Origin of the sequence: Streptomyces sp. IBSBF 2435 (genome assembly GCF_036815005.1) — a bacterium.
Classification (GTDB): Bacteria; Actinomycetota; Actinomycetes; order Streptomycetales; family Streptomycetaceae; genus Actinacidiphila.
The window spans coordinates 1-57,671 of record NZ_JAJSYW010000033.1; the positions used below are offsets into that span (position 1 = coordinate 1).

The following is a 57,671-nucleotide window of genomic DNA, read 5'->3' on the forward strand; positions in this document are numbered from 1 at the left end:
CATAATTTTTTTCTATGTGGTTTCACATGTTTTATACACCCGCCGCCCCCCCCCCCCCCCGGGCGGGGCCCCCCCCGGCGTCGTACCGCACGGGAGGTGCCTGGAAGCTCAGCTCGCGGTGCAGGTCAGCGCGGGTGCGCCGACCGTTCCTGTGGAGGTGCCCTGGAAGCCGAAGCTGGTCGAGGCCGCGGGGGCGATCGCCCCGTTGTAGGCGAGGTTCACGGCGCTGACCGCGGCGCCGGTCTGGGTGATGGTGGCGCTCCAGCCGCTGGTCTCCTGCTGGTTGCCCGGCCAGGTCCAGGCCACCTTCCACCCGGTGGTCGCCGCGGTGCCGGTGTTGGTCACCGTGACGGTGGCGGTGAAGCCGGCGTCCCACTGGTTGTCCACGTGCAGGGCGGCGGTGCAGCCGTGGTTCCCGCCGGTACCGCCGGTGGTTCCGGTGGACGTGCCCGTCGATGTGCCGGCGGAGGTGCCGGTGCTCGTACCTGTGGAGGTGCCGGCCGACGTGCCGCTGCTGGTGCCCGCGGAGGTGCCCGTCGACGTGCCGGTGCTCGTACCCGCCGACGTACCGCTCGACGTACCCGCCGACGTACCGCTGGACGTACCGCCGTTGGTGCCGCCCGACGAGCCGCCGAAGCCTGGGGCCTTGATGCTGCTCAGGTAGCCGTCCTTGACGGTGTCCACGGTCTGCCAGTCGTCCTTGAGGATGCCGCCGGTGTCACCCGAGTCGGGATTCCACGACCAGAAGGTCCAGCTGAAGCTGTCGCCGCCGTTGCCGCTCGTCGGGCGCAGGTAGTCGACCAGGGTCTTGAGCCAGGTCTGGTCGACGGTCGACTGCAAGGTGGTGCCGAACTCGCCGACCCACACGGGGGCGATGTTCTGCTTGAACAGGTAGCCCCAGTATTTGTCCCAGATCGCCGACATGTTCGCCGGGAAGGACGGGTCGGTGAACCAGGTCTGCTGGGCGACGCTGGTGGCGTAGTCGTGGGCCGAGTAGACCACCCGGTTGGCCACGTTGAGCTGCACCGGGTACTGCCCGGCGCCCATCAGGTTGCCGCCCCACCAGCCGGAGACGCCGTTGAAGGTCTGGATGCCCTCGACGAAGATCAGCAGGCTGGGATTGACGCCGAGGACCGCGTTGCCCGCCCGCTGGGCCGCGAGCCGCCAGTCGACCGTGGTGTCGCCGCAGCCCCAGCAGGCCGGGTCGTGCGGCTCGTTGTGCAGGTCGATGCCGACGACGGCGGTGTTGCCCTGGTAACGGGTCGCCAGCGCCTTGAGGTTGGTGATCCAGGTGGTCTCAGGGACGGTGCTGGTGTACCACAGCGCGGACTGGCCGCCGGCGTCCGGGCGGTGCCGGTCGAGGATCACCCGCAGGCCGATCGAGCCCGCGTAGTTCACGATCTTGTCCATCACCTGGAGGGAGTTGAGGCCCTGGAGGTCGGTGTTCATGTTGTAGAAGTTGATGCTGTTGGGCATGGTGCCCGGCTTGAAGATGTCGTCGCTGTACGGCAGCCGGATGGTGTTGTAGCCCAGCGTCTTCATCTGGTCGATCATGCTCTTGTAGTCGCGCGACCAGAGGCCGTGCACCACGTCGTTGCTGGTCTCGAAGCCGAACCAGTTGATGCCCGCGATACGCACCGGCTGGTTGTTGGAGTCCAGGATCTGCCGGCCGCTGGTGTGCCAGTAGCCGGCACCCGCGTCGGCCGCGGGCGCGGCGGTGGTGGCGGCGGTGGCGTGGGTCTGCCCGGCGATCGACAGCAGCGCGAGCAGCGCAGCCGCGACGGCGGCGGCGAGCACCACCCGCAGCCGGCGCAGACTTTTCAGCGGACTTCGGGCGTCCGGATAGGGAACCACGGTGCGCTTCCTCTCAGTGGGGGGACGGAAAGCTTCAGTTCGTGGCGTGAGGAGTTGCCGGGAGGAATGTGGGAGCGCTCCCATTCGCAACTGTATGGAAGCGACGACACGGGAGAGCCGTCAAGGGGTCGCGCAGCGTTCAAGTTGTGAAGCGGGATAAACCAGTGGCGCCCGGTCGTCGGTTAGGCTTGCCTAAGTACGATCCGAAGCGGGCGCGGCGGGACGGACAGCCGTGCGAACGGTTCGCGGCGCACGCCGCGGCAGAGAGCGGGGCTCATTCATGGCGGACACAGTGGACAGACCGGCGCGCAAGCCGAGGAAGCCGCGGCACGCCACCGTGGCGCGCACCGAGCGGCTGACGCCGCACATGATCAGGGTGGTGCTGGCGGTCGACCCGGCCGACCGCCCGGAGATCGGCGAATACACCGACCACTACGTCAAGCTGGTCTTCGCACCCGAGGGCGTGGTCTATCCCGAACCCCTGGACCTCGAAGCGGTCCGCCGCGACCTGCCGCGCGAGCAGTGGCCGCGGACCCGTACGTACACGGTACGGACCTGGGACGCGGCGGCCGGGGAGCTGACCGTGGACTTCGTCCACCACGGCGACGAGGGCCTCGCCGGGCCGTGGGCGGCGGCGGCGCGGCCGGGCGACGGCATCTCCTTCATGGGACCCGGCGGCGGCTACGCCCCCGACCCGGCGGCCGACTGGCATCTGCTGGCCGGCGACGAGAGCGCGCTGCCCGCCATCGCGGCGGCCGTGGAACAGCTGCCGCCCGGCGCGGTGGCGAAGGTCTTCGTGGAGGTCGCGGGCCCCGCGGAGGAGCAGAAACTGCTCGGCCCCGGCGACGCGGAGGTCGTCTGGCTCTACCGGGGCGACCGGCCGGTCGGCGAGGCGCTGGTGGCGGCCGTCACCGCGCTGGACTTCCCCCCGGGCGACGTGCAGGTCTTCGTGCACGGCGAGGCGGGCTTCGTGAAGGAGCTGCGCCGCTTCGTCCGGGTGGACCGCGGCATCGCGCGCGAGCGGCTCTCGGTGTCGGGCTACTGGCGGCGCGGCGCCGACGAGGACGGCTGGCAGTCCTCGAAGCGGGAGTGGAATGCCGAGGTGGAGCGGGAGCAGGAGGCCGGCGGGCAGCCGTAGCCCGTACGCCCTTGCGCCCGCGGGCCGGTGGCGGTAGGTCGGCGGTCGGTCGGTCCGTGGTGGCCGGCCGCCGTATCAGGTGCCGCTGCCGGGGCGCTCCCCTTCCGCCGTACGGTCGGCGGCGCGACCGGTCGGCGGCGCGGGCCGCCTGCCGATCCCACCGGCCGGCGCCTCCGCCGTGTCGAGGTCGCGGAAGTGCTCCTCCAGCTCCGACCATCCCTCCGGTACGTCACCGGTCTCGTGCCAGCCGCGCCATTCGGCGGCGCCGCCGAGGGTGCCGGCCGCGATCTCGGCGAGCAGACCGCGGATCCAGGCCGCCTGCGCTTCGAGCATGCGGGCCTTGTAGTCGGTCTCGATCAGGAACACCCGGGGCAGTTCCGCGCCGAGCTCGGCCAGCACCCCGCGCAGGGCGGCGGCCTCGGTCTCCTGGGCGGCGGCCCGTTCGGTGAGCAGGTCCGCGGCCTCGTCCGGGTGCAGCGCCGTGATCAGCGAGAGTCCGGCCTCGAACGCCGGATACTCCCGCACGGGCACGGCGACCACGTCGGCGAGCCAGTCGTGCATCTCGACGCGGCCCTCGTCGGTGAGGCCGTAGAGGGTGCGCTCGGGGCGGCTGCCCTGCCGCTGGACCCCGGCGACGGTCACGAAGCCGTGTTTTTCGAGGTTCTGCACCACGGTGTAGAGCGAACCGTAGTTGATCTTGATGCTGTGTTCCTTGCCGCGCTGCCGCAGCACCCGGGCGATCTCGTAGGGGTGCATCGGGCGGTCGCCGAGAAACACCATGACCGCCAGGGCCAGCGGGTTCGAGACCTTGCGCCGCTTCGCCGTCCTCCCCACCCCGCCAATCCTCGGTACCGTATATCCGCCCCCGAATATATCGCGTGTCCGCGATCGGGGCAACCGCGATGTATCGCGAATCTGCGGCAGCATATCCCGCCTCGGGGCCGCGTGAGCACTTCGGCCCGCACCGGACACGGCGGCGTCATTCACCCGAAACACCGGGTCCTTAATTTCTGTCGATCGACAGGAATACCTGACCAAGGGGGCCGGCCCATGACCGCCACCGCACCATCGGACGCCCGATCGCAGCCGCCGAACGGCCAGGACCGCGAGGACACCGCGGGGCTCGCGGACTTCGGCTACCGCCAGGAACTGCACCGCAGCCTCGGCCGCTACGCCTCCTTCGCGGCCGGCTTCTCCTTCATCTCCGTGCTGACCACGGTCTTCCAGTTCTTCGCCTTCGGCTACTCCTTCGGCGGCCCGCGCTTCTTCTGGACCTGGCCCGCCGTCCTGACCGGCCAGCTGCTGGTCGCCGCGTGCTTCGCCGAACTCGCCGCCCGCTACCCGATATCCGGCGCCGTCTACCAGTGGTCCAGCCGGCTGAGCAACGCCGTCCTCGGCTGGTACGCCGGCTGGATCATGGTGCTCGGGCAGATCGTGGTGGTCGCCGCGGCGGCGCTCGCGCTGCAGGTCGTACTCCCCGCGGCCTGGTCGGGCTTCCAGGTCATCGGCACCGACGCCTCACCGGTCTCCTCGGACGGCGCGGCCAACGCGGCGCTGCTCGGCATCGTGCTGCTGGTGCTCACCACGGCGGTGAACCTGCTGGACAACACGGTCATGTCGCTGGTCAACCGGATCGGGGTGACGGCGGAGATCGCCGGCGCCGTCCTCATCATCGTGCTGCTGTTCACCCACGCCGACCGCTCCCCCGCGGTCACCGTGCACGCCGGCGGCGGCGGTGCCGCGCTGCTGGTCGGGTCCTTCGCCGCGGCCTACGTGATGATCGGCTTCGACAGCGCGGGCGAGATGAGCGAGGAGACCCGGCACCCGCGCCGGGTCGCGCCGCGCACGATCCTCACCGCGCTGGCCGCCGCCGGGCTGCTGGCGTCCCTGCTGGTGCTCGCCGCGGTGCTGGCCGCGCCCAGCCTCACCGACGGGCGGCTCGGCACGGACGGCCTGTCCTACGTGCTGACCAGCCGGCTCGGCGGCGGCCTCGGGCGGGTCCTGCTCTGCGACGTCGCGCTGGCGGTCGCGGTCGCCACGCTGGCCATACAGACGTCGGCGACCCGGATGCTGTTCTCGATGGCCCGCGACCGCGCGCTGCCCTTCTCCCCCACCCTGTCCCGGGTCTCCCGCCGCACCGGCCAGCCCGCAGCCCCCGCGCTGGTCGTCGGCGTGCTGTCGGCCGCGCTCCTGCTGCTCGCCTTCGCGTCCCCCGAGGCGTGGCTGGCCATCGGGACGACGTGCATCGTGATGGTCTACCTCGCCTACTCGATGGTCACGGGCCCGCTCCTGCTCCGCCGCCTGCGCGCCCCGCTCCCGCCCGCCACCGACGAGTCCGGCAACCCCGTCTTCTCGCTGGGCCGCTGGGGCGTCCCCGTGAACGCCGCCGCCCTCCTCTACGGCCTGGCGATGACGGTCAACCTGGCGTGGCCCCGGGCCGCGGTCTACGACCCCTCGGGCACGCACTGGTACTTCCAGTGGTCCTCCCCGCTGTTCCTGCTGGTCACGCTGGCGATCGGCTTCTCGTGGCGGGCACTGCGGTACCGGCGCCGGGAGCAGGCGACGCCGGAGCCCGCCGCCGGCTGAGCACGCTGAGCCTTGGCCGCCGCGCCGGGCGGACGGAGCGCCGCAGTCGCCGCCGCGGTGGCTGTTCCTGACGGCTGCCGACGGCCGGAGGGACGGCCGGAGGTCCCTGGCCGGGACACGGAGGCCGGGCGAGGGGTCACAGGCCCGCCAGGCGGAGTGCCGCGTCGGCGGTGGCCGCGGCGAAGAGCGGGGCCGGGCGGTCGGGGCCGGAGCGGTGGACGAGGATGACGCCCTCGATCAGGGCGAACAGCAGGTCGGCGCGGAGCGAGAGCTCGGCCGGGGAGAGAGCCGCACCGGCCTCCGTGGCGGCGAGCAGCGCGGCATACGCGGCCTTGAGGTCGGCCCGCGCGTCCCGGAAGGGCGCGAAGCGTTCCGCCGCCACCTCCGGCAGGAGGTAGAGGGCGCCGAGGTTGTACGGCCCGGCGCACAGCAGCTCCACGTCGGAGCGGCACAGCTCCCACAGCCGCCGCTCGGCTGGCCGGGACCCGTCGGCGAGCAGCGCGCGGGCGAGGGCGAGGGACGGTGTGACCGTGCCTTCCAGCAGCTCGGCGAGCAGATCCTCCTTGCCGCCGACGTAGTGGTACATCGACGCCTGCCGCATACCGGCCCGCTCGGCGACCGCCCGGGTGGTGGTCGCGGTGTAGCCGAGGGTGGTGAAGAGTTCGGCCGCCGCGGCGAGGAGTTCCTGCTTGGGGCTCATCCCGCTGTCGGGCCGCTGCTGCGCCCTGGGGCGCCCGACCCGCCGTCCGCTCGTACTCACCTCGTGATCGTCGCACAGCGCCCGCCCGCACCCCGCACCGACCGGGACCGGTGAGCGGCCGGTAACCCGCGCGCAACGCCCGGGCAATCGGCCCGAAGCCACCTCCGCCTAATTTCTGTCGGACGACAGAAATACCTGACGGAGGTGCAGCACCGTGGCGACAGGGACGACGTACGGCGCCCGGGACCACGCCCGGGCGCAGGACGGCATGCGCGTGGCGGCGATGCCGCTGGTGCCGGCGCCGGACGGGCTCGTATGGGCCGAGACGGTGGCGGGCGGCAACTACACGCACAAGGCGCTGGCCCGCGGGACCGAGCTGCGGCTCGCCGACCCGACCGGCACCGCGTGCGCGCATCTGCTGCTGTTCGCCGAGGGCCGCCCCTGGGAGCGGCTGAACACCGCGGACACGGTGAAGGTCCAGTGGAACGCCTACCTCGGTGCGGGCCGGCTGCTGCTGTCCGACCAGGGCCGGGTGCTCGCCTCGCTGATCGCCGACACCGGCGGACGGCACGACACGCTGTGCGGTACGTCGTCGGCGGTGCGCAACACCGCGCGCTACGGGGACGGTTCGCCGCAGGGCGGCACCCCGGCGGGCCGTGAGCTGTTCAAACTGGCCGCGGCCAAACAGGGGTTGGAGCCGCGCGACCTGCCGCCGTCGCTGTCCTTCTTCCAGGGGGTGCGGGTCGACCCGGACGGCTCGCTGGAGTTCGTCGGGTCGGCGGGACCCGGCGCGGCGGTGACGCTGCGCGCCGAGCAGCCGCTGACCGTCCTGCTGGCGAATGTGCCGCACCCGCTGGACCCGCGCCCGCAGTACGTGTGCGGCCCGCTGGAGGTACGGGCCAGGGCCGCCGCTCCGACCGGCCCCGACGACCCGCTGTGGGACGCCTCCCCCGAGGGCCGCAGGGCGTTCCTGAACACCGCCGAGCACCTCACCGCCAGGGGGCTGTGATGACCGCCGTGACCGTACCCGCACGCGCGCCCTGGTCCGCGGTGATCCCCGCGGGCGGCCTGCTCACCCTCACCGACCTGCACGGCAACCAGGCGGTGGACTTCCTGGTCTACGACGCCCGCGACACCGCCGTGCGCTACAGCGCCCCCGACACGATCCAGCACCAGGGCAACATCTTCCTGACCACCGGCAGCGTGCTGCTGTCCAACGAGCACACCGCGCTGATGACGGTCGTCGCGGACGGCTGCGGCGGGCACGACACCATCGCCGGCGCCTGCTCCAAGGAGTCCAACACCCTGCGCTACGGCCACCACACCTGGTCGCAGCACGCCTGCGTCGACAACTTCCTCGCCGAGGGCGCCCGTCGGGGCCTCGGCAAGCGCGACCTGGTGAGCAACATCAACTGGTACATGAATGTGCCGGTCGAGGACGACGGCACCCTCGGCATCGTGGACGGCCGTTCCGCGCCCGGCCTCGAAGTGACGCTGCGGGCCGAGACCGAGGTGCTGGTGCTCGTCTCCAACTGCCCGCAGATCAACAACCCCTGCAACGGCTTCGACCCGACCCCGGTACGGATGACGGTTGCCCTGCCGGAGGCACCAGAGGCACCGGAGACGGCGCAGACACCGGCAGCACCGGAGGCGGCAGCTGTACCGGCGACGGCGGAAGCGGCGGTCCGCGGATGACCTTCGACACGCTGCTGGTCGCCAACCGGGGCGAGATCGCCGCCCGCGTCATCCGTACCGCCCGGCGCATGGGCCTGCGTACCGTCGCGGTCTTCTCCGACCCCGACCGCGCCGCCCCGCATGTACGACTCGCCGACACCGCGGTGCGGTTGGGTCCGGCGCCGGCCAAGTCCAGCTACCTGGACGCCGACGCGGTGCTGGCGGCGGCCGAGCGGACCGGGGCGGGCGCGATCCACCCGGGGTACGGATTCCTGTCCGAGGACGCGGACTTCGCACGCCGCTGCGAGGCCGCGGGCCTGGCCTTCGTCGGCCCCGAGCCCCGGCACCTCGACGTCTTCGGCGCCAAGCACACCGCACGGGCCGCGGCCGAGGCTGCCGGCGTGCCGCTGCTGCCCGGCACCGGGCTGCTGGAGGACCTGGGCGCCGCGCTCGCCGCCGCGGGCGGACTCGGCTATCCGGTGATGCTGAAGGCCACCGGCGGCGGTGGCGGCATCGGCATGCGCGCCTGCCGCTCGGCCGAGGAACTGGCCGCGGCCTGGCAGCCGGTGCAGCGCGCCGCCGCTGCCGGCTTCTCCTCCGCCGGGGTCTTCCTTGAGCGGCTGGTGGAACGCGCCCGCCATGTCGAGGTGCAGGTCTTCGGCGACGGCCGCGGCCGGGTCGTGACCCTCGGCGACCGCGACTGCTCGCTCCAGCGCCGCCACCAGAAAGTGCTGGAGGAGGCGCCCGCGCCTGCGCTGCCCGCTGCCGTGCGGGACCAACTCAGCCGCAGCGCACAGGCCTTGTGCGCCTCGGTCGGCTACCGCTCGGCCGGGACGGTGGAGTTCGTCTACGACGCCGAGCGCGCCGAGGCGTACTTCCTGGAGGTCAACACCCGGCTCCAGGTCGAGCATCCGGTCACCGAGGAGACACACGGCGTCGACCTGGTCGAGTGGATGCTGCGGCTCGCCAGGGACGGCGCCGGCCCCGGCGAACCGCGCCGGCCCGCCGGGCACGCCGTCGAGGCGCGGATCTACGCGGAGGATCCGGCCCGCGGCCACCGGCCGAGCGCCGGGGTGCTCACCCGGGTCGCCTTCCCGCCCGGTGTGCGCGTCGACACCTGGGTCGAGACCGGCACCGAGGTCACCACCTCCTACGACCCGATGCTCGCCAAGCTGATCGCGCACGGCGCCGACCGGGACGAGGCGCTGGCCCGGCTCGCCGACGCGCTGGCCGCCACCCGTATCGACGGCATCGAGACCAACCTCGGGCTGCTGCGGGCCGCCCTCACCGACCCCGACCTGCGCGCCGCGACGCACAGCACCGCCACCCTGGAGGGCGTCACCGACGGCTCTCGGCGGATCGACGTCGTCCGCGCCGGCACGATGACCACCGTCCAGGACTGGCCGGGCCGCACCGGGCTGTGGCACGTCGGGGTGCCGCCGTGCGGACCGATGGACGACCTGTCCTTCCGGCTCGGCAATGAGGCGCTCGGCAACGACGAGGGCTCCCCCGGGCTCGAATGCACCCTCCTGGGACCGGCGTTGCGGTTCAGCCACGCCACCACGGTCTGCGTCACCGGCGCGCCCGCCCCCGTCACCGTGGACGGGCTGCCGGTGCCCCAGTGGGAGCCGGTGACCGTACCGGCCGGTGCGCTGCTGGACGTCGGGGCGCCGCGGGACGCCGGCCTGCGGACGTACGTACTGCTGGCCGGAGGTCTCGACGTACCCGGATACCTGGGCAGCACCGCCACGTTCACGCTCGGCAGATTCGGCGGGCACGGCGGGCGGGCGCTGCGGGCCGCCGACGTCCTGCACGGCGGCACCACCGCCGCCGGCGGCGGGCCCGTGCCGCCCGCGCGGCGCCCCGCGATCGGTACCGAATGGGCGATCGGCGCGGTCGAAGGGCCGCACGCGGCACCGGAGTTCTTCACCCCCGACGACATCAGGGACTTCTACGCCGCCGCCTGGAGCGTGCACTTCAACTCGGCCCGCACCGGTGTACGGCTGGTCGGCCCCAAACCGCGCTGGGCACGCGACGACGGGGGTGAGGCGGGCCTGCACCCGTCCAACATCCACGACACGCCCTACTCCGTGGGCGCCGTCGACTACACGGGCGACATGCCGGTGCTGCTCGGCCCCGACGGTCCCTCGCTCGGCGGCTTCGTCTGCCCGGCCACCGTCGTCACAGGACAGCGCTGGAAACTGGGCCAGTTGCGGCCCGGCGACACCGTGCGCTTCGTGCCGGTCACCGAGGACGCGGCGGCGGCGCTGCGGTCTGCCCCCGCGACCGCGCCGGTGCCGTCCCGGCCGGTGCTCGGCGACGGCGGCGTACTCGGCCGCGCCGAACCCGCCGCCTCCCGGCCCGCGGTGACCTACCGGCGCAGCGGCGACGACAACCTGCTGGTCGAGTACGGGCCGATGCAGCTCGACCTGGCCCTGCGGATGCGGGTGCACGCGCTCGCCGAGCACCTCGCCGCGCGCCGGCTGCCCGGCGTCCTCGACCTGACCCCCGGCATCCGCTCGCTGCAGATCCATGTCGACCCCGCGGTGCTGCCCACCGGCAAGCTGCTCGACCTGGTCCGCGAGGCCGAGGACCAACTTCCGCCGACTGACCGGCTGGTGGTGCCAAGCCGGACGGTCCACCTGCCGCTGTCCTGGGACGACCCGGCCACCCGCGAGGCCATCGCCCGCTACATGGCGGGCGTCCGCGACGACGCGCCCTGGTGCCCGTGGAACATCGAGTTCATCCGCCGCGTCAACGGGCTCGACTCCGTCGATGACGTCTACCGCACGGTCTTCGACGCGGAATACCTCGTACTCGGCCTGGGCGACGTCTACTTGGGCGCACCCGTCGCCACACCGCTCGACCCGCGGCACCGGCTCGTCACCACGAAGTACAACCCGGCCCGCACCTGGACCGCGGAGAATTCCGTCGGCATCGGCGGTGCTTATCTGTGCGTCTACGGCATGGAGGGGCCGGGGGGCTACCAGTTCGTCGGCCGTACGGTGCAGGTCTGGTCGGGCCGGGCCCGCCGGCAGCCGTGGCTGCTGCGCTTCTTCGACCGGATCAAGTGGTATCCGGTCGGCGCCGAGGAACTGCTCGACCTGCGGGCCGACATGGCGGCCGGGCGGCTCCGGCTGCGGGTGGAGGAGGGCGAGTTCGGGCTCGCCGGGCACCAGCGCTTTCTCGATCGCAATGCCGGGCCGATCGAGGCGTTTCGCCGGCGGCAGGCGGCGGCGTTCGCCGCGGAGCGCTCCGCGTGGGAGGAGGCCGGGGAATTCGCCCGGGCGGAGGCGGTCGCGCCGCCGTCCGCCGCGCCCGAGGCGGTGCCGGTCCCGCCGGGCGGGTGCGCCGTCGAGGCGGAGTTCGCCGCCGGCGTCTGGCAGCTCGCGGTCCGCCCGGGCGACACCGTGGCCGCGGGGCAGCACCTGCTCACGCTGGAGGCGATGAAGATGGAGTCCCCGGTGGTCGCGCCGGTCGCCGGCCGCGTCTCGACGGTCCACGTCACCCCGGGTGACCAGGTCTCCCCGGGGACGGTCCTGCTCACCCTCGCGCCAATCACCTGCGGTGGGCTTGAGGGTGCTGGGTGACTTCCCCTTGCGGCGCGCTTTCCGTGCGGCGGCACGGTGGCTTGTCGCGCGCTTCCGGCGCGCCTCAGGGGGTGCCGCTTGCGGTGGCGGCTCACACTTGCGGCACGTCCTGGCTGGGCGCCCAGTTCCCCGCGCCCCCGAAGGGGTGCCACTTGCGGTGCGTGGATGGCCGCGGCAGCGTCGTGGCGGGGCGCGCAGTTCGTCTGCCGGCGGGGAGGGGAAGCATTCGAGGGCGCGACAAGCCGCCGTGCGGGGGCGCTGTGGACGGCGCAGGACGGGGCGGCCCTGAGGGGCGCGGGGAAAAGCGCGACATGCCGTGACGCACCGCAGCCGTGCGATCCGTGGAGGAAGGGAACCGTATGGGGAGCGCAGAGCGCCGCGTCGCCGCGGCGTACGAGGGGATCGCCCGGGCAGGCAGGCCCGACGTGTGGATCGGGCTGCGGCCCGAGGAAGAGGTCGCCGCCGAGGCGCGGGACGTGGACGACCGGGCCGCGGCGGGCCAGGCCCTCCCGCTGGCCGGAACACTGCTCGCCGTGAAGGGCAACATCGACGTCGCAGGACTGGAGACGACGGCCGGCTGCCCGTCGTACGCGTACAGGCCCGAGGCCGACGCCCCGGCCGTCGCGGCGCTGCGCGCGGCAGGCGCGATCGTACTGGGCTCGACGAACATGGACCAGTTCGCCACCGGCCTGGTCGGCACCAGAAGCCCGTACGGCCCGGTCCACAGCGCGCTCGCGCCCGAGCGGATCAGCGGGGGCTCAAGCTCGGGCTCCGCCGTCGCCGTGGCGCTCGGCTTCGCCGACGTGGCGCTGGGCACGGACACCGCGGGCTCCGGCCGGGTCCCCGCCGCCTTCAACGGCATCGTCGGGCTCAAGCCGACCCGGGGCCTGGTGTCCACCGAGGGCGTCGTGCCGGCCTGCGCGAGCCTGGACTGCGTGAGCGTCTTCGCCCGCACACTGCCCGAGGCCCGCAGGGCGCTGGCGCTGCTGGCCGCCCCGGTGCCGCCGCCGCGGCGCCCGGGTCCGTGGCGGGTCGCGCTCGCCCGGGTCGCTCAGCTCGGCGAGCTGGACGACGGATGGGCGGCGGCGTATGAGGCCGCCGGGCAGCGGCTCGCGCGGGCCGGCGCGGAGGTCAGGGCGATCGACCTGACGCCCTTCAGCGAGGCGGCGGCGCTGCTCTACGACGGCGCCTTCGTCGCCGAGCGCTACACCGCCGTGGGCGAGTTCGTGGACCGCGACGGCGCGGACCTCGATCCGACCGTGGCCCGTATCATCCGCGCGGCCCGCGACCTGCCCGCGCACCGGCTGTTCGCGGACCGGGAGCGGCTGGCCGTGCTGCGGGCGCGGGCGGTGGCGGAGCTGGGGGACGCCGACGCGCTGCTGCTGCCGACCGCGCCGGGCCACCCCACCCTGGCGGAGGTCGCCGCCGACCCGATCGGCGCCAACACCCGGCTCGGCCGGTTCACCAACTCGGCGAATCTGCTGGACCTGTGCGCGGTGGCGGTGCCGGCCGGCGAGGTGGCCGGGCTGCCGTTCGGCGTGATGCTGCTGGGCGCGGCGGGCAGCGACGAGCGGGTCGCGGAGATCGCCGCGCTGCTGGAGCCGCCGCTGCGGCTGGCGGTGGTGGGAGCGCACCTGTCGGGCCAGCCGCTGAATCCGCAGCTGCTCGCGCTCGGCGCCCGGCTCGCGCGGACGACCACGACGGCGCCGGCGTACCGGCTGCACGCCCTGGACACCGTGCCGCCGAAGCCGGGCCTGGTGCGGGTCGCGGAGGGCGGCGCCGCGATCGAGGCCGAAGTATGGGAGCTGGCGCCCGCCGCGCTCGGCGCCCTGGTGGCCGCACTCCCCCGCCCGATGGCGCTGGGCAGGGTGACGCTGCGGGACGGCGCCGACGTGACCGGCTTCCTGTGCGAGCCGGCCGCGCTGGCCGGCGCCGAGGACATCACCGCGTACGGCGGATGGCGCGGCTACCTGGGCCGCGAGCGCACCTGAGCCGGGGGTCCGCCCGGCGGGTACGTACACTGTGCCGCACCACAGACCCACGGGGAGAGGACCACGGCCACATGCGCCACCGCACGATACTCACCGCAGGCGCACTCGCCGCCGCCCTGGCCGCCACCGCGCTGTCGGGCTGCTCGTCGTCGGACAAGAAGTCCGACGACGCGAAGTCCGGCACGTCCGCCCCGGCCGCGTCGGACGGTACGGGCGCGGGCGGCGCCACCGCCGCGCCCAGCGGCACCGCCGCGCCCAGCAAGGTCCCGGGCAAGTCGGTGGGCCACCTGGACTTCACCGGTGACGACAGCGGCAGCGCCGATTTCACCGGCGGCGTCAAGTGCCAGGTCAAGGGCGGCAAACTGATCGGGCTGACCACGCCGGACGTCCTGGCCAAGACGCAGATCTTCCCGTCGTTCATCGCGACCACGGCCGCCAGCCCGACGCAGGTGGCACTGTTCGCCGCCCCGGACAAGAAGACCTACTCGGGGCGGATCTCCAAGTCCGAGGGTGTGACCGCGAAGAAGAGCGGCGACACCTGGACTGTGACGGTGCAGGGCCTGCAGATCGCGCAGAGCTACGGCGGCACGGGCGGTGTGGTCACCCTCAACGGCTCCTTCACCTGCACCCACGTCGCCTGACGGGCGCGGGCAGCGGCGCCGCCCGCCCCCGCCCGCCGGTCACCGCGTCAACCCGCGTCACCCCACCGACGAATACGCCACGACGCCCCGCAGCAGACCGTCCACGGCCTTGCGCGCAGTGCGCCGGACGGGGCTGGCCTCCGGTGCCGCGTTGCCGATCTGGCCGAGGACGTCGATGAGCTGCTTGCACCAGCGCACGAAGTCGCCGGCCGGCATGTCGGCGTCGGTGAGGACCGCGTCCAGCGCGTGGCCCGAAGCCCAGCGGTAGGCGGGCCAGGCGAAGCCCAGATCGGGTTCGCGCTGGCCGACGCCCTCGGTCTGGTTGATCTTGTGGTCCTCCTCCAGGGCGTCGAGCCGGCCCCAGATCCGTACCATCTCGCCCAGCGCCGCCCGTGCGTTGCCGCTGGGCAGCTTCGGGGTGGCCGCGTCGTCGGCCTGCCGGGACTCGTAGACCAGAGCGGAGGCGCAGGCGGCCAGTTCAGCGGGGCCGAGGCCGTCCCACACCCCGTCGCGCAGGCACTCGCTGGCCAGCAGGTCCAGCTCGCCGTAGAGCCGGGCCAGCCTGCGGCCCTCGGGGGTGACCTGGTCGCCCTCCAGGTAGTCCAGCTCGGTGAGGACGGCGCAGACCCGGTCGAAGGTCCTGGCGATGGTGTTGGTGCGGCCCTCGATACGGCGTTCCAGCTGCTGGGTGTCGCGGCGCAGCCGGTGGTAGCGCTCGGCCCAGCGGGCGTGGTCCTCGCGGTCGTCGCAGCCGTGGCAGGGGTGGGTGCGGATGGCGGCCCGCAGCCGGGCGACCTCGGTGTCGTCGGCCGCCGCGGCCCGCTCCTTGCGGTGCCTGGCGGGCGCGGCCCAGCCGGCGGTGCCGGCCTTGGTGCGCATCGCCGAGGCGAGGTCGCGCCGGGACTGCGGGCTGCGCGGGTTGAACGACTTGGGGATGCGCATCCGGTCAAGCGCCTCGACCGGCACCGGGAAGTCGATCTGGGCGAGCCGCTTGACCTGGCGTTCCGCGGTGAGCACCAGGGGCCGGGGGCCGTCGTGGTATTCGCCGTCGCGAGGGTGGTGGCCCGCGGTGCGGCCGGCCGGCACCCCGGGTTCGAGCACCAGTGCGAGGCCGGCGTACTTGCCCGCGGGGACGTGGATGATGTCGCCGGGCCTGAGCTTCTCCAGCGCGTCGGAGGCCGCGGCCCTGCGCTGCACCGCACCCTGCCGTGACAGGTCGGCCTCGCGGTCCTTCAGCTCCCTGCGCAGCCGCATGTACGCGTCGAAGTCGCCGAGGTGGCAGGTCATCGACTGCTGGTAGCCGTCGAGGCCCTCCTCATTGCGCTGCACCTGCTTGGAGATGCCGACGACCGAGCGGTCGGCCTGGAACTGTGCGAACGACGTCTCCAGCAGCTCGCGCGAGCGGTGCCGCCCGAACTGGCCGACGAGGTTGACCGCCATGTTGTACGACGGCTTGAAGGACGAGCGCAGCGGATACGTACGGGTGCCGGCCAGGCCCGCGACGGCGCCCGGGTCGAAGGCGCGCTGCCACAGCACCACCGCGTGGCCCTCGACGTCGATGCCGCGCCGTCCGGCGCGGCCGGTGAGCTGGGTGTATTCGCCGGGGGTGATGTCGGCGTGGGTCTCGCCGTTCCACTTGACGAGCTTTTCCAGCACGACGGAGCGGGCCGGCATGTTGATGCCGAGCGCCAGGGTCTCGGTGGCGAAGACCGCCTTGACCAGGCCCTTGACGAACAGCTCCTCGACGACCTCCTTGAAGGCCGGCAGCATCCCGGCGTGGTGGGCGGCGATACCGCGCTCCAGGCCTTCCAGCCATTCGAAGTAGCCGAGGACGTGCAGGTCCTCGTCGGGGATGGCGCGGGTGCGCTCCTCGACGATGGCGCGGACCCGGAGGCGTGCCTCGTCGGTGTTGAGCCGCAGCCCGGCGTGGAGGCACTGCTGGACAGCGGCCTCGCAGCCGGCCCGGCTGAAGATGAAGGTGATGGCGGGCAGCAGGCCCTCGGAGTCCAGCCGTTCGATGACCTCGGCGCGGCTGGGCGTCCAGACCCGGCTGCGGGCCCTGCGCTCCCGCTCGCGGTCGGCTTCCTTGCCGCGTTTGGCCCGCGGGTGGTAGCTGCGCTGGTTCTCCATCCGGGCGAGCCGTTCGAGGTCGGCGTTGACCTCGCGGCGGCCGCGGTTGCCGGTCGCCGCGGCCTTCTCCTCGAACAGGTCGTACATCCGGCGGCCGGCCAGCACGTGCTGCCACAGCGGGACCGGGCGGTGCTCGGAGACGATCACCTGGGTGTCGCCGCGTACGGTGTCCAGCCAGTCGCCGAATTCCTCGGCGTTGGAGACGGTCGCGGACAGCGAGACCAGGGTGACCGACGGCGGGAGGTGGATGATCACCTCTTCCCAGACCGCGCCCCGGAAGCGGTCGGACAGGTAGTGCACCTCGTCCATGACGACATAGCCGAGGCCGTCGAGCGCGGGCGAGCCGGCGTAGAGCATGTTGCGCAGCACTTCGGTGGTCATGACGATCACCGGTGCGTCGCCGTTGACGCTGTTGTCGCCGGTCAGCAGGCCGACCTTCTCGGCGCCGTACCGCTTGGCCAGGTCGTTGTACTTCTGGTTCGACAGGGCCTTGATGGGGGTGGTGTAGAAGCATTTGCGGCCCTCGGCGAGGGCGAGGTGGACGGCGAACTCGCCGACGATGGTCTTGCCCGAGCCGGTCGGGGCGGCGACCAGGACACCGCTGCCCGCCTCCAGCGCCTGGCAGGCCTCTATCTGGAACGGATCAAGGCCGAACTCGTACAGCTCGCGGAACTGGGCGAGTGCGGTCGCGTTCTCCGCGGCGCGGCGACGGCTGGCGGCGTAGCGCTCGGCTGGCGACATGTCTTCTGTCATCTCGCTCATGAGCCTACCCGGCAGCACCGACACACCGCGTGATCTTTCTTTCTTCGGGGCACTCTTGCCCGCGGTCCCCCGTGGCCCCCGGCCCCACGGCCCCACCACCCGGCGGCGCGCGCGGCCCGGCTCAGACCGCCCGGCTCAGACCAGCAGCCGCAGCGCCCCGGGCACGGTCTCGGCCAGCAGCGGCAGCGGGCCGACCCGCTCACCGTCGGCGTATCCGGTGACGCCCTCGGCGGCCAGCCGCACCCGGGCGGCGCGGTGCACGGTGACCACCGGGTGGCGCGGGTGGGAGCCGCTGTAGACCAGCGGGAAGACCCGCAGCAGGGTGCGGCGGGAGCACGGGCCGACCACGCAGATGTCGAAGAGGCCGTCGTCCATCTCGGCGTCGGCGCACATCCGCATGCCGCCGCCGTAGGAGGAGCCGTTGCCGACCGCTATCAAGGTGGCGTCCAGCTCGCGCTCGGGGGCGTCGTCGAACTGCACGCGGTAGCGGATGGGTCGCAGCGCGGCCAGTTCGGCGAGCATCGCCACGTCGTAGCGGAAGCGCCCGGTGGGCCAGCGCATCCGGTTGCCGCGGTCGTTGACCCGGGAGTCGAAGCCGGAGGCCAGGATGGTGCCGAACCAGCGGTGGCCGGTCCTGCCGAGGTCGAGCCGCCGGCTGCGGCCGTCCCGCAGCGCCGCGGCGATCGTGCTGCCCGCGGCGGCGGGGTCGCCGACCGGCAGTCCCGCGACCCGGGCGAAGTCGTTGCCGGTGCCGGCCGCGACGACGCCGAGGGGGGTTCCGGTGCCGGCGACCGCCTGGAGGGCGAGCGAGACCATTCCGTCGCCGCCGACCGCGACCAGGGCGGCGGTGCCGCCGTCCACGGCCTTGTGCGCCTGCGCCAGCGCGTCGGCGGCGTCGCTGCCGACGACCGTACGGACCGCGAGGCCTGCCGCGCGCAGGGCGTCAGCGGCGGGCGCGGCGGCGCGCGCGCCTCGGCCGCGGCCGGAGGTGGGGTTGACGAGAAGGGTGACGTCGCTGGTCACGGGCGTACGGCGTCAGGTCGCGTCGTCGTAGTCGTCGCCGCGCCCGTCGTCAAGGGAGGACTCGGCGTCGACCTGCTCGGGAATGTGGTCCAGGCTCGACGCCTGGTCCGGGTCGAGCCCGAAGTCCGGGTCGGCCGCGCGGCGGCGGGACCTGCGGGAGTCGTTGAAGAAGCAGACGCCCATCGCCATGAAGTACAGCAGCACGATCGGCGCGGCCAGCAGCGACATGGTCAGCGGGTCGCCGGTGGGTGTGGCGACGGCGGCGAAGACCGTGATGCCGACGACCATGCCGCGCCACCAGCCGAGCATGCGTTTGCCGCTGACGACGCCGGTGAAATTCAGCAGGACCAGCACCAGGGGCAGCTCGAAGGCGAGCCCGAAGACGATGATCATCCGGACGACGAGGTCGAGGAAGTCGTCCAGCGGCAGCAGGTTGGTGGTGTCGTCCGGCACGAAGCCGATCATGATCTTGGCGGTCTGCGGCAGGATCTCGTAAGCCAGCACCGCGCCGCCGAGGAAGAGCGGCACGCCCGCGCCGACGAAGCCCAGCGTGTAGCGCTTCTCGTTCTTGTGCAGGCCGGGAGCGAGGAAGCCCCACAGCTGGTAGAGCCAGACCGGGGACGCGCCGACCACACCGGCCATCAGCGAGACCTTGAGCGCGATCGAGAAGCCGCCCATCAGCCCGCTGACCGTCATCTGGGCGCAGGCCTGGCTGTCCTTGTCGGCCGCCGACTTGCCGTCGAGGCACTGCACGTCATCGGGGATCCGCTGCTGGAGCAGGTGGATGATGTGCTTGTAGAAGAACGCTGCCACGATGGTGATGACGATGATCGCCAGCACCGACTTGAACAGCCGGTTGCGCAGCTCACGCAGGTGGTCCGCGAGCGGCATCCGCCCCTCGGGGTCCTTCTCCTGCTTGCGGGCAGTCTTGAGCACCCACGTCCTCGTCTCGTGCGGGCAGCCGTCGGCGGCGTGTCTCGGCCTGGTCGTTCACCTGGGGCCCGGGTACCGGCGGGCCGCCGGTACCTGGCGGCCGGTCAGCCGGTGGTCGTGGTGCGGTCCTGCTCGGTGACCGGGCGGGCGCTCGCGGTGTCGCCGGGGGCGGCCTGGATCGTACGGGCCGGCGCCTGCTCCTGCGCGGCGGTGCCGGGCTGGGCCGGGGGCGTCGGGTCGTCGCTCTTCATCGCCTTGGCCTCGCTCTTGAGGATGCGGGCCGACTTGCCGAGCGACCTGGCCATGTCGGGCAGCTTCTTGGCGCCGAAGAGCAGGATGACGACGAGAAGGATCAGGACGAGCTCAAGGGGCTTGAGGTTGCCGAGCATGATGGGTCTACCTTCTCACCGGGGGGCGGCGTGGTCCGTGCGGTACGTCTGCGGCGACCGGTGGTCGGACGTCTCCGGCCGTCGCCTACGCATGTGATCGTAGCGTGCGCCGGTGAACGCCGGTGTATACGCCGGATTCCACCGGGTTGCGGCCCCGCCGCGGTCCGCTCGGGATAGTGCCGGGTCGCCGGGTCAGCCTACCTTCACCTGCCGTCGGGCGGCAGGTTCAGCGGCGGGTGATCTCGCCGGCCCGCTTCGCGACGGGTTCCGCGGCCCGCTGGAGCCGGTCGCTCGCGACGGTCAGCGCCTCGGTGCTGACCGCCACCTGGGCGGCCAGTCCGCTCACCGCGGCGAAGACCCGGGCGGTGAAGACCGCGAGCACCATCAGACCCGCTGCCGCCAGGCCGACGCTGAGAAAGAGCCACCACATGGTCCGGCAGCCTACCGCTGCAGCCGCATCGTACGGACACCGCCGACGGTGAGCAGTTCCACTATCCGCTCACCGGCCGGTTTGCGGACCGCCGTGCCGCACTCGGGGCAGGTGAAGGAGTAGAAGGTGGTCTTCGCGCTGCCGCCGATGGCCAGCAGCAGATGGTCCGCGCCCAGCTCGAAGCTGGTCCTGCAGTGCGGGCAGCCGGCCCGGAAGACGGCCGGGCCCGCGGCGGGCGGTGGACAGGTCGCCGTCATCGTCGGTCCTTCACTCCCCATAGCCGGCCATCGCGAGTACGGCCGCGTCGCGCGCGTCGCCGGCCAGCGCGGCGGGCGACACGATCCGGCCGTCCCGGCCCAGCCGCAGCGCCAGCCGGCGCAGCGAGCCGGGGTCGGGGGTGCGCAGGGTGATCCGCAGGCCCCCGTCCGGCAGCTCCTCCGCACTGTCGTGCGGATAGTACTCGGCGACCCAGCGCCCGCCGGGACCCACCTCGATGACCACCTCGGGGTCGTCGCCAGCGGGCTGCACCAGCCCCTGCGACAGGTCGCGCGGCTCGATGCGCGGCGGGTCGGACGGCTCGTCGAGCAGCCGGATCTCGGCGACCCGGTCCAGCCGGAAGGTCCGCCTGTCCTCCGAGAGCCGGCACCAGCCCTCGACGTAGGTGTGGCCGACCGCGAACAGCCGGATCGGGTCCACCTCGCGCTCGGTCAGCGCGTCGCGGGCCGGCGAGTAGTAGCGCATCCACAGCCGGCGCCGCTCGGTCAGCGCCCGGTCCACAGTCGCGAAGACACTGCCCTCGGACTCGAAGGTCACCGACAGCTGCGCGCTGCCGCCGGCCGCCTCGCCCGCCGCGGCCTCCAGCTTGGCGCCGGCCCGCAGCAGCGCCTGCCGGTCGCTGTCCCGCAGCCCCGGCAGATTCGCCACCGCGCGGGCGGCGACCAGCAGCGCGGTGGCCTCGTCGGCGGCCAGCCGCAGCGGCTGGGCCACGTCGTCGGCGGTGCCCGGGTTGTGCCACCAGATGCGCTCGCCGTCGGTGTCGATGTCCAGCAGGTCGCCGCCGCGGAAGCTGGTGCCGCACAACGGCAGCACATTGAGGTCGCCGATCAGCTCGGCCTCGGTGACCCCGAAGGCCCGCGCGACCTCGCTGACCCGGGCGCCGGGCCGCTCGCGCAGATAGGTGACCAGCGACAGCATCCTGCGGGTCTGGTCGATCGCGTTGCTCATCCGGTGTCCCGCCTGCCGTCCTGCCCGCCCATACGGTCCGCTCCCCCGCTCATCGCCGCCACCCGCTCAGCCCTTGGCCACCGCGCGCAGCCGCTCCAGCACCTCGGTACGCAGCTCGTCGGGTGCCAGCACGACGACGTCGGGGCCGAATTCGGCGAGCCAGGCGTCGAGCCCGTGCCCGTAGGGCACCTCCAGCTCGTCCCAGTCGGCGTCGACCGGGGTGGTGTCCACCGCCCTGGCCCGCAGCGGGTAGCCGCTGTCGCGGCGCAGCCGGATCGTGGCGGTGGTGGTAGCGCCCTCGCCGGCCCAGCGCGCGACGGTCTCCCGTACGTCCACATGCGCCGGCACCTCGACGGTGAAGGCGCCGCGCGCCTTGACCTTCCCGCTGATCCGGGACAGCCGGAAGACCCGGACGGCGCCGCGGTCCCGGTCGTGGCCGGCCAGATACCAGTGGCCGCGCCAGCACTCCAGCGCCCACGGCTCGACCTGCCGCGGCTCGGGGCGCACCGCGTTGGCCTTGCGGTAGTCGAAGGTCACGACCCGCCGCTCGCGGGTGGCGAGCATCAGCGCCTCGAAGGCCGGCTCGGGGGTGGGGATCCGCGGCTCCAGCGCGCTGTGGGTGTCCTCGTACGGCACCCCGGCCGCCCGCAGCTTCTGCAGCGCGCCGCTGGCCGCCTCGGCGAGCCTGGCCTGCTGCCAGACCTTCGCGGCCAGCGCGAGGGCGGCGGCCTCCTCGGGGTCCAGCGCGATGTCGGGCAGCCGGTTGCGGTCGCGGCGGGCGAGATAGCCGAACTCGCCGTCCAGATTCTCCACGGTGTCGATGACCAGGCCCAGCTCGCGCAGGTCGTCCTTGTCCCGCTCGAACATCCGGTTGAAGGAGTCGTCCGAGGTGACCTCGTGGTAGGCCTCGATGGACGCGCGCAGCTCGCGCTTGCTCACCGGACGCCGGGTGTTCATCAGGCACAGCGCCAAGTTCATCAGCCGCTCAGCCTTGGCAATCGCCATCCCGCACCCTTCGTTTCGGCCCTGATCGCTGACCGTACCGCTCCCGGCTGCCAGCACAAAAGCCGAGGAGCCCCGGCCGCGAGGCCGGGGCTCCCCTGCGGCTCACCGGGTGCGCGGGCCGACGGGCGCGCCGCCGTTCCCGGACGCCCGGCGGCGGCCGGGAACGGTCAGACGGCGACCAGGTCGCAGACGAAGATCAGCGTCTCGCCCGGCTTGATGGAGGCGCCGGCGCCGCGGTCGCCGTAGGCGAGGCGGGCCGGGATGGTCAGCTGGCGGCGCCCGCCGACCTTCATGCCCTGCACACCCTGGTCCCAGCCGGCGATGACCTGGCCGATGCCCAGCTGGAACTGCAGCGGCGCGCCGCGGTTCCAGCTCGCGTCGAACTCCTCGCCTGAGGAGAAGGCCACGCCGACGTAGTGGACGGAGACGGTGTCCCCGGCCTTGGCGACCGGCCCGTCGCCCTCCCAGATGTCCTTGATCTCCAGGTCGGCCGGCGGCTCGCCGCCCGGGAAGTCGATCTCGGGCTTCTCGATGCTCACTTCGATGCTCCTTGTGCGGTTGCGTGCAACCGGGACAGTCTTACAGAGTCGCGATGATGTCCACCGAGAAGACCAGCGTGGCGTTGGCCGGGACGGGTCCGTTGGCCTGGTCCTTGTAGGCCAGGGCGGGCGGGGTCACCAGCATCACGCGGCTGCCGACCTTCTTGCCGGTCAGGCCCTGCGTCCAGCCGGGGATGACGCTGGACAGCGGGAAGTCGGTGAGCTGGTTGCGCGAGTAGCTGGAGTCGAACTCCTTGCCCCCGTCCCACAGCACGCCCTTGTACTGCACCAGCAGGGTGTCGGTGGCCTTGACGACGGCGCCGTCGCCCTCCAGGACGTAGTTGGACACCAGCTTGGTGGGCGCCTTGCCCTTGGGCAGGGTGATGGACGGGGCCTTGCCGTCGGTGTTGGTGCCGACCTTCGGCAGGCTCGCGTCGGTCTGCGGCACGACCGTGCCCTTGGCGGACTCCTTGCCGGTGTAGACCTTGAGCACGTCGACCACGAAGACCAGTGTGTCGGTGCCCTTGATGCCGGCGTCCGGGTTGCCCGAGGTGCCGTAGCCGAGGGCCGGCGGGACGGCCAGCTCGATCCGGCTGTCGGCCTTGGCGCCGATCAGTCCCCGGTCCCAGCCGGGGATGACCTTCTGCACACCGATCTGGGTGGTGTAGGGGTGCTTGCCGAAGGAGGTGTCGAACTGCTTGGCGGTGTCCCACACCTGGCCGAGGTAATTCACCTGAACGTAGTCACCCGAGGCGACCGCTGTGCCCTTGCCGGGGATCACGGTCTTGACCGCGAGGTCGGCGGACGGCTTGCCGGTGCCCTTGGCCACGGTCGGCTTGGTGTTGAAGGCGGTGCCCTTGGTGATCGCGGGGACCGGGCCGTCCACGATCTTGGGGGTGGGCGTGGCGCTCGGGGACGCGCTCGGGGACGCGCTCGGCGAGTCCGAGGCCGTGGGCGATTTGGAGGCCGCTGAATCGCTCTTCTTGGTGTCCTTGCCGCATCCGGCGGCGGTGAGCATGAGCGCGGGCACGGCGAGCAATGCGGAGCGTCGGCGCACGGATTCCCTCGGTTCGGGTCGGAGGTGGGGGCGGAGTGTCTTGATACCGCCCCACACCCTACGGCGTGCCGCAGGCCCCGTACGAGTTCCGTACGGGGCCTGTGGGTGCGCTGTGACGCCCGGGCTACATCCCGGCGATCAGCTTCTCCACCCGGTCGTCGACCGATCGGAAGGGGTCCTTGCACAGCACGGTGCGCTGCGCCTGGTCATTGAGCTTGAGGTGCACCCAGTCGACGGTGAAGTCCCGGCGCTGCTCCTGGGCACGGCGGATGAAGTCGCCGCGCAGCCGGGCCCTGGTGGTCTGCGGGGGCACGGACTTGGCCTCGAAGATCTTGAGGTCGTTGCAGATCCTGGCCGCCTGGCCCTTGCGTTCCAGCAGGTAGTACAGGCCGCGGCGGCGGTGGATGTCGTGGTAGGCGAGGTCTATCTGGGCGACCCGGGGGTGCGACATGGTGATGTTGTCGCGGTTCCGGTAGCGCTCGATGAGCTGGTACTTCATCACCCAGTCGATCTCGGTGCCGATCCTGGACAGGTCGCCGCTGCCGATCGACTCCAGGGTGCGGCCCCACAGTTCGAGCACCTGCTCGATGACGCCGCTGCGGATGCCGCGGCGCTCGCAGAATTCGACGGCCTTGGAGTAGTACTCCTGCTGGATGTCCAGCGCGGACGCCTCCCTGCCCGAGGCGAGCCGGACCTTGCGGCGGCCTGTGATGTCGTGGCTGACCTCGCGGATCGCCCTGATCGGGTTCTCCAGGGTCAGGTCGCGCATCACGGTGCCGGCCTCGATCATCCGCAGCACCAGGTCGGTGGCGCCGACCTTGAGCAGCATCGTGGTCTCGGACATGTTGGAGTCGCCGACGATGACGTGCAGCCTGCGGTAGCGCTCGGCGTCGGCGTGCGGCTCGTCCCTGGTGTTGATGATCGGCCGGGAGCGGGTGGTGGCCGAGCTGACGCCCTCCCAGATGTGCTCGGCGCGCTGGCTCACGCAGAAGACGGCTCCGCGCGGGGTCTGCAGCACCTTGCCCGCGCCGCACAGCAGCTGCCGGGTGACGAGGAAGGGAATCAGGATGTCGGCGAGCCGGGAGAATTCCCCGTGCCTGGCGACCAGGTAATTCTCGTGGCATCCGTAGGAGTTGCCGGCCGAGTCGGTGTTGTTCTTGAACAGGTACACATCCCCGGCGATGCCCTCTTCGTGCAGCCGGCGTTCCGCGTCGACCAGAAGGCCTTCGAGGATGCGTTCACCGGCCTTGTCGTGCGTGACCAGTTCGGTGACGTTGTCGCACTCCGGAGTGGCGTACTCCGGGTGCGAGCCGACGTCGAGATAGAGACGGGCGCCATTGCGGAGGAAAACATTGCTGCTCCGACCCCATGACACGACACGGCGGAAGAGGTACCGCGCCACCTCGTCAGGGGACAGACGCCGCTGTCCCCTGAACGTGCATGTGACGCCGTACTCGTTCTCCAGCCCGAAAATGCGGCGGTCCATGTCTGAACATTACGCCTGATGCGTGGAGCTGAAACGGGGTTCGACGGCACGGTTTGGATCTTTTTCCTGCCGGGTTTCGAGGTTTGACGGCGTCAGGAATCGGCCGGTCGCGAGCAGTACGGCCGTGGCGACGACCGCGCCGCCGCCCGCCACGCCGAATCCGGCGGCAGCTCCGCCGTGCTGCGCGGCCACTCCCGCGGCCGCGGTGCCCAGGGCCGCGCCGACGCCGACGGAGGTCACCACCCAGGAGAAGGCCTCGGTCACCGTGCCGGCCGGGGCGTTCCGGTCGACCACCAGGAAGCCGCAGGCCAGGGCAGGTGCCAGGAAGAGCCCCGACAGGGCGGCGAGCGGCAGCATCCAGGGCACGCCGGGGACCAGCATCAGCGGCGGGTAGCAGACCGCGAGCGCCACGCTCAGCGCCCGCAACCGCCGCTCCGGCGCGCCCGGCCAGGACCTGGCGCCGTAGGCCAGGCCGCCGGCCAGCGCGCCCACCCCGTTGGCGGCCAGGACGTACGCGGCCACCGGTCCGCCGCCGTGCGCGTCGCCGTACGCCACGGCGGCCAGCGAGATCGCGCCCAGGGCGATGCCGAGGAAGAAGAACGCGCCGAGCAGCACGGCCAGGCCCACCGAGCGCAGCGCGCCGAGCCAGTGCGCCGCGCGCTCCTCGGCCCGCCAGCGGCGGGAGGGCGCCGCGGTGACCACCACGAGCGTGCCGGCCACCCCGAGCAGCCCGGTGACCACCACGGCCGCCGCCTGGGAGGCGGTCGCGACAATCAGCGTCACCAGCAGCGGGCCGAGCGTGAACAGCACCTCCTGGGCGGCGGCGTCCAGCGCGTACGCCCGCTGCACCCGGTCCTCGGCCCCCAGCACGTCGGGCCACAGCGCCCGCAGCCCGCCCTCCAGGGGCGGGGTGGCCATCCCGGCCAGGACGACCGCCGCGGTCGCCAGCGGCAGCGGCCCGGGGCCCGTGGCGGCGAGCAGCGCGAAGCCGGCCGCGGACAGCAGGGCGGCGCCCGCCATCACCCGCGGCTGGCCGCGCCGGTCCACCGCCCGGCCGAGCAGCGGCTGCCCGACGGCGACGGAGCAGCCGTAGACCGCGGACAGCGCGCCGGCCAGCCCGTAGCCCGCGCCCTGCGAGCGCAGGAAGAGCACGATGGCGAGCGCGGCCATGGCGTTGGGCAGCCGCCCCAGCAGGGTGCCGCCCAGCAGCCGGGCGGCGTGGGGCGTTCGCAGCAGGTCCGCATAACCGGTGGCCATGCCGCCCCTTCCCTCGGTTGGTGTTACGTATAACGTCTGGTCGAATACGTACCATGGCGGTGCCTGCGGGGTCCACCCGCGGGCATGGGAAGACGGCGCTGGAAGGCGGCACAGGGTGCACGACGCCGACACGGGCCCGCCGTCCGCACGCCGGGGGGCGCCCGGCGTGCGGCCCACCTCGCGGGACGTCGCACGCGCCGCCGGGGTGTCGCAGGCGACGGTGTCGCTGGTGCTCGGCGGGAAGTGGCACGGGCGGGTCTCCGAGCGGACCGCGCAGACGGTGCGCGCGGCGGCCGGCGACCTCGGCTACCGGCCGAACCTGGCCGCGCGCAGCCTGCGGCTCGGCGCGACCAGGACGGCGCTGCTCGTCGTCCCCGCGCTCACCCACGAATACTTCGCCCGGGTCTACACCGGCGCCGCCCGGGTCGCCGACGAGCACGGCTTCGGGGTCGTGCTCTACCCCTCGCCGGCCGGCGTCGGACCGGCCCGCGACCCCTTCGGCTCGGCGCGGGCCGCGATCGACGGCGTCATCGCCTCGTCCATGGCGGCCGACGCGCTCTCCGGCATCGGCGACGGCGGGCTGCCGCTGGTGATGCTCGACAGCGACCCCGACGTGCCCGGCGGGCCGCCCACGGTCAACCTCGCCGTCGCGGACGGCATGCGCCAGATCGCCCGGCACCTGCTGGGCCTCGGGCACCGGCGCATCGCGCACATCGCGGCGGATGTGGACACGTGGACCTTCCGGGTCCGCACCGAGGTGGTCGACACCGAGCTGGCCGCGGCCGGGCTGCCGCCCGCGGCTCGGCAGCGGTCCGGGCTCGACGTGGCCACGGCCAGGGACGCGGCGGTGCGCGCCCTGAGCGCGCCTGGGCCGCGGCCGACCGCACTGCTGTGCGACGGCGACATCATCGCCGCCGGGGCGTGCAAGGGCGCTCGGGCGCTGGGCCTGCGGGTGCCGGATGACGTGTCCGTCTCCGGGTTCGACGATCTGTCGCTGGCGTCGGCGCTCGATCCTGAGCTGACGACGGTTCGGCTGCCCGCCGAAGCCATCGGGGAGCGGGGGATGGGGGCGCTGCTCGACCTTCTTGCGGGGCGGCCCGCGCCGGCGGTCGAGCTGCCGCTCACGCTTCTGGCCCGTGCGTCCACGGCTCCGCCGCCGTGAACTGTCCGTGGCCTTGCGCGTGCGCTACGTGCGTGTCCGCCGCGCCGTCGTGGCCGGGCGCGCGGTTCCCCCCGCCCTTCAAAGGCTGCCCCCTTGCGGTGGCCTTCGCGCGTGCGGTGCGATCCGGCTGGGCGCGCGGTTCCCCGCGTCCCTGGGGGCTTGCCCTCTGTGGTGGAGGCCCAGAGGGGTGGGGGAACCGCGCGCGCAACCAGAACGGCGGGAAATGAAGCGACGCCACCGGACGTGGCAATCGCTCAGGGGTGCCGGGACAGGGCGCGGGCCGCAGGGGCGGGGGCACCCGGGGGGAAGTTACTCCTCCTCGTCCGAGGGCTCGTCGGTCTTGGTCGTCGCCGCGCTCTCCGCGTCGAGCAGCCGCGCGAGCTGCCTGCCCAGGATCCGCTTGAACTTCCGCTGCTGCGGCCTCGTGCGGTCCAGGACCGCGACCTCCAGCTGCTCGGCCGTCAGCTGACGGTCACTGCCGTTGTTGTCCCGGCCGAGCGACTCCACCGCCAGCGCCAGCGCCTCCGCCAGCGTCATGCCGTCCCGGTGCCGCTGGTCGAGGTAGCTGCCGATCTGGTCGGAATTGCCGCCGACGGCGACCGCTCCGTGCTCGTCCACGATGGAGCCGTCGTGCGGCAGCCGGTAGATCTGGTCGTCCTCGGGGGCCGAGCCCACCTCGGCGACGATCAGCTCCACCTCGTACGGCTTCTCGCCGACGCTGGAGAAGATCGTGCCCAGCGTCTGCGCGTAGACGTTGGCGAGCCCGCGGGCCGTCACATCGTCGCGGTCGTAGGTGTATCCGCGCAGGTCGGCGTAGCGCACCCCGCCGATCCGCAGGTTCTCGAACTCGTTGTACTTGCCGACCGCCGCGAAGGCGATCCGGTCGTAGATCTCGCTGACCTTGTGCAGCGCGCGGGACGGGTTCTCGGCGACGAAGACGATGCCGTCGGTGTACTGGAGCACGACGACGCTGCGGCCACGCGCGATGCCCTTGCGGGCGTATTCGGCGCGGTCCGCCATGGCCTGCTGGGGTGAGACATAAAAGGGCGTGGACACCGGCTAACCGTGCCTTTCTGCAGTCGGCGCTGGGACAGTGCGGAGGTGGGTCGGCTGACCGTCGGTCACAGCACCTGGGCCTGCGGCCCGTCGGGACGCTCGAGACGGGCGTCGATCACCTCGCGGGCGATCTCGGAGACCTCGGCGTCCGGCAGCCGGCGGAAGCCGTCCTCCGTCATCACGGTGATGAGCGGGAAGACCCGCCGGGCCAGGTCGGGGCCGCCGGTGGCCGAGTCCTCGTCCGCCGCGTCGTAGAGGGCCTGGATGACGGCGGTGGCCAGCTGCCTTTCCGTCAGGTCCTTGCGGTAGAGCTTCTTCAGGGCGCTGCGGGCGTAGACGGAGCCGGAGCCGGTGGCGGCGAAGCCGGTTTCCTCGCTGCGACCGCCGGTCACGTCGTAGGAGAAGATCCGGCCCTTCTCGCGGTCGGTGTCGTAGCCGGCGAAGATCGGGACGACGGCGAGGCCCTGCAGGGCCATGCCGAGGTTGCCCCGGATCATCGTGGACAGCCGGTTCGCCTTGCCCTCCAGGGACAGGGTGGCGCCCTCGATCTTCTCGTAGTGCTCCAGCTCCAGCTGGAACAGCTTGACCATCTCGACGGCCAGGCCCGCGGTGCCGGCGATGCCGACCGCGGAGTATTCGTCGGCGGGGAAGACCTTCTCCATGTCGCGCTGTGCGATGACGTTGCCCATCGTGGCGCGCCGGTCGCCGGCCAGGATGACGCCGCCGTCGAAGGTCGCGGACACGATCGTGGTCCCGTGCGGCAGTTCGACGGCGCCCTTGAGCGGCGGCAGCGTCCGGTTGCCCGGCAGCAGGCCTGGCGAGTGCTCGCCGAGGAAGTCGAGGAACGACGACGAGCCGGGCGTCAGGAAGGCGGCCGGCAGACGCCCGGTGCTGCGAGAGTTGGCTTCCACGCGATTCCTTCCACACGATCTTGAGGTCGTAACGGACCCTACCCGCCGGTCCGGAAATCCATCCGCCCCGCGGACCGGAGAACGGCCGCGGGGCGGGGTGAGAGCGGCTACTGGCCGCCCTTCTGGACGAAGGACCTGACGAAGTCCTCGGCGTTCTCTTCCAGGACGTCGTCGATCTCGTCGAGGACGGAGTCCACGTCGTCCGAGAGCTTCTCGTGGCGTTCCTTGAGGTCGTCTGAGGTCTGGGCGTCCTGCTGGACCTCCTCGGCCTCGTCCGTGGAACGCGTCGCCTTCTGCTGTCCGCCGTCGGTGTCCTTGGTTGCCATGTCCCTCACCCCGCTCGGTTGCGTGTCCTGCAAGATCAGACCCTACAAGCAGGGCCCGTCCCCGGCTCTCGAATACGTGAACGTCCGAGTGCTACCCCGTTGATTCCCGGTTCTGACCCGTTTCAGCCGCCGGACAGGATGCGAACCAGGTCCTCGGCCGTACGGCAGCGGTCCAGCAGCTCCTTGACGTGGTTGCGGGTGCCGCGCAGCGGTTCGAGGGTGGGCACCCGTTGCAGTGAGTCGCGGCCCGGCAGGTCGAAGATCACCGAGTCCCAGGAGGCGGCGGCGACGTCGTCCGCGTACTGCTCCAGACAGCGGCCGCGGAAGTACGCCCTGGTGTCCTCAGGGGGCTTGGTGGCGGCCCTGACGGTCTCCGGCTCGTCCAGCAGCCGCTGGATGCGGCCCCGGGCCACCAGGCGGTTGTAGAGCCCCTTGTCGGGCCGCACATCGGCGTACTGCAGGTCGACCAGCTGGAGCCTGGCCGCGTCCCAGCCCAGATTGTCGCGGCGCCGGTAGCCCTCCAGGACCTCCAGCTTGGCGACCCAGTCCAATTCGCCCGACAGGCTCATCGGGTCGCTCTCCAGCCGGTTGAGCACGTCCTCCCAGCGGACCAGCACGTCCTTGGTCTGCGGGTCCGCGTCGGAGCCGTAGCGCTCCTCGGTGTATTTGCGGGCCAGCTCGAAATACTCCATCTGGAGCTGTACCGCCGTCAGAGTGCGTCCGTTACGCAGGGTGACCAGCCGTCGCAGGCCGGGGTCGTGTGAGACGTCGTGCAGGGTGCGGACCGGCTGGTCCACGGCCAGGTCCACCTTGATGAAGCCGTCCTCGATCATCGACAGCACCAGGGCGGTGGTGCCGAGCTTGAGGTAGGTGGAGATCTCCGAGAGGTTGGCGTCGCCGATGATCACATGCAGCCGGCGGTACTTCTCGGCGTCGGAGTGCGGCTCGTCGCGGGTGTTGATGATGGGGCGCTTGAGGGTGGTCTCCAGGCCGACCTCGACCTCGAAGTAGTCCGCGCGCTGGCTGAGCTGGAAGCCGTGCTCGCGGCCGTCCTGGCCGATGCCGACCCGGCCGGCGCCGGTGACCACCTGCCGGGAGACGAAGAACGGCGTGAGGTGCCTGACGATGTCGGAGAACGGCGTCTCGCGCTTCATCAGGTAGTTCTCGTGGGTGCCGTAGGAGGCGCCCTTGTTGTCGGTGTTGTTCTTGTACAGGTGGATCGGCTGGGCGCCGGGCAGCTGTGCGGCGCGCAGCGCCGCTTCGGCCATGATCCGCTCGCCGGCCTTGTCCCACAGCACCGCGTCCCGCGGATTGGTGATCTCCGGCGAGGAGTATTCGGGGTGGGCGTGGTCCACGTAGAGCCGGGCGCCGTTGGTGAGGATCACATTGGCCAGGCCGATGTCCTCGTCGGTGAGCTGGGTGGAGTCCGCCGTGTCCCGTGCGAGATCGAAGCCGCGGGCGTCCCGCAGCGGGTTCTCCTCCTCGAAGTCCCAGCGGGCTCGGCGCGCCCGGTGCATCGCCGCCGCGTAGGCGTTGACGATCTGGGACGAGGTGAGCATGGCATTGGCGTTCGGGTGGCCGGGGACGGAGATCCCGTACTCCGTCTCGATGCCCATTACTCGCCGTACGGTCATGCGGCCCTCCTTGCCCGGCTCCGGCCCGTGCGGGCCGGAAAACACACCGGCTGCGGGTACCCGCTGTCGGGACCCGCAGCCGGAGGGTAGTGCTTACAGATACTGTCCGGTGTTTGCCACCGTGTCGATGGAGCGTCCCGTGTCGGCACCCTGCTTTCCGGTCACCAGGGTGCGGATGAAGACGATCCGCTCGCCCTTCTTTCCGGAGATACGGGCCCAGTCGTCGGGGTTGGTGGTGTTGGGCAGGTCCTCGTTCTCCTTGAACTCGTCGACACATGCCGCGAGCAGGTGGGAGACGCGCATGCCGCGCTGGTCGTGGTCCAGGAAGGCCTTGATCGCCATTTTCTTGGCCCGGTCCACGATGTTCTGGATCATCGCTCCTGAGTTGAAGTCCTTGAAGTACAGGACCTCCTTGTCACCGTTGGCGTAGGTGACCTCGAGGAAGCGGTTCTCCTCGGTCTCGGAGTACATCCGCTCGACCACGGACTGGATCATGGCGTCCACGGTGGCCGCCTTCGACCCGCCGTGCTCGGCGAGGTCCTCGCCGTGCAGCGGGAGGGTGGCGACCAGGTACTTCGAGAAGATGTCCTTGGCCGCCTCGGCGTCGGGACGCTCGATCTTGATCTTGACGTCCAGCCGGCCGGGCCGCAGGATCGCCGGGTCGATCATGTCCTCGCGGTTGGAGGCGCCGATCACGATGACGTTCTCCAGGCCTTCCACACCGTCGATCTCGGCGAGCAGCTGCGGGACGATGGTGTTCTCCACGTCCGAGCTGACGCCGCTGCCGCGGGTGCGGAAGAGCGATTCCATCTCGTCGAAGAAGACGATGACGGGGGTGCCCTCGCTCGCCTTCTCCCGCGCACGCTGGAAGACCAGGCGGATCTGCCGCTCGGTCTCGCCGACGTACTTGTTCAGCAGCTCGGGGCCCTTGATGTTCAGGAAGTAGCTCTTGCCCTGCGGCTGCCCGGTGACCTCGGCGACCTTCTTGGCCAGCGAGTTGGCGACCGCCTTGGCGATGAGCGTCTTGCCGCATCCGGGCGGGCCGTAGAGCAGCACACCCTTCGGCGGACGCAGTTCGTACTCCTTGAACAGGTCGGCGTGCAGATAGGGCAGCTCCACGGCGTCGCGGATCTGCTCGATCTGATTGCCCAGGCCGCCGATCTGGCGGTAGTCGATGTCGGGGACCTCCTCGAGGACCAGCTCCTCGACCTCGCTCTTCGGCACCCGTTCGTAGACGTAGCCGGAGCGGGGTTCGAGCAGCAGGGCGTCGCCGGTGCGCAGGCTGCCGTCGAGCAGCGGTTCCGCCAGGCGTACCACCCGCTCCTCGTCGGTGTGCCCGATCACCAGGGCGCGCTCGCCGTCCTCCAGGATCTCCTTGAGGGTGACGATGTCGCCGACCCTCTCGAAGGCCATCGCCTCGACCACGTTGAGCGCTTCGTTGAGCATCAGCTCCTGTCCGCGCCTGAGCTCGCCGAGGTCGACCGAAGGGCTGACGTTCACCCTGAGCTTGCGCCCGCCGGTGAAGATGTCGGCCGTGCCGTCCTCGTTGGCCTGCAGGAAGACGCCGAAGCCCGCCGGTGGCTGCGCGAGCCGGTCGACCTCCTCCTTGAGGGCCACTATCTGGTCGCGGGCCTCGCGGAGTGTGCTGGCCAGCCGTTCGTTCTGCGCGGACACGCCGGACAGATTGGTCTGCAGTTCGACGATCCGCTCTTCGAGAATCCTCGTGTGACGCGGAGAGTCGGCGAGCTTGCGTCGCAGGACGGCGATCTCCTGCTCAAGAAAGGCGACCTGGCTCATGGGGTCTTCCGAACCACGAGCGGGTCGGCCGCCACGGTTGATGTCGTCGTCGTGGGCCGCCACGGTCCTCACCTCCTCCAAGGGGAGCTGGACGTTTCCAGACCCTACCTGGGCCGGTGGGGGTTGAAACCCCTAGATCACAAAGACGATCGCGGTGTGTCCGATCTTCACCCTTGCGTACGTCCCTCCGCCACTGGGATACCCACCGAGCGCGCCCGGAAAGCCGCCGGTTGTATCGTCGATTCGGTCAACAGCCGGACAGGGCGGTTGCTTCCCGAACGACCAACGGCAGGGATGAGTTTCCGTGAGCAACGAGACGGCCGAAGGACTTGAGGTCTGGATCGATCAGGACCTGTGCACGGGCGACGGTATCTGCGTGCAGTACGCGCCGGAGGTGTTCGAGCTGGACATCGACGGTCTCGCCTATGTGAAGGGCGAGGGCGACGAGCTGCTGCAGGCCCCCGGCGCGACCGTACCGGTACCGGTGGCTCTGCTGCGGGATGTGGTGGACTCGGCCAAGGAGTGCCCGGGCGACTGCATCCATGTGCGCCGGAGCGCGGACCGCGTCGAGGTCTACGGCCCCGACGCGGAGTGAGCGGAGTGAGCAGGCGCGGCGGCGCCCGCCCGGCCGGTCAGACGGTGTTGGCGGCGGGGCCCGGAAGGGCCACGTAGCGGCCGTCGCGCCATTCCCAGGAGTAGCCGCGGCTCATATCGGGGCAGCACTGCGGGACGCTGTCCGAGGAGAAGCCCAGCACGGTGGCCCTGACCGTGCGGCCCTCCAGCCGGAAGTCGCTGATCTGCCGGTTGTCCTGGGGATTGACCAGCGTCACGGCGATCCGCGGGGCGCCGCCCGCGGCCTCGGGCGCGGACAGGACGTAGACGCCGCTGGGCGGGGTGCCGGTCTCGGAGTGGCAGCGCACCACCACGGCGGTCTCGGGGCGGCCGTCGCCGTCGAGGTCGCCCGAGACCTTGCTGATCACATCGGTTTTCGCCCCGTTCGCGCAGGTCAGCGGGTAGCTGGCGGCGGCAGGGTCGGGGGCGGCGACCGGCGTGGCGGGCGGTCTGCGGTCGGCGGCGGACTTGCCGGGCGAGGCGTCGGCGGGCTGGACCAGGGCTATCGCGGCCACTACGGCGCCGAGAGCGGCGGCCGTACTGATCCAGTGGACGCCGCGGCTGCGGGTGTGCGGAAGGTCCTGGCCTGCGGACGGCTGCACTCGCCTGTCTCCTGGGGTCGTTCGGCGGGGGTGGCCAGCATGGTGCCATACGTCACACCGGAGCGGAACGCCGGGGGCCGCGGTGACGCGGGTGATCCTCCGCGGAGCGCTTTCCTCGCCATCCTTGCGGCATATGTACCGCTTTGACAGGGCGTGAAAAGCCGCCCCGGGGGGGGGGGGGGGGGCCCCCCACCCCCCCCCCCCCCCCCCCCCGGCCCCCCAACCCCCCCNCCCCCCCCCCCCCCCCCCCCCCCCCCCCCCCCCCCCCCCCCCCCCCCCCCCCCCCCCCCCCCCCCCCCGCGGCGAAGTTGGCCGAAACTGCCTACCGCGGAAGCGGGCTCAGCGGTCGGCGGCGGAGCCGCTCGCGCTGCCGGGCCCGGTGTAGTCCTCGCCGTAGGCGCCCTTCGCGGGCCGGCGGCGGCGCAGCGGCGGTTCGACGCCGTCGGCGAGCCGGCGGGCGGTCAGCAGGAAGCCGGTGTGGCCGATCATCCGGTGATCGGGCCGGACCGCCAGGCCCTCGACGTGCCAGGTGCGGACCATGGTCTCCCAGGCGGCCGGCTCGTTGAAGCTGCCGTGCTCCCTGATCGCCTCGACGGTACGCGCCAGCTGCGTCGTGGTGGCCACGTAGGCGCACAGGATGCCGCCGGGCACCAAGGCCTTGGAGACCGGCTCCAGGCACTCCCAGGGGGCCAGCATGTCGAGGATGACGCGGTCCACGTCGGTGTCCGACAGGTGGTCCTGGAGGTCACCGACGGTGAGCTGCCAGGCCGGGTGCGGGCCGCCGAAGTAGCGCTCCACGTTCTGGGTGGCGATCTCGGCGAAGTCCGCGCGGCGCTCGTAGCTGTGCAGCATCCCGTGGTCGCCGATCGCCCGCAGCAGGAAGCTGCTCAGCGACCCCGACCCCACGCCGGCCTCGACCACGCGGGCGCCGGCGAAGATGTCGGCCATCGCCAGGATCTGCCCCGCGTCCTTGGGGTAGACCACGGCGGCCCCGCGGGGCATGGACAGGACGTAGTCGGGGAGCAGCGGGCGCAGCGCGAGATAGGCGACGTTTCCCGTGGTTCGGACCACGCTGCCCTCGGGAGCACCGATCAGCTCGTCGTGCGGGAAGGCACCCTTGTGGGTGTGGAACTGCTTCCCGGCTTCGAGCGTGAAGGTGTAGTGGCGTCCCTTGGGGTCGGTGAGCTGGACCTGGTCCCCGACTCTGAAGGGCCCGCGTCGGCGGGCGGCACCGGTCGGTTCGGACATGGGGATCACCTTATCGGGCTTTTCCGCCGCCCCTGACCGGCGCGTCCCCCCGTGCGGGGCGCGCCAGGCGGCCGGGTGGGACCTCGGCAGTCGGCCGGACGGCGGCGCTCAGGCGACCGGACACCGGCCCCAGCAGGGGGCCGGACCGCCGCCGCTCAGGACGGGCGCGACATCGCCGCGATGAAGGCCTTCTCCACGTCCGAGGTGGCCAGCACGCCGAAGATCTCGCCGCCGGGCTCGACCACCAGGTATTCGGTGGACGGTGTCGCCCGCAGGACGTCGAGCAGGGCTTCGCCCGCCAGTTCCGCGGAGACCCGCATGCCGGGGGTGAGGTCCTGGGCGAGGCCGCTGACCGCGACCCAGGGGCGGCGGTGCTCGGGGATGGTGACGATCGAGGACTCGCGCACCAGCGCCGTGGGGTCGCCGCGGCCGTCGACCACGACCAGCGCCCTGGCGCCGGACTCGTGGGCCCGGCGCAGCGCCTCGGACAGGGGGGTGTCGGAGGAGACCGGGACCGCCCTGCGGGTCAGGGTGCGGGCCTTCAGCTCCGGCAGCCGCTCGCGCAGCCGGGCCATCCGCAGGCTGTTGCCCGCGCCGGTCCAGATGATGGCCGCCAGGATGGCGGCGAGCAGCGCGTCGGTGAGCGAGTCGAAGCCGCTGCCGCCGTCGCCGCCGCGGGCGTAGGAGAGCATCGGCAGCCCGATGAGCACCGCGAGGGCGAGCCCGCGGCCGACCCAGGCGGCGGCCACCGTGCCGGTCATCGCCTTGCCGCTGATCTTCCAGACCACCGCCCGCAGCATCCGGCCGCCGTCCAGCGGCAGACCGGGCAGGAAGTTGAAGATCGCAACGATCAGATTGCTGATCATCAGACCGGCGAGCAGCACCCCCGGCACCGTCCCGGACTCGACCAGCTGCATCCCGCCGAAGAAGACCCCGGCGAGCACCAGCGACAGCAGCGGTCCGACGAAGGCCAGGATGAATTCCCTGCCCGGGGTGTCGGAGTCCTTCTCGATCTCCGAGACACCGCCGAAGAACTGCAGCTGGATCCGCCGCACCGGCAGCTTGAACCGCAGCGCCGCCACGGTGTGCGCCAGCTCGTGGACCAGCACCGAGCCGTAGAAGGCCACCGCGAAGAACAGCGAGACCAGGTAGCGGACCCCGCCGAGGTCGGGCAGCACGGTGTCCAGCTGGTCGCCGAAGACCCAGGTGATCAGGGCCGCTACCAGGAACCAGCTGGGCGCCACGTAGATGGGCACGCCGAAGAAGCGGCCCATGAGGATTCCGCCGCCGGGGCCTCGCGGAGACTTGCCGGGGTCGCCGTTCTGGCCAGGGGCGTCGCTCTTCCGGGACGGCGGCCGACCGCTCTCGCTCACTGCTTCCCCTCGTTCGGATCCGGGCCTGGCACCGGTCATGCGCGCCGAGGCCACTGCTGCCATGCTATTGCGCCGTTACGCCCGGCGGGCACCGGCGTGTCAGTGGCAGGCCGTAGGGTCGTCCCCCATGGGGACCAGCACCGAGAGCATTCCGCCGCGACCGCCGACATCGCTGTCGCCGTCGCGCGCGGCCGACTTCATGCGCTGCCCGCTGCTGTACCGGCTGCGGGTGATCGACCGGCTGCCCGAGAAGCCGACGCAGGCCGCCACCCGCGGCACCGTGGTGCACGCCGTTCTCGAACGGCTCTTCGACGCCCCGGCGGCCGACCGCACCGCCGAACGGGCCAGGGATCTGGTGCCCGGCGAGTGGGAGCGGCTGCTGGCCGCGCGGCCCGAGCTGTCGGTGCTGTTCGACGCGGCGGACCCGGCCGCGCTCGCCGCGTGGCTGGACAGCGCCCGCGCCCTGGTGGACCGCTGGTTCACCCTGGAGGACCCGACCCGGCTGGAGCCAGCCGAGCGCGAGCTGTACGTCGAGACGGTGCTGGAGTCCGGGCTGACGCTGCGCGGCTACGTCGACCGGCTGGACGTCGCGCCGGCCACCGGCGACCTGCGGGTGGTGGACTACAAGACCGGCAAGGCCCCGCGCCCGCAGTATGCCGACGAGCCGATGTTCCAGATGTCCTTCTACGCCCTGGTGCTGTGGCGGCTGCGCGGGGTGGTGCCGCGCCGGCTGCAACTGGTGTATCTGGGCAGCGGGGACGTGCTGACGTACGACCCCTCGGAGGCCGATCTGCTGCGCACCGAGCGCAAGCTGCTGGCCCTGTGGGAGGCGATCAGGGCGGCCACCGACAGCGGGGACTGGCGGCCGCGCCGCACCCCGCTGTGCGGCTGGTGCGACCACCAGGCGGTCTGTCCCGAGTTCGGCGGCACTCCCCCGCCCTACCCGCTGGCGGCGATGGCCGGTGCCCCGCCCCTCGTGGGCGAGAATGATCCGGTCTAGCGAGGACGGAGGAGTATTCGTGGCGATCCGCGTGCTGCTGGTGGACGATCAGCCCCTGCTGCGTACCGGTTTCCGGATGATCCTGGAGGCCGAGCCCGACCTGGCGGTGGTCGGTGAGGCCGGGGACGGCCAGCAGGCGCTGGACCAGGTGCGGGCGCTGCAGCCCGATGTGGTGCTGATGGACATCCGGATGCCCCGGATGGACGGGGTGGAGGCCACCCGGCAGATCACCGGGCCGGACCGCGCGGGGCCCGCGAAGGTCCTGGTACTGACCACCTTCGACCTCGACGAGTACGTGATCGAGGCGCTGCGGGCCGGGGCCAGCGGATTCCTGCTCAAGGACGCGCCGGCCGCCGAACTGGTGCAGGCGATCCGGGTGGTGGCCGCGGGCGAGGCGATGCTCGCGCCGAGCATCACCCGGCGGCTGCTGGACAAGTACGCGGGCCGGCTGCCCTCGGGCGACGAGTCGGTGCCGCAGCCGCTGCACGCACTGACCGAGCGCGAGGTCGAGGTGCTCAAGCTGGTGGCCCGCGGGCTGTCCAACGCGGAGATCGCCGCCGAGCTGTTCGTCTCGGAGACCACCGTCAAGACCCATGTCGGGCACGTCCTGACCAAGCTGGGACTGCGCGACCGGGTGCAGGCGGCGGGAGAGTGCGGCGGTCAGCCGCTCTGGCCCCGGCCCAGCTCCCAGAACTGCGTGGTGGTGGAGGAGTTCAGCGCCCACTCGACGCCGGTGATGTTGCTGCGGGCGGCGATGTACTGCTTGCCCTGCCACAGCGGCAGCATCGGCACATCGGTGGCGATCAGGTTCTGCGCCTTGGTGAAGTCCGTCGTGGTGGCACCGCGCTCGGCCTGCTTGCGGGTGGCCGGCAGCAACTGGTCCTGGATCGTCTTGTTGTTGTAGGCCAGGTTGAGGAAGTTGTCCTTGTCGAAGAACGGCGCGATGTAGTTGTCCGGGTCCGGGAAGTCGGGCAGCCAGCTCAGCGCGAAGATCTCGTAGTCCCGGTCGGACGCCTTCTTGAGGAAGGTGTTCCACTGCTCGCTCTTGGCCGTGACGTCGAACAGCCCGCTCGCGTTGAGCTGCCGGGCGATCTCCTGGGCCTCGGCCTGGTTCATCGTGCCGCCGTTGTCACGGCGGAAGTTGATGGTCACCGAGACCTTGTCGGTGATGCCGGCGCTGCGCAGCTCGGCCTTGGCCGTCGGGACCGAGGGGTCCTTGTAGATGTTGTAGAACGAGTTGGTGTGCGTGGTGATGCCCTGCGGGATCACCGAGTACAGCGGGTCCGCGGTGCGCTTGTAGACGTCGCGGGTGATCGCCTGCCGGTCGATGACCTGGGCGATGGCCCTGCGCACGACCACGTCCTTGAGGGCCGGCGAGTCGGTGTTGAGGAACAGGAACCGCGCCTCGCCGCCGGGCGACTCGGTGAGCTTGACGTTCGGGTCGGTGCTGCCGAGCAGGGTGCCGATCTGGTCCGGGCTCAGGGTGCGCGCCATCACGTCGATGGTGCCGGCCCGCAGCGCGGCCTCCATCTTGTGCGAGTCGGCGAACAGCTTCAGCTCGATCGCGCTGTTGTTGACCTTGAGGGTGCCGCCGTAGTGCGAGTTCTTCGAGAACTCGCCCTGCTTGGCCTGCACGAAGGAGTCCATCGTGTACGGCCCCGAGCCGACCAGGCGGAAGCCGGTGTACGGCTTGTCGGGGGCGTAGACCTTGCTGTCGACGATCGCGGCGGCCGGGGTGGCGAGCTTGGCGGGGAAGGTCGCGTCCGGCGCCTTGAGGTGGAAGACCACCGTCTTGCCGTCCGGGGCGTCCACCGACTTGACGCCCGATATCAGCGAGGCGGGACCGGCCGCCCAGTTGATCTTCTGCATCCGGTCGATCGAGAACTTCACGTCCTGCGCGGTCAGCGCGTCACCGTTGGAGAACTTCTGGTCCTCCCGCATCGTGCACTGGTACGTGAGCACGCTGACGTCGGTGTAATGGCAGTCCTTGGCCGCGTCGGGGCTCGGCGTGGTGCTGCCGCGCTGGTAGGTCAGCAGCATCTGGAACGTGTTGTAGAAGACGTTCCAGGTCGCGCTGTCGTACGAGGTGGCGGGGTCGAGCGGCGCCGGGTTGTCCTTGGTCAGCTCGATGCTGTCGGTGGTGCCGACGACGATGGCCTTGCCGCCACCGCTCCCTCCGCCGGAACCGCCGCACCCGGTGAGCAGGGGTGTCATCACGCCCAGCAGGGCGGGCAGCACCAGAAGCTTGCGGTTCATCGTCGTCGTTCTCCTCTTGTTCTGCTCATGTACCGGTGGTGCCCGCGACAGGCTCACGCAGATGGCATGCCACCTGGATGCCGGTGGCCGGAATCAGGCTGAGGCGCGGATCCCGCGGCGGCGAGAACTCCACCACGGCCCGGCCGTTCTCGGCATGCATCGTGACCACACCGCGCCAGAACGGTTCACGCGGTTCGGCTTCCGATGCTTCCTCACGCAGACGCCGGAGGTATTCCAACACATCTTCGGGAGCGTGGCCTCGGCCGGGTGCGATAGCGACGGTGGTCAGCCCCGGTTCACCGAGCGACTCCATGTCCGCGAAGAGCGATTTCTCCTGCGCCGAGACCTCGGGGGCCAGTTCGAGCCAGCGGTTCTCCAGCAGGGTCCGCAGGTCGCGGGCCTCCCAGCCGCAGTCGCTGATGGCGACCGGGCAGCGCGGGTGGAAGGCGCAGCCCATCGGCGGGCTGGCCGCGTCGGGGATCTCGCCGCGCGGCAGTTCGCGCGGCACCGCGCGCTCCGGGTCGGGCTCGGGGATCGCGGCGAGCAGCGCCTCGGTGTACGGGTGCTGCGGGTCGGCGAAGACCTGCGCGGTCGGGCCGTACTCCACGATCCGGCCCAGGTACATGATCGCGATGGTGTCGCAGAAGAACTTCGCGCTGGCCAGGTCGTGGGTGACGTAGACGTAGGTCAGGTCGAGATCGCGCTTGAGGTCCAGCATGAGCTGGAGGATCTTGGCCCGGACGCTCATGTCCAGCATGGAGATCGGCTCGTCGGCGACCAGCAGTTCGGGCTCCGCGATGATCGCCCGGGCCAGCACGGCACGCTGCTTCTGGCCGCCGGACAGGTCACCGGGGAATTTGCCCAGGTAGCGCTCCGGCGGGGTCAGGCCGACCCGCTCCAGCGCGTCGACGACCCTGGCCTCGTACTCCTGGTCGTCGGCGACGAGGTTGTGGATGCGCAGCGGGTGGCCGACCGCGGTGCGGATGTCCATCGCCGGGTTGAGCGAGGCGTGCGGGTCCTGGAAGACCATCTGCAACTGCCGGCGCAGCGGGCGCAGCCGGCGCTCACCGAGTTCGGTGATGTCCTGGCCGCGGTAGCGGATGCTGCCCGCGGTGGCCTTGGTCAGGCCGATCAGGGTGCGGCCGAGCGTGGTCTTGCCCGAGCCGGACTCGCCGACCAGGCCGAGGACCTCGCCCTTGCGCAGGGTGAGGTCGATGCCGTCGACGGCGCGGACCGCGCCGGCGGCCCTGCCGGAGAAGCGGCCGAGCAGCCCGCCGCGCAGGCCGAAGTGCACTTCGAGGCCGGTGGCCTCGACCAGCGCCTCTCCCACCGGGGCGGCGGCCTCCTCGCCGGACGGGTCGATGTCAGGCTTCGTCAGCAACGCTGATCTCCTTCACAGCGGCGAGCGGTTCACGCCCGTCGGGTCCCAGCTCGTCCACCAGCGCGGGCTGCGCCTCGATCGCCTGGTGCCAGCAGGCGCTGACCACACCGGTCGGCAGGATCACCTCGGGCGGCTCCACCGTGGCGCAGCCGCGCATCGCGACCGGGCAGCGCGGGTGGAAGCGGCAGCCCTGCGGCGGTTCCACCAGGTCGGGCGGGCTGCCGGGGATGAAGTGCAGTCCCGTGGTGGCCAGCGAGATGGTGGAGCGGAGCAGTTCCTTGGTGTACGGGTGCTGCGGGTGGGCGAACACCTCGCGCGCGTCGCCCTGTTCCACGATGTGACCGGCGTACATCACCGCGACCCGGTCGCACGCCTCGGCGACGATACCCAGGTTGTGGGTGATGAGCACCAGTGAGGTGTCGAAGTTCTTCCGCAGGTCGGCGAGGATCTTGATGATCTGCGCCTCGACCAGCACGTCGAGCGCGGTCGTCGGCTCGTCGGCGACGATGAACGCGGGCCGCAGCACCAGGGCGAGCGCGATCATGATGCGCTGACGCATGCCGCCGGAGAATTCGTGCGGGTAGCTGCTGTAGCGGCTCTCGGGGATGCCCATGCCGCGCAGCGCGCTCAGCGCGCGGGCCTTGATCTCCTTCTTGGGCAGGCCCTTGTGGTGGGCGCGCAGCGCCTCCTCGAAGTGCTGCGATACCCGCATCAGCGGGTTGAGCCGGGTCATCGGCTCCTGGAAGATCAGTCCGAGTTCGGGGCCGCGCAGCCGCTGGATCTCCCGGGCGGGCAGCCCGACCAGGTTGCGTCCCGCGGCGCCGGAGCTGCGCAGGACGACCTCGCCGTCGACGGCGGCGGCGGGCGGGGTCAGGCCGAGCACCCCGCGGCCGAGGGTGGACTTGCCGCAGCCGGACTCGCCGACCAGGCCGAGGGTCTCGCCGGGCCGTACGTCGAAGGTGACGCCGTCCACGGCTCGTACCGGGCCGCGGTCGGTGCCGTACCAGACGCGCAGGTCGCGGACGGACAGGACGGGTTCGGTCACTTGACGGCCTCGCCTTCGGGAACCGCGGGAGCGGTGACGGTACGGCGCCGGGTGTGCGCGGGCAGCAGCACCTTGCGGATCCGGCGGCGCCGCATGGTCGGGTTGAGTACGTCGTTGAGTCCCTCGCCGAGCAGCGTGAAGCCGAGGATGGCGAGAACCATGGCGACGCCCGGGTAGAGGCTGGTCCACCACATGCCGGCGTTGGCGTCGTCGATGGCGCGCTCCAGGTCGTATCCCCATTCGGCGGCCTGGGTGGGCTGGATGCCCAGGCCGAGGAAGCCCAGTCCCGCCAGGGTGCCGATGCCGTCGGCGGCGTTCATGGTGGTGATCACCGGGACGGACTGGATGACGTTGCCGAAGAGGTACTTGCGGATGACCACGGACGGCTTGGCGCCCATCGCGCGGGCGGCCTCCACGAAGGTGGCCTCCCGGGCGGACAGCGCGGAGGCCCGGACGACGCGGTAGTACTGCGGGATGTAGACCACCGTGATGGACAGCGCCGCGGTGACCACACCGCCGCCGGAGATGCCGGAGAAGACGAAGCCGGCCACGATGGCGAGCAGCAGGTAGGGGAACGCGAACAGGGCGTCCATCACCAGCACCAGGATGCGGTCGAGCCAGCCGCCGAAGTAGCCGGAGACCAGGCCGAGCAGTACCCCGATGATCAGCGAGAAGATCACCGCGAGCACCATCACCTCGAGCGCCGTGCGGGCGCCGTAGATGGTGCGGGACAGCACGTCGAGGCTCTGCACGGTGGTGCCGAACCAGTGGTCGCCGTCGGGCGAGCCCTGCTTGGGGAAGGCCTTGCCGCCCGAGGTGTAGGTGTCGAAGCTGTAGGGCGCGATGAGCGGCGCGAAGAGCGCGGTGACCACGAACAGCGTGGAGAGGACGGCGCCGGTCCACAGCATGAACTTCGGTACGCCGCGGGCCTCGCGGATCGCGGAGGTGATCCGGCGCAGGCCGCCGAAGCGGCTGGACGTGGTGGGCTCGATCGGCCCGGAGGCGAGTGTCGTCGTGGCCATCAGTACCGCACCCTCGGGTCGATCAGCGCGTTGACGAAGTCGATCAGCAGGCTGATCGCGACGACGACCAGGGCGAAGACGGTGACGATGCCCTGGACGGCGACGTAGTCGCGCTGGTTGATGTAGTCGATCAACTGGCGTCCGATGCCCGGCCAGTTGAAGATCTTCTCGGTGAGCACCGCGCCGCCGAGCAGCATGGCGACCTGAAGGCCGAGCACCGTGATCACCGGCACCAGGGCGTTGCGGAAGCCGTGCCGGGCGACGACATGGCGCTCCCTGACCCCGCGGGCGCGGGCCGCCTCGATGTAGTCGCCCTGCAGCGCCTGGATGAGGTTGATCCTGATCATCCGGATGAAGACGCCGACGATCAGCAGACCGAGCGCGACGGAGGGCAGCAGCAGGTGCTGGAGGATGTCGCCGACCGCGTTCCAGTCGTTGTTCAGCGCCGCGTCCACGAGCAGGATGTGCGTCTGGGTGGGCACGTTGAGCTGGATCAGCGGGGAGGCCTGTCCCGAGGTGGAGCCGAATGCGAGGATGAGCAGCGGCGCGGTGACGAAGACGGGGGCCGCGTAGGTGATGGTGCTGGCCAGCCGGCTGATCACATCGACCGGGCGGTCCCGGTAGCGGCCGGCCAGCAGGCCCACCGGGATGCCGATGACGGTGGCGAAGACCAGCGCGCCCGCGGTCAGGGTCAGGGTGGCGCCGCCGTTCTCGATGATGATGTCGCGCACGCTGCGGCGGTCGGAGAAGGTGGTGCCGAAGTTCAGGGTCACCACCGACTTCAGGTAGTCCCAGAACTGCTGGTAGAGCGGCGCGTCGAAGCCCGCCGCGTGCCGTCTCGCGGCGAGTTCCGCCGCGTTCAGCTTGCCGCCCTGCGAGGCCGAGATCGGGTCGCCGGGTGCCACCCGCATCATGACGAAGACCAGGATCAGCAGGATCAGGATCATGGGCACGGCGAGCGCGATCCGGGTGAGGATGTAGCGCCGCAGCGAGCCCGACTGCTTGCTCGTGTTGCTCATGCGGTGACTTTCCGGTGGCTGTCCGGTCTGGCCCGGACCGTGGACGACGGGATGCGCGGGAGGTGCCGCGAGCCGCGGCCGGCCCGCGGGGGTCACTCCCCCGCGGGCCGGCCGGAGGTCACTTCGTGCCGAGTTCGTACAACCGGAACATCGTCGGGTCGAGCGCCTTGTCGGCACCGGTCACCCCGTCACGGATGACGACGGTCTGCTTGCCCTGCCACACCGGGATGATCGGGACGTCCTCGGCCACGATCTTCTGGATGTCGGCGAAGGCCTGGTTGCGCACCGTCTTGTCGTCGGTGCCCTGCTCCTTGGTGAGCAGCGCCAGGATCTGCGGGCTGACGTAGCCGGTGCCCAGGAAGGGCTCCTTGGTCAGGAACGGCGCGACGTCGTTGTCGGGGTCGGGCAGGTCCGGGTACCAGCCGATCATGTACGAGGCGTACGTGTCGGACTTCTCGTCCTTCTGGTACTGCTGCCACTCGGTGGAGCTGAGGGTCACCTTGAACAGGCCGGTGGCCTCCAGCTGCCGCTTGATCGTGGTCGCCTCGTCGGCGGACGCGGCACCGTAGTGGCTGGGCGTCCAGGCGTACGCCAGCGACACCGGGGTGCTGATGCCGGCCGCGGTGAGCAGCGCCTTGGCCTTGGCGGTGTCCGGGGCGCCGTACTTGTCCTTGAAGGCGTCCGTGTGGCCCTCGATGCCGTTGCCGACCATCGAGTAGAGCGGGGCCACGGTGTCGTCGTAGGCCTCCTTGGCGATGCCGGCCCGGTCGATGACCTGGGCGACGGCCTGCCGCACGGCCTTCTGGTCGGCCGGCTTCACCTTGGCGTCGAAGACCAGGTAGCGCTTCTCGGTGCCGGTGCCTTCCAGCACCTGGATGCCCGAGGTCTTCTTCAGGTCCTGGGTGTCGGTGGGCGACAGGCTGCGGAAGGCCGCGTTGACCGTGCCGTCCTTGACGGCCGACTTGAGCGCGGACGCGTCGGAGAAGTACTGGAGCACGACCTGGCCGTTGTTCAGCTTGTTGGTGCCCTTGTACGTCTTGTTGGCCTTCAGCGACGCCTGCTGCTTGGCGGTGTACTTGTCCAGCGTGTACGGGCCGGAACCGATGATCTTCGAGCCGTCGAGCAGCTTGTCGGCCGGGAAGACCTTCTCGTCGACGATCGCGCCGGCGTCGGTGGCGAGCACCGAGGGGAAGGTCGAGTCGGGGTTCTTGAGGTGGAAGACGACCTTGTCGGCACCGGTGACCGTGGTGCTGTCCAGGTTGGCCAGCAGGCTCGACGGGCCGTTCGGGGCGGCGATCTTGAGCATCCGGTCGAAGGTGAACTTCACCGAGGCCGACGTCAGCGCGTCGCCGTTGGAGAACACCAGGCCGGGCTGCAGGTCGCAGGCGTAGGTCTTGGGGTCGGTGAAGCTGCAGCTCTTGGCCGCGTCCGGGGCCGGCGTGGTGGCGCCGGTCGGGAAGTGCATCACCTTCTGGTAGACGCTGTCGATGACCTCCCAGGAGCCGTAGTCGTACGCTCCCGCGGGGTCCAGCGAGGACACCGAGTCGGTGGTTCCGACGATCACGGCACCCTTGCCGCCGCCGCTGCTACTGCCGCCACCGCCATTGCCGGACGAACTATCCTTTTTACCACCGCACGCGGAGGCGCCGATGGCCAGGAAGGCCACGGCGGCTGCGGCGACGACACGCTTGTTTCGTGACATCCAGTGAATCCCCTTGCTCACATGCCGGTCGGTTGAGTCGGCATCGACCGTCGAGGACATTAGCGGGGCGGCCATCACCCACCGGGACACGGAGTGATTGAGGGGACATTACATACCGGTAACAGGACGTTCACCTCCGATATGCGGACGTGGGGGCTATCGACCCTCGGCACGTCAAAACGGACACTTCGCCCGGGTAAAGATGCGGTAAGTGAAATCTCATCCAGTCGGAGCACCCGCTGTCGATGGGGCGTCGTGTGACAATCATCACACCCCCCGGATTCCACTCCGTGAGATTTTATTCAGAGATCACACTCAGTGCAGATCCACGTTCACAGAGCGCCTGACCAGGGACTGGAGAAATGGGACATCCACCTGGTCGAGCGACCGTACGACGCTGCGCCCCGGGGCCGGCGCGATCGGCACCAGCGACGGCACCGCGACCACCTGGCAGCCGGCCGCCTCCGCCGAGGCGACCCCGGTGAGGGTGTCCTCGACCACCACGCAGGCGGCCGGGTGGGCGCCGAGCCGGGCTGCGGCGGCCAGATACGGGTCAGGGTGCGGCTTGGTACGGGCGATCTCGTCCCCCGCGAGAGTGAAAGCGAAGTTCTCGGCGCCCAGCGAGCGCAGCATCACGTCGATCGTGCGCCGGTGCGAGGCCGACACCAGCGCCGTCGGCACCCCGTGCGCCCCCAGTTCGGTCAGCAGCCGCCTGGCTCCCGGCATCAGCGGGGCGCCGCGGGCGATCAGCCGCTCGAACCGGGTGTCGATCGCGACCATCAGCTCCGCCAGGGTCGCCGTGGTGCCGGTCACCTCCATCAGGTGGCCGACGCTGCGGGCCATCGGCCCGCCCACCACGACCGCCTTGTGCACCTCGTCGAGCACATGACCGAGATCCGCGAAGACCTCGGTCTCCGCCGCCCACCAGATGCCCTCGGTGTCCACCAGGGTGCCGTCCATGTCCAGCAGGACCGCCTGCAGGCCGTGGCCGTGCGCCGGACGGGTGGCGACGACGGGGGTGCTGCTGGTCATAGGCTCACTCCTCGGCCGAGGTGCGGACCCGGCGCCGGACCGGTGCCGACGCGCCCTTCCTGGGGACACGAAGGCCGGTCGCTGCGTCCCGCGAACGGGAGAGCGACCGGCCTCTGCCGGACGGACCAGTCTACGTCGCCGCGCCGGGCCGCGCCCGACGACCGGGCGACGAGCGTGTGACAGGCACGCGAAGGACGGTGGACGGGCACCCGCGCGCCCGGCGCCGCCCCCGGTGCCGCGGGCAGCGGGGCCGGGGGCGACGGCGGCTCAGCGGGCAGGCGGCAGCGGCTCAGCGGGCGTTGAAGTACTTCGCCTCCGGGTGGTGGATGACGATCGCGTCGGTGGACTGCTCGGGGTGCAGCTGGAATTCCTCCGACAGCTTCACGCCGATCCGCTCCGGTTCGAGCAGCGCCGCGATCTTGGCGCGGTCCTCCAGGTCGGGGCAGGCACCGTAGCCGAGCGAGAACCGCGCGCCCCGGTACTTCAGCGCGAACATGTCCTCGACGTCGCCCGGGTCCTCGCCGCCGTACCCCAGCTCGGCGCGCACCCTGGCGTGCCAGTATTCGGCCAGCGCCTCGGCGAGCTGCACCGACAGGCCGTGCAGCTCCAGGTAGTCCCGGTAGGAGTCGGCCGCGAACAGCTCGGCTGCCGCGTCCGAGACGCGGTTGCCGACCGTGACCACCTGGAAGCCGACCACATCGGTCTCGCCCGAGTCCTCGGGCCGGAAGAAGTCGGCCAGGCACAGCCGGCGCCCCCTGCGCTGCCGGGGGAAGCTGAAACGGGTGCGCTCGGTGCCGTCCTCGTGCAGCACGATCAGGTCGTCGCCCTTGGACACGCACGGGAAGTAGCCGTAGCTGACCGCGGCCTCCAGCAGGCTCTCGGACTGCAGCCGGGTCAGCAGCCCGCGCAGCCGCGGCCGGCCCTCGCTCTCCACCATCTCCTCGTACGTCGGCCCCGAGGCGCGCGCCTGCTTCAGGCCCCACTGGCCCTTGAACAGCGCGCCCTCGTCGAGCCAGGAGGCGTAGTCGGCCAGCTGGATGCCCTTGACCACCCGGCTGCCCCAGAACGGCGGGGTGGGCACGGGGTTGTCGACGGCGACGTCGGAGCGGATCTGGCCGAGGTCGACCTCCGGCTCCTCGGGCTCCTGCGGGCGGGCCGCCACCCGGCGCTGCTTCAGCTCGGGCAGCTTGGCGCCCGGCACCCCGCGCTTGACGCCGATCAGCGCGTCCATCAGCCGCAGCCCCTCGAAGGCGTCGCGGGCGTAGCGCACCTCGCCTAGGTAGATCTCGTGCAGGTCCTGCTCGACGTAGGCGCGGGTCAGGGCGGCGCCGCCGAGGATGACCGGGTATTCGGCGGACAGCCCGCGCTGGTTCAGTTCCTCCAGGTTCTCCTTCATGATCACCGTGGACTTCACCAGCAGCCCCGACATGCCGATCACATCGGCCCGGTGCTCCTGCGCGGCGTCCAGGATCACCGACACCGGCTGCTTGATGCCCAGGTTGACCACGTTGTAGCCGTTGTTGGACAAGATGATGTCCACCAGGTTCTTGCCGATGTCGTGGACGTCGCCGCGGACGGTGGCCAGCACGATGGTGCCCTTGCCGCCGCCGTCCTCGCTCTTCTCCATATGCGGTTCGAGATAGGCGACGGCGGACTTCATGACCTCGGCGGACTGGAGCACGAAGGGCAGCTGCATCTGTCCTGAGCCGAACAGCTCGCCGACCACCTTCATGCCGGCCAGCAGGGTGTCGTTGACGATCTCCAGCGCGGGCCGCTCGGCCAGTGCCGCGTCCAGGTCGTCGGTCAGGCCGTTCTTCTCACCGTCGATGATCCGCCGCTGGAGCCGTTCCTCCAGCGGCAGCGCCGCCAGCTCCTCGGCCTTGCCCGCCTTGACCGACCGGCTGTCGACCCCCTCGAACAGCTCCATCAGCCGCTGGAGCGGGTCGTAGTCCTCGCGCCGGGCGTCGTAGACCAGGTCGTAGGCGACCTGGCGCTGCTCCTCGGGGATGCGGGCGATCGGCACGATCTTGGAGGCGTGCACGATCGCCGAGTCCAGGCCGGCCTTGACGCACTCGTCGAGGAAGACCGAGTTGAGCACCACCCGGGCGGCCGGGTTCAGGCCGAAGGAGATGTTCGACAGGCCGAGGGTGGTCTGCACGTCGGGGTGGCGGCGCTTGAGCTCGCGGATCGCCTCGATGGTGGCGACACCGTCGCCGCGGGACTCCTCCTGGCCGGTGCAGATGGTGAAGGTCAGGCAGTCGATGAGGATGTCGGACTCGTGGATGCCCCAGTTCCCCGTGAGGTCGGCGATCAGCCGCTCGGCGATCCCGACCTTGTGCTCGACGGTCCTGGCCTGCCCCTCCTCGTCGATGGTCAGCGCGATCAGGGCGGCGCCGTGCTCGACGGCCAGCTCGGTGACCCGGGCGAAGCGGGACTCGGGACCGTCGCCGTCCTCGTAGTTCACCGAGTTGAGCACCGCGCGCCCGCCGAGCTTCTCCAGGCCGGCCCGCAGCACGTCGACCTCGGTGGAGTCCAGCACGATCGGCAGCGTCGAGGCGGTCGCGAAGCGCCCGGCGACCTCGGCCATGTCGGCGACGCCGTCCCGGCCGACGTAGTCCACGCACAGGTCGAGCAGGTGGGCGCCCTCCCGGATCTGCTCGCGGGCCATCTCGACGCAGTCCTCCCAGCGGCCCTCCAGCATCGCGTCGCGGAATTTGCGCGACCCGTTGGCGTTGGTGCGCTCGCCGATGGCCAGGTACGAGGTGTCCTGGCGGAAGGGGACGGTCTGGTAGAGGGAGGCGGCGCCCGGCTCGGGGCGCGGGTTGCGCGGGGTCAGCTCGTGGCCGCCGACCCGCTCGACCAGCTGGCGCAGGTGCTCGGGCGTGGTGCCGCAGCAGCCGCCGACCAGCGACAGGCCGTACTCCCTGGCGAAGGTCTCGTGCGCGTCGGCCAGCTCGGACGGACTGAGCGGGTAGTGCGCGCCGTCCTTGGTGAGCACCGGCAGGCCCGCGTTGGGCATGCAGGTCAGCGGGACGCGCGAGTGCCGCGCGAGATAGCGCAGGTGCTCGCTCATCTCGGCCGGCCCGGTCGAGCAGTTCAGGCCGATCATGTCGATGCCGAGCGGTTCGAGCGCGGTGAGCGCGGCGCCGATCTCGGAGCCGAGCAGCATGGTGCCGGTGGTCTCGACGGCGACCTGGCAGATCAGCGGCAGGTCCACGCCGGCCTCGGCCATCGCCCGGCGGGAGCCGACCAGCGCGGCCTTGACCTGGAGCAGGTCCTGCATCGTCTCGACCACCAGCGCGTCGGCGCCGCCGGCGATCAGCCCGGCGGCGTTGGCGTGGTAGCCGTCGCGCAGGTGCTGGTAGGTGGTGTGGCCGAGGGTGGGCAGCTTGGTGCCGGGGCCGATCGAGCCGAACACCCAGCGCTGGCGGCCGTCGGCGCTGAAGTCGTCGGCGACCTCGCGGGCCAGCCGGGCGCCGGCCACGGCCAGCTCGTAGATGCGGTCGTCGATGTCGTACTCGCTGAGCGCGGTGGCGTTGGCGCCGAAGGTGTTGGTCTCGACGCTGTCGACCCCGGCCGCGAAGTAGGCCTCGTGGACCGAGCGGACGATGTCGGGACGCGTGACGTTCAGGATCTCGTTGCAGCCTTCGAGCTGCTGGAAGTCGTCGAGGGTGGGCTCCTGCGCCTGGAGCATGGTGCCCATCGCGCCGTCGGCGACGACGATGCGGGTGGCGAGTGCCTGGCGCAGGGCGGCGGCGCGGGCATTGCTCGCGGCGGCGGGTGCGGCGGACGACGGGGACGGCGAGGCCATGGAACTGCTCCCTGGGGTGCGACGGCTGTCGGCTATGCGCCGCCCGACCCGTGCGGGACGGATGGCGCACCTAGCCAGAGTAGCTGGCAGGTCTACCCCGCCTCGAAGGCATTCCGAAGGGCGGACGGGTGGTGCCGTCCGAATCTCTGCGATGATGAAGGTCGACAATGCCGACCGCGGCACGCGGGTGACTCTTCCCGCCGATCCTGTCGTCCGCCGCACCCGCCGTCCCGTAGCGTCTCGTCCCGTCCGTCGTGACATCGTCGTTTTCCGCAGGTGTCCGCAGGTGTCCGCCGTTTTCTGCCGTCCCGTCTCCGCCCTTGGAGTGCATGCCATGCCGGGTTCCATCCAGTCACTGGAGCGCGCGGCCGCGGTTCTCCGGCTGCTGGCCGGGGGCGAGCGGCGGCTGGGCCTGTCGGACGTGGCCTCCTCGCTGGGCCTTGCCAAGGGCACCGCGCACGGCATCCTGCGCACCCTCCAGCAGGAGGGCTTCGTCGAGCAGGAGCCGGTGTCGGGCAAGTACCAGCTGGGCGCGGAGCTGCTGCGGCTGGGCAACAGCTATCTGGACGTGCACGAACTGCGGGCCCGCGCCCTGGTGTGGACCGACGACCTGGCCAGGTCCAGCGGCGAGGCGGCGTACCTGGGCGTGCTGCACCAGCACGGGGTGCTCATCGTGCACCACGTCTTCCGGCCCGACGACAGCCGCCAGGTGCTGGAGGTCGGCGCGATGCAGCCGCTGCACAGCACCGCGCTGGGCAAGGTGCTGTCGGCCTTCGACCCGGTGGCGCGCAACGAGGTCGCCGAGGGCGAGCTGGCGGCGCTGACCGCCCGTACGGTGACCGGCGCGGCCGGCTTCGAGTCGGTGCTGGACCTGACCAGGGCCCGCGGCTGGGGCGCCGACCTGGAGGAGACCTGGGACGGCGTGGCCTCGGTGGCGGCGCCCGTCTACGACCGGCGGCGGATGCCGGTGGGCGCGGTGGGCGTCACCGGGGCGGTGGAACGGGTCTGCGACACGGACGGCATCCAGCCCCGGCTGGTGGCCGCGGTACGCGACTGCGCCCGCGCGGTCTCCCGTGATCTGGGCGCCGGCCGCTTCTGACCCTCCGGCCGACGGCGATTCCCACTCCCACTCCGGCTCCGACCGGCGAGGTCTGGCTCACATCCCTCTTGACCTGCGCAACCCAAGGGGAGAACACTCTCGTCCAGCGATCGACAATGTCGAACACCGGACGGATTGTGACAAGGGAGTCGCTGTGTCCAACGGCCATATCGTCATCGGCGAGATCTTCGGTACCGCCGTGCTCATCCTGCTCGGCTGCGGCGTCTGCGCCGCCGTGACACTCAAACGGTCCAAGGCCAGGGACGCCGGTTGGCTGGCGATCACCTTCGGCTGGGGATTCGGCGTGCTGGGCGGCGCCTACATCGCCAACGGCTACTCCGGCGGGCATCTGAACCCCGCGGTCACCCTGGGCATCGCGATCAAGACCGGTGAGTGGTCGAAGGTGCCGTACTACCTGCTCGGTCAGCTGATCGGAGCACTGATCGGCGCTTTTCTGGTCTGGGTGGCCTATCTGGGGCAGTTCCAGGCCCATCTGACCGACCCGGAGGTCACCGCGGGCCGCGAGAGCGACCCCGCGGGGCCGACGACGGGCAACAAGGCCCAGCCCGGCGGCCCGGTGCTTGGGATCTTCGCGACCGGCCCCGAGATCCGCAACCCGCTGCAGAACCTGCTCACCGAGGCCGTCGCCACCATGGTGCTGGTGCTCTTCATCCTTACGCAGGGCATGACCGACGGTCTGGCGGAGAATGGAATGGGCATCCTGCTCACCGCGCTGATCGTGGTCGGACTCGGTCTGTCACTCGGAGGGCCCACCGGCTACGCGATCAATCCGTTCCGGGATCTCGGACCGCGGATCGTGCACAGCCTGCTGCCGCTGCCCGGCAAGGGCGGTTCCGACTGGGGCTACGCATGGATCCCGGTGGCCGGCCCGCTGGCCGGCGCCGCCATCGCAGGCGGACTGTACCGGCTCGCGTTCACATAGAGCCGTACGGGACCGCTGTCGTCACCCGGACCACCGAGCGCAGACCCGACGAGGAGCACACCATGACCGACACTCCCACCAGCAGCCACGGCACAGGACCGTTCATCGCGGCGATCGACCAGGGCACCACATCGAGCCGCTGCATCATCTTCGACCGCGACGGCCGGATCGTCGCCGTCGACCAGAAGGAGCACGAGCAGATCTTCCCCAAGCCCGGCTGGGTCGAGCACGACGCGGCGGAGATCTGGACGAACGTCCAGGAAGTGGTCGGCAGCGCCATCACCAAAGCCGGCCAGGACATCGCCGGCTTCACCCCCGCCGACGTCAAGGCGATCGGCATCACCAACCAGCGCGAGACCACGATGCTGTGGGACAAGAACACCGGGCAGCCGGTGCACAACGCGCTGGTCTGGCAGGACACCCGCACCGACGCGCTCTGTCGTGAGCTGGGGCGCAACGTCGGCCAGGACCGCTTCCGGCGGCAGACCGGCCTGCCTCTCGCGTCGTACTTCGCGGGGCCGAAGATCCGCTGGCTGCTCGACAATGTCGACGGGCTGCGGGAGCGGGCCGAGCGCGGCGAGATCCTGTTCGGCACCATGGACTCCTGGGTGATCTGGAACCTCACCGGCGGGGTCGACGGCGGCAAGCACGTCACCGACGTCACCAACGCCTCCCGGACCCTGCTGATGGACCTCAAGACCCTCCAGTGGGACGCGAAGATCTGCGACTCGATCGGCGTCCCCATGGCGGTGCTGCCGGAGATCAGGTCGTCCTCCGAGGTCTACGGCACCACCGACGTCGGCGGCCTCGACGCCGTCCCGGTGGCCTCCGCGCTCGGCGACCAGCAGGCCGCGCTGTTCGGCCAGACCTGCTTCGCCGTGGGCGAGGCGAAGTCCACCTACGGCACCGGCACCTTCATGCTGATGAACACCGGTGAGACCCCGGTGAACTCCTACGCGGGCCTGATCACCACCGTCGGCTACCGGATCGGCGACGCCAAGCCGGTCTACGCCCTCGAAGGCTCCATCGCGGTGACCGGCTCGCTGGTGCAGTGGATGCGCGACCAGATGGGCCTGATCAGCACCGCCGCCGAGATCGAGACGCTGGCCTCCTCGGTGGAGGACAACGGCGGCGCCTACTTCGTACCGGCCTTCTCCGGCCTCTTCGCCCCCTACTGGCGCTCCGACGCGCGCGGGGTGATCGCGGGCCTGACCCGGTACGTCACCAAGGCGCACATCGCCCGCGCCGTCCTGGAGGCCACCGCGTGGCAGACCCGGGAGATCGCCGACGCGATGTTCAAGGACTCCAGCACCGAGGTCACCACGCTCAAGGTCGACGGCGGCATGACGTCCAACAACCTGCTCATGCAGACCCTCTCGGACTTCCTGGACGTGCCCGTGGTGCGCCCGATGGTCGCCGAGACCACCTGTCTGGGCGCGGCCTACGCGGCCGGTCTGGCGATCGGCTTCTGGCCGGACACCGACGCGCTGCGGGCCAACTGGAAGCGCGCCGCCGAGTGGACCCCGTCCATGGACCCGACGCAGCGCGACAGCGAGTACAAGCAGTGGCTCAAGGCCGTCCAGGCGACCATGGGCTGGATCGACGAGAAGGACTGAGGCACCGATGACCACTCCGCAGAGCGCCCCCGCGACGGGGACGCGTCCGACTGCCGGCGCCGACCCGGGCCGGGCCGGGGCCCGGGAGGCGCTGGGCCGCGCCACGTACGACCTGCTGGTGATCGGCGGCGGCATCCTGGGCATCACGACCGCCTGGCACGCCGCGCAGTCGGGTCTGCGGGTGGCGATGGTGGACGCCGGCGACTTCGCCGGCGCCACCTCCTCGGCGTCCTCCAAGCTGCTGCACGGCGGGCTGCGCTACCTGCAGACCGGCGCGGTGCGGCTGGTCGCCGAGAACCATGTGGAACGGCGGGCGGTGTCCCGGGACGTCGCGCCGCACCTGGCCAATCCGCTGACCTTCTACCTGCCGGTCTACAAGGGCGGCCCGCACGGCGCCGCCAAGCTCGGCGCGGGCGTCTTCGCGTACTCGGCGCTGTCGGCGTTCAGGGACGGTGTCGGGCATGTGATCAGCCCGGCGAAGGCCGCCCGTGACGTGCCGGAGCTGCGCACCGACAACCTGCGCGCTGTCGCGGTCTACGAGGACGGGCAGATGAACGACGCCCGGATGGCCCTGATGACGGTCAGGGCCGCCGTGGACGCGGGCGCGGCCGTGCTCAACCACGCCGAAGTGACCGGGCTGCGCTTCACCCGCGGCCGGGTCACCGGCGCCGACCTGCGCGACCGGATCGACGGCACCGACTTCGGGGTGGACGCGCGGCTGGTGCTCAACGCCACCGGGCCGTGGGTGGACCACCTGCGGCGGATGGAGGACCCGGGCGCGGAACCCTCGATCCGGCTTTCCAAGGGCGCCCACCTGGTGCTGCGGCGCACCGCGCCCTGGCGGGCGGCGCTGGCCACCCCGATCGACAAGTACCGCATCACCTTCGCGCTGCCGTGGGAGGACATGCTGCTGCTCGGCACCACCGACGAGGTCTACGAGGGCGACCCGGCCGAGGTGCGGGTCACCGAGGCGGACACTGCGCAGATCCTGGACGAGGCCGCCTTCTCGGTCCGCGACCAGCAGCTGTCCCGCGACCTGATCACGTACGCCTTCGCGGGGCTGCGGGTGCTGCCCGGCGGGCCAGGCGACACCGCCAAGGCCAAGCGGGAGACGGTGGTCACCGAGGGGCGCGGCGGGATGCTGTCGGTGGCGGGCGGCAAGTGGACGACCTTCCGGCACATCGGCCGCACGGTGATGAACAAGCTCGCCGCGCTGCCCGGCCGCCCGCTGGCCGACGGCGTGGAGCCGATGTCCGCGCTGCCGCGCCGGGCGCCGCTGCCCGGGTTCGCCAGCCAGGGCGCCGTCGCCCACCGGCTCCAGGCCGACGGCGGCATCCCCGGGCCGCGGATGGCGCCCGACACGGCCAGGCACCTGGCCGGCCACTACGGCTCGCTGGCCTTCGACATCGCCCGGCTGGCCGCCGAGGACCAGGCGCTGGCCCGCCGTATCCATCCCGACGCGCCGGAGATCTGGGCGCAGGTCGTCTACGCCAGGGACCACGAGTGGGCGCAGCACGCGGACGACGTGCTGCGGCGGCGTACGACGCTGACGATCCGCGGCCTGGACACCCCGGAGATCCGCGCGGAGGTCGAGCGGCTGCTGACCGTACGGGACTGACGGCCGTACGGGACCGACCGCGGTACGCGGCCGGCTGCCGTACGCCCGGCGCGCCCGCTCAGCCCTCGCCGGTCAGCCGGTCCAGCTCGGCGAACAGGGCCGTCGGCGCCCCGCCGCCGGTCCTGGCCAGCAGGGTCAGCCAGCGGTCGCGGCCGTCGCGCCACAGGGCCGCCGGACTGGACTCGGCGACGGCCGCGACCGTACGGGCGGGCAGCTCGTCCTCGGCCGCCCGGGACGGGGTCAGCCAGTGGGCGGTGCTGTGCTCGGCGAGCCTGGCCATCCACAGCAGATGCCGGGCGGCGTGCCACAGCGCGTCCTGGGCCCGCAGCAGCTCGCCGCGGGCCGTCACGTGCAGCGCGAGCACCAGCCAGTTGGCGAACCGGCCGCACAGGTCGGCGGTCTCCTCGGGACTGCCGGGGATGTCCGGCTCCTCGGGCACCGCCGCCAGGACCGGGGCGAGCCGCCCGTCCCTGTCCACCACCACCATCGCGTCCACCGCGGCGCCGCGGGCCGGCCAGTCGCCGACCGAGCCGATGTCGCCGGTGGTGGCGAAGTGGAATTCGCCGCGTACCGGTCCCGGGAAGAAGGCGACATGGGTGCCGAACTCGTTGCGCAGCACCAGGTTCACCGGGCCGACCCGGGCGCACCAGGCGGCCGGGTCGAGCGCGGCACGGGCGGCGGGCTCGAAGAACAGCCAGAATTCGATGTCGCTGTGCTCGTCGCCGCTCCCGGCCGCGAAGGAGCCGTACATCAGGGCCGCGCGGACGCCCTGGTCCGCGCGGCAGAGCTCCCGTACCCGGGAGATGAGGTCATGCTGGATCATCCGGCCCAGTATGGGTCGCGGCCGGAAAGGGCGACAGCGGTTTCCAGGTCGCCCGCGCCCGCGGGGATCTCCGCCGGTTCACCGAAGCCCTTGTAGTCGCGGTACATCTGCGCGTTCTCGCGCACCGCGGCAAGCAGCTGCTCGGCGGTGCCGTCGGCGACGCGGTAGTCCTGC

At 71.6% G+C, this 57,671-nt stretch carries 47 protein-coding genes and 1 pseudogene (1 of these 48 running past the window's edge); 15 read left to right on the top strand and 33 right to left on the bottom strand.

Translation table 11 applies throughout. The features are described 5' to 3' along the window. Nucleotides 1-108: 108 nt before the first annotated feature. Complete coding sequence (locus V7E46_RS09250; RefSeq protein ID WP_443054096.1) at nt 109-1,938, bottom strand: cellulase family glycosylhydrolase; 1,830 nt, start codon at nt 1,936-1,938, stop codon at nt 109-111. 196 nt (nt 1,939-2,134) lie between these two features. Between V7E46_RS09250 and V7E46_RS09255 the strand changes: the two genes are divergently transcribed. Continuing rightward, the gene (locus V7E46_RS09255) at nt 2,135-2,992 is read left to right on the top strand and encodes a siderophore-interacting protein (protein WP_333767967.1); all 858 of its coding nucleotides are present in this window, start codon (nt 2,135-2,137) and stop codon (nt 2,990-2,992) included. 75 nt (nt 2,993-3,067) lie between these two features. On the opposite strand, the gene V7E46_RS09260 is transcribed toward V7E46_RS09255, so the two are convergent. Further along, complete coding sequence (locus V7E46_RS09260) at nt 3,068-3,826, bottom strand: PadR family transcriptional regulator (protein WP_443054097.1); 759 nt, start codon at nt 3,824-3,826, stop codon at nt 3,068-3,070. Nucleotides 3,827-4,042: 216 nt separating this feature from the next. Between V7E46_RS09260 and V7E46_RS09265 the strand changes: the two genes are divergently transcribed. After that, a complete protein-coding gene (locus V7E46_RS09265; RefSeq protein WP_333767968.1) occupies nt 4,043-5,578 on the top strand; it encodes an amino acid permease in 1,536 nt (511 codons plus the stop codon). A gap of 136 nt (nt 5,579-5,714) precedes the next feature. Here the strand turns inward: V7E46_RS09265 and V7E46_RS09270 are convergent, their stop codons facing one another. Continuing rightward, nucleotides 5,715-6,278: a TetR/AcrR family transcriptional regulator gene (locus tag V7E46_RS09270; protein WP_333768014.1), complete on the bottom strand. Its 564-nt coding sequence runs from the start codon at nt 6,276-6,278 to the stop codon at nt 5,715-5,717. A gap of 214 nt (nt 6,279-6,492) precedes the next feature. Between V7E46_RS09270 and V7E46_RS09275 the strand changes: the two genes are divergently transcribed. The 5 genes from V7E46_RS09275 to V7E46_RS09295 all read left to right on the top strand — a co-directional run bounded on the left by V7E46_RS09275 (nt 6,493) and on the right by V7E46_RS09295 (nt 14,174). Then, entirely contained in the window at nt 6,493-7,287 is a 795-nt protein-coding gene (locus V7E46_RS09275) for an urea amidolyase associated protein UAAP1 (RefSeq protein WP_333767969.1), read from the top strand. Next, complete coding sequence (locus V7E46_RS09280; RefSeq protein ID WP_333767970.1) at nt 7,287-7,973, top strand: urea amidolyase associated protein UAAP2; 687 nt, start codon at nt 7,287-7,289, stop codon at nt 7,971-7,973. The genes V7E46_RS09275 and V7E46_RS09280 overlap by 1 nt, the downstream gene beginning before the upstream one ends. Continuing rightward, entirely contained in the window at nt 7,970-11,542 is a 3,573-nt protein-coding gene (gene uca / locus V7E46_RS09285) for an urea carboxylase (protein WP_333767971.1), read from the top strand. The genes V7E46_RS09280 and uca overlap by 4 nt, the downstream gene beginning before the upstream one ends. A 359-nt stretch (nt 11,543-11,901) precedes the next feature. Next, nucleotides 11,902-13,533 (top strand): allophanate hydrolase, encoded by a 1,632-nt coding sequence (locus V7E46_RS09290; protein WP_443054098.1) that lies wholly within the window; start codon nt 11,902-11,904, stop codon nt 13,531-13,533. A gap of 71 nt (nt 13,534-13,604) precedes the next feature. After that, complete coding sequence (locus V7E46_RS09295; RefSeq protein WP_333767973.1) at nt 13,605-14,174, top strand: hypothetical protein; 570 nt, start codon at nt 13,605-13,607, stop codon at nt 14,172-14,174. Nucleotides 14,175-14,231: 57 nt separating this feature from the next. On the opposite strand, the gene V7E46_RS09300 is transcribed toward V7E46_RS09295, so the two are convergent. The 12 genes from V7E46_RS09300 to V7E46_RS09355 form a co-directional block, all read right to left on the bottom strand. After that, nucleotides 14,232-17,057: a DEAD/DEAH box helicase gene (locus V7E46_RS09300; RefSeq protein WP_333767974.1), complete on the bottom strand. Its 2,826-nt coding sequence runs from the start codon at nt 17,055-17,057 to the stop codon at nt 14,232-14,234. Nucleotides 17,058-17,201: 144 nt separating this feature from the next. Next, nucleotides 17,202-18,089, bottom strand: a complete 888-nt coding sequence (locus V7E46_RS09305; protein ID WP_333767975.1) for a diacylglycerol kinase — start codon at nt 18,087-18,089, stop codon at nt 17,202-17,204. 12 nt (nt 18,090-18,101) lie between these two features. Then, nucleotides 18,102-19,025, bottom strand: coding sequence for a twin-arginine translocase subunit TatC (gene tatC / locus V7E46_RS09310; protein WP_333767976.1), 924 nt, complete (start codon nt 19,023-19,025; stop codon nt 18,102-18,104). 101 nt (nt 19,026-19,126) lie between these two features. Then, entirely contained in the window at nt 19,127-19,411 is a 285-nt protein-coding gene (tatA, locus tag V7E46_RS09315; RefSeq protein ID WP_329180538.1) for a Sec-independent protein translocase subunit TatA, read from the bottom strand. A gap of 226 nt (nt 19,412-19,637) precedes the next feature. After that, nucleotides 19,638-19,841 carry a hypothetical protein gene (locus V7E46_RS09320; RefSeq protein ID WP_333767977.1) on the bottom strand — a complete coding sequence of 68 codons (204 nt, stop codon included), beginning with the start codon at nt 19,839-19,841 and terminating at the stop codon, nt 19,638-19,640. 11 nt (nt 19,842-19,852) lie between these two features. Next, entirely contained in the window at nt 19,853-20,119 is a 267-nt protein-coding gene (locus tag V7E46_RS09325) for a hypothetical protein (protein ID WP_443054099.1), read from the bottom strand. Further along, nucleotides 20,109-21,065 carry a helix-turn-helix transcriptional regulator gene (locus tag V7E46_RS09330; protein WP_333767978.1) on the bottom strand — a complete coding sequence of 319 codons (957 nt, stop codon included), beginning with the start codon at nt 21,063-21,065 and terminating at the stop codon, nt 20,109-20,111. Before V7E46_RS09330 ends, V7E46_RS09325 begins: the two co-directional genes overlap by 11 nt. Before the next feature lie 66 nt (nt 21,066-21,131). Then, on the bottom strand, nt 21,132-22,070 hold the full coding sequence (locus V7E46_RS09335; protein WP_333767979.1) for a helix-turn-helix transcriptional regulator: 939 nt from the start codon (nt 22,068-22,070) through the stop codon (nt 21,132-21,134). 167 nt (nt 22,071-22,237) lie between these two features. Then, nucleotides 22,238-22,609 carry an FKBP-type peptidyl-prolyl cis-trans isomerase gene (locus V7E46_RS09340; RefSeq protein ID WP_329180529.1) on the bottom strand — a complete coding sequence of 124 codons (372 nt, stop codon included), beginning with the start codon at nt 22,607-22,609 and terminating at the stop codon, nt 22,238-22,240. A gap of 40 nt (nt 22,610-22,649) precedes the next feature. Then, nucleotides 22,650-23,666 (bottom strand): FKBP-type peptidyl-prolyl cis-trans isomerase, encoded by a 1,017-nt coding sequence (locus V7E46_RS09345; protein ID WP_333767980.1) that lies wholly within the window; start codon nt 23,664-23,666, stop codon nt 22,650-22,652. 124 nt (nt 23,667-23,790) lie between these two features. Next, a complete protein-coding gene (gene pafA, locus V7E46_RS09350; RefSeq protein WP_033178209.1) occupies nt 23,791-25,152 on the bottom strand; it encodes a Pup--protein ligase in 1,362 nt (453 codons plus the stop codon). Between the two features lie 9 nt (nt 25,153-25,161). Next, nucleotides 25,162-26,409 carry an MFS transporter gene (locus V7E46_RS09355; RefSeq protein WP_333767981.1) on the bottom strand — a complete coding sequence of 416 codons (1,248 nt, stop codon included), beginning with the start codon at nt 26,407-26,409 and terminating at the stop codon, nt 25,162-25,164. A 166-nt stretch (nt 26,410-26,575) separates the two neighbouring features. On the opposite strand from V7E46_RS09355, the gene V7E46_RS09360 reads away from it, so the two are divergent. Then, entirely contained in the window at nt 26,576-27,571 is a 996-nt protein-coding gene (locus V7E46_RS09360) for a LacI family DNA-binding transcriptional regulator (RefSeq protein ID WP_333767982.1), read from the top strand. Between the two features lie 309 nt (nt 27,572-27,880). Here V7E46_RS09360 and prcA read toward each other — a convergent pair whose 3' ends face one another. The 5 genes from prcA to arc all read right to left on the bottom strand — a co-directional run bounded on the left by prcA (nt 27,881) and on the right by arc (nt 33,358). Beyond that, entirely contained in the window at nt 27,881-28,627 is a 747-nt protein-coding gene (gene prcA, locus V7E46_RS09365) for a proteasome subunit alpha (RefSeq protein WP_329180523.1), read from the bottom strand. Nucleotides 28,628-28,692: 65 nt separating this feature from the next. After that, nucleotides 28,693-29,538, bottom strand: a complete 846-nt coding sequence (gene prcB / locus V7E46_RS09370; RefSeq protein WP_329180521.1) for a proteasome subunit beta — start codon at nt 29,536-29,538, stop codon at nt 28,693-28,695. A 107-nt stretch (nt 29,539-29,645) separates the two neighbouring features. Next, entirely contained in the window at nt 29,646-29,864 is a 219-nt protein-coding gene (locus V7E46_RS09375; protein WP_329180520.1) for a ubiquitin-like protein Pup, read from the bottom strand. Nucleotides 29,865-29,986: 122 nt separating this feature from the next. Further along, nucleotides 29,987-31,498, bottom strand: a complete 1,512-nt coding sequence (gene dop, locus V7E46_RS09380) for a depupylase/deamidase Dop (protein WP_333767983.1) — start codon at nt 31,496-31,498, stop codon at nt 29,987-29,989. Between the two features lie 93 nt (nt 31,499-31,591). Then, nucleotides 31,592-33,358: a proteasome ATPase gene (gene arc, locus V7E46_RS09385; protein WP_329180516.1), complete on the bottom strand. Its 1,767-nt coding sequence runs from the start codon at nt 33,356-33,358 to the stop codon at nt 31,592-31,594. 241 nt (nt 33,359-33,599) lie between these two features. Here arc and V7E46_RS09390 point away from each other — a divergent pair, with 241 nt between their 5' ends. Next, on the top strand, nt 33,600-33,890 hold the full coding sequence (locus V7E46_RS09390; protein ID WP_329180514.1) for a ferredoxin: 291 nt from the start codon (nt 33,600-33,602) through the stop codon (nt 33,888-33,890). A 37-nt stretch (nt 33,891-33,927) separates the two neighbouring features. Here the strand turns inward: V7E46_RS09390 and V7E46_RS09395 are convergent, their stop codons facing one another. From V7E46_RS09395 to V7E46_RS09405, 3 genes are all read right to left on the bottom strand, one after another. Then, nucleotides 33,928-34,509 carry a hypothetical protein gene (locus tag V7E46_RS09395; protein WP_333767984.1) on the bottom strand — a complete coding sequence of 194 codons (582 nt, stop codon included), beginning with the start codon at nt 34,507-34,509 and terminating at the stop codon, nt 33,928-33,930. A gap of 339 nt (nt 34,510-34,848) precedes the next feature. Next, entirely contained in the window at nt 34,849-35,757 is a 909-nt protein-coding gene (locus tag V7E46_RS09400; protein ID WP_329180510.1) for a tRNA (adenine-N1)-methyltransferase, read from the bottom strand. A gap of 155 nt (nt 35,758-35,912) precedes the next feature. Beyond that, a complete protein-coding gene (locus V7E46_RS09405; protein ID WP_333767985.1) occupies nt 35,913-37,130 on the bottom strand; it encodes a site-2 protease family protein in 1,218 nt (405 codons plus the stop codon). Nucleotides 37,131-37,257: 127 nt separating this feature from the next. On the opposite strand from V7E46_RS09405, the gene V7E46_RS09410 reads away from it, so the two are divergent. Next, the gene (locus V7E46_RS09410) at nt 37,258-38,130 is read left to right on the top strand and encodes a RecB family exonuclease (protein ID WP_333767986.1); all 873 of its coding nucleotides are present in this window, start codon (nt 37,258-37,260) and stop codon (nt 38,128-38,130) included. A gap of 19 nt (nt 38,131-38,149) precedes the next feature. After that, nucleotides 38,150-38,776: pseudogene (locus tag V7E46_RS09415) on the top strand (response regulator); the annotation flags it as partial. 14 nt (nt 38,777-38,790) lie between these two features. Here the strand turns inward: V7E46_RS09415 and V7E46_RS09420 are convergent. From V7E46_RS09420 to metH, 8 genes are all read right to left on the bottom strand, one after another. Further along, nucleotides 38,791-40,386 (bottom strand): ABC transporter substrate-binding protein, encoded by a 1,596-nt coding sequence (locus V7E46_RS09420; protein WP_333767987.1) that lies wholly within the window; start codon nt 40,384-40,386, stop codon nt 38,791-38,793. Between the two features lie 25 nt (nt 40,387-40,411). Then, nucleotides 40,412-41,767, bottom strand: coding sequence for an ABC transporter ATP-binding protein (locus V7E46_RS09425; protein WP_333767988.1), 1,356 nt, complete (start codon nt 41,765-41,767; stop codon nt 40,412-40,414). Next, nucleotides 41,751-42,812 carry an ABC transporter ATP-binding protein gene (locus V7E46_RS09430; protein ID WP_333767989.1) on the bottom strand — a complete coding sequence of 354 codons (1,062 nt, stop codon included), beginning with the start codon at nt 42,810-42,812 and terminating at the stop codon, nt 41,751-41,753. The genes V7E46_RS09425 and V7E46_RS09430 overlap by 17 nt, the downstream gene beginning before the upstream one ends. Beyond that, nucleotides 42,809-43,834: an ABC transporter permease gene (locus V7E46_RS09435; RefSeq protein ID WP_333767990.1), complete on the bottom strand. Its 1,026-nt coding sequence runs from the start codon at nt 43,832-43,834 to the stop codon at nt 42,809-42,811. The genes V7E46_RS09430 and V7E46_RS09435 overlap by 4 nt, the downstream gene beginning before the upstream one ends. Beyond that, the gene (locus tag V7E46_RS09440; RefSeq protein WP_329180497.1) at nt 43,834-44,853 is read right to left on the bottom strand and encodes an ABC transporter permease; all 1,020 of its coding nucleotides are present in this window, start codon (nt 44,851-44,853) and stop codon (nt 43,834-43,836) included. Before V7E46_RS09440 ends, V7E46_RS09435 begins: the two co-directional genes overlap by 1 nt. A gap of 118 nt (nt 44,854-44,971) precedes the next feature. Continuing rightward, nucleotides 44,972-46,555 carry an ABC transporter substrate-binding protein gene (locus tag V7E46_RS09445; protein ID WP_333767991.1) on the bottom strand — a complete coding sequence of 528 codons (1,584 nt, stop codon included), beginning with the start codon at nt 46,553-46,555 and terminating at the stop codon, nt 44,972-44,974. Between the two features lie 315 nt (nt 46,556-46,870). Beyond that, nucleotides 46,871-47,587, bottom strand: a complete 717-nt coding sequence (locus V7E46_RS09450; RefSeq protein ID WP_333767992.1) for an HAD family hydrolase — start codon at nt 47,585-47,587, stop codon at nt 46,871-46,873. A gap of 289 nt (nt 47,588-47,876) precedes the next feature. Next, nucleotides 47,877-51,398 carry a methionine synthase gene (gene metH / locus V7E46_RS09455; protein WP_333767993.1) on the bottom strand — a complete coding sequence of 1,174 codons (3,522 nt, stop codon included), beginning with the start codon at nt 51,396-51,398 and terminating at the stop codon, nt 47,877-47,879. Between the two features lie 334 nt (nt 51,399-51,732). Between metH and V7E46_RS09460 the strand changes: the two genes are divergently transcribed. The 4 genes from V7E46_RS09460 to V7E46_RS09475 all read left to right on the top strand — a co-directional run bounded on the left by V7E46_RS09460 (nt 51,733) and on the right by V7E46_RS09475 (nt 56,674). Further along, nucleotides 51,733-52,497 (top strand): IclR family transcriptional regulator, encoded by a 765-nt coding sequence (locus V7E46_RS09460; protein WP_333767994.1) that lies wholly within the window; start codon nt 51,733-51,735, stop codon nt 52,495-52,497. A gap of 154 nt (nt 52,498-52,651) precedes the next feature. Then, nucleotides 52,652-53,440 (top strand): MIP/aquaporin family protein, encoded by a 789-nt coding sequence (locus tag V7E46_RS09465; RefSeq protein WP_329180487.1) that lies wholly within the window; start codon nt 52,652-52,654, stop codon nt 53,438-53,440. A 62-nt stretch (nt 53,441-53,502) separates the two neighbouring features. Beyond that, nucleotides 53,503-55,056, top strand: coding sequence for a glycerol kinase GlpK (gene glpK / locus V7E46_RS09470; protein WP_329180485.1), 1,554 nt, complete (start codon nt 53,503-53,505; stop codon nt 55,054-55,056). Between the two features lie 7 nt (nt 55,057-55,063). After that, nucleotides 55,064-56,674, top strand: coding sequence for a glycerol-3-phosphate dehydrogenase/oxidase (locus V7E46_RS09475; RefSeq protein WP_333767995.1), 1,611 nt, complete (start codon nt 55,064-55,066; stop codon nt 56,672-56,674). A 58-nt stretch (nt 56,675-56,732) separates the two neighbouring features. Here the strand turns inward: V7E46_RS09475 and V7E46_RS09480 are convergent, their stop codons facing one another. Both V7E46_RS09480 and V7E46_RS09485 read right to left on the bottom strand, forming a co-directional pair. Then, nucleotides 56,733-57,497, bottom strand: a complete 765-nt coding sequence (locus tag V7E46_RS09480) for a nucleotidyltransferase domain-containing protein (RefSeq protein ID WP_333767996.1) — start codon at nt 57,495-57,497, stop codon at nt 56,733-56,735. Then, nucleotides 57,494-57,671, bottom strand: the 3' end of a protein-coding gene (locus V7E46_RS09485) for a TIGR03086 family metal-binding protein (protein WP_333767997.1). 386 nt of this gene lie beyond the right edge of the window; the window shows 178 of its 564 coding nt (coding positions 387-564); the start codon falls outside the window, past its right edge — the gene reads right to left on this strand; the stop codon is at nt 57,494-57,496. The genes V7E46_RS09480 and V7E46_RS09485 overlap by 4 nt, the downstream gene beginning before the upstream one ends.

Bases quoted from the DNA above. Each gene is read 5' to 3' on its own strand.
- V7E46_RS09460 (WP_333767994.1), top strand. From the start codon at position 51,733: ATGCCGGGTTCCATCCAGTCACTGGAGCGCGCGGCCGCGGTTCTCCGG.
- V7E46_RS09325 (WP_443054099.1), bottom strand. From the start codon at position 20,119: ATGGGGAGTGAAGGACCGACGATGACGGCGACCTGTCCACCGCCCGCC.
- dop (WP_333767983.1), bottom strand. From the start codon at position 31,498: ATGACCGTACGGCGAGTAATGGGCATCGAGACGGAGTACGGGATCTCC.
- V7E46_RS09355 (WP_333767981.1), bottom strand. From the start codon at position 26,409: ATGGCCACCGGTTATGCGGACCTGCTGCGAACGCCCCACGCCGCCCGG.
- V7E46_RS09255 (WP_333767967.1), top strand. From the start codon at position 2,135: ATGGCGGACACAGTGGACAGACCGGCGCGCAAGCCGAGGAAGCCGCGG.
- V7E46_RS09445 (WP_333767991.1), bottom strand. From the start codon at position 46,555: ATGTCACGAAACAAGCGTGTCGTCGCCGCAGCCGCCGTGGCCTTCCTG.
- V7E46_RS09280 (WP_333767970.1), top strand. From the start codon at position 7,287: ATGACCGCCGTGACCGTACCCGCACGCGCGCCCTGGTCCGCGGTGATC.
- pafA (WP_033178209.1), bottom strand. From the start codon at position 25,152: ATGGACCGCCGCATTTTCGGGCTGGAGAACGAGTACGGCGTCACATGC.
- V7E46_RS09375 (WP_329180520.1), bottom strand. From the start codon at position 29,864: ATGGCAACCAAGGACACCGACGGCGGACAGCAGAAGGCGACGCGTTCC.
- V7E46_RS09265 (WP_333767968.1), top strand. From the start codon at position 4,043: ATGACCGCCACCGCACCATCGGACGCCCGATCGCAGCCGCCGAACGGC.
- V7E46_RS09475 (WP_333767995.1), top strand. From the start codon at position 55,064: ATGACCACTCCGCAGAGCGCCCCCGCGACGGGGACGCGTCCGACTGCC.
- V7E46_RS09480 (WP_333767996.1), bottom strand. From the start codon at position 57,497: ATGATCCAGCATGACCTCATCTCCCGGGTACGGGAGCTCTGCCGCGCG.
- V7E46_RS09300 (WP_333767974.1), bottom strand. From the start codon at position 17,057: ATGACAGAAGACATGTCGCCAGCCGAGCGCTACGCCGCCAGCCGTCGC.
- V7E46_RS09295 (WP_333767973.1), top strand. From the start codon at position 13,605: ATGCGCCACCGCACGATACTCACCGCAGGCGCACTCGCCGCCGCCCTG.
- V7E46_RS09440 (WP_329180497.1), bottom strand. From the start codon at position 44,853: ATGAGCAACACGAGCAAGCAGTCGGGCTCGCTGCGGCGCTACATCCTC.
- V7E46_RS09320 (WP_333767977.1), bottom strand. From the start codon at position 19,841: ATGTGGTGGCTCTTTCTCAGCGTCGGCCTGGCGGCAGCGGGTCTGATG.
- V7E46_RS09400 (WP_329180510.1), bottom strand. From the start codon at position 35,757: ATGTCCGAACCGACCGGTGCCGCCCGCCGACGCGGGCCCTTCAGAGTC.
- V7E46_RS09330 (WP_333767978.1), bottom strand. From the start codon at position 21,065: ATGAGCAACGCGATCGACCAGACCCGCAGGATGCTGTCGCTGGTCACC.
- uca (WP_333767971.1), top strand. From the start codon at position 7,970: ATGACCTTCGACACGCTGCTGGTCGCCAACCGGGGCGAGATCGCCGCC.
- V7E46_RS09410 (WP_333767986.1), top strand. From the start codon at position 37,258: ATGGGGACCAGCACCGAGAGCATTCCGCCGCGACCGCCGACATCGCTG.
- metH (WP_333767993.1), bottom strand. From the start codon at position 51,398: ATGGCCTCGCCGTCCCCGTCGTCCGCCGCACCCGCCGCCGCGAGCAAT.
- tatA (WP_329180538.1), bottom strand. From the start codon at position 19,411: ATGCTCGGCAACCTCAAGCCCCTTGAGCTCGTCCTGATCCTTCTCGTC.
- V7E46_RS09335 (WP_333767979.1), bottom strand. From the start codon at position 22,070: ATGGCGATTGCCAAGGCTGAGCGGCTGATGAACTTGGCGCTGTGCCTG.
- V7E46_RS09435 (WP_333767990.1), bottom strand. From the start codon at position 43,834: ATGGCCACGACGACACTCGCCTCCGGGCCGATCGAGCCCACCACGTCC.
- V7E46_RS09450 (WP_333767992.1), bottom strand. From the start codon at position 47,587: ATGACCAGCAGCACCCCCGTCGTCGCCACCCGTCCGGCGCACGGCCAC.
- glpK (WP_329180485.1), top strand. From the start codon at position 53,503: ATGACCGACACTCCCACCAGCAGCCACGGCACAGGACCGTTCATCGCG.
- V7E46_RS09290 (WP_443054098.1), top strand. From the start codon at position 11,902: ATGGGGAGCGCAGAGCGCCGCGTCGCCGCGGCGTACGAGGGGATCGCC.
- V7E46_RS09270 (WP_333768014.1), bottom strand. From the start codon at position 6,278: ATGAGCCCCAAGCAGGAACTCCTCGCCGCGGCGGCCGAACTCTTCACC.
- V7E46_RS09420 (WP_333767987.1), bottom strand. From the start codon at position 40,386: ATGAACCGCAAGCTTCTGGTGCTGCCCGCCCTGCTGGGCGTGATGACA.
- V7E46_RS09250 (WP_443054096.1), bottom strand. From the start codon at position 1,938: ATGGGAGCGCTCCCACATTCCTCCCGGCAACTCCTCACGCCACGAACT.